Below are 57671 nucleotides of genomic sequence, written 5' to 3'. Positions count from 1 at the left end.
AGCAATTAATGGAAAGTATTCGTAAAACCGAATACTATCGCCAGTTATATCGCTTATTAGGTAATGATAGCGGCCTTGAACAACAGTTAAAAGCACTAGAAAAACAAGTTTCTCATGCTCTAGTGAATGCAGGTAGAGTAGAGTGCGATCGCTTTGTCAGAGAAAGTCCGAGATTTTATGATGAAGGCACTTTTTCAATATATCAGTTTCGCCAGACTTTACAGCAAACTTCTCAAGGTTACGACTGCGACAGTATGGTAGAAGCCGAACCCGCAATTAGACAGTTATTGAAATTAGATTTTGAGCCAAAAGTTTCCCAAACAATTCGCAAAAGCTTTCGCCAAACCATCAACCAAATCCTCAAAACTCAGTTATTACCAATGGCGAACCAGCAAGGCGATGAAATTTTGCAGCAGTATCCCCACGCACGTGCTTATTTAGAAACAACTCTAGAACAAGAAGCCGAAGAGAAAATTGTGAATAATCGGCGATTGTTAAATACAGTTGAACAAAAAATTGAGGCGTATAATTCAGCAGTTACCAATATAAATAGCTGTTTACAACTGATGCAGTTATATGACCATTTGCTACCTGTAATTGATAATGGTGAAGTTCTTGATAGCAGGTTTGTTAATAACGGTTTTGTGATCTCAGATGGTTTATTAGATAGTGTAGCAGAGGTTTAGACGCCAATTACAAAACATAGATGTGTGTTCATCTGTGATGATAAATAAAGTTCAGTAGGTTGGGAACCCAACCGATAGGGCTTCAGTTTTTTGGCGCTGTCTAGTGACAAATTATATTGACAGCGAATACAATTGTTGATTACAGCAGTTTTCAGGCTAATAGACTACGCGGTAGGGGTTTAGCAATGCTAAACCCCTACAAAGAATGTGGGTTAAATCGATAAAAATTGCTGTAAGTGTAGGATACGTACCTCTATTAAAAAATCGGCGTTGCACATTTATGGGATGAAAATATTACGCATGACGCGAAGCGGCTTCCCGCACTTAAGGCGCAAAGGAAAATTTATGAATAAAAATTTACAAAAATCTCGCGAAATAAGTGAGAGAATAGCAACAATAAGATGGTATGTAAATTAAAAATTATGACGAATAATATCGTTGACAGAATCCAGAAATTTAACCAAGGACGTAACCCAGAAATACTTAAACTCAAGTACAAGGCAATGCGTCATGATATTTTTAGCTTTTATCGCGGAACTTGTCACCTATTTTATGAAGACTTCCCCAAAAAGTCATCATTAAATGCAGCACCACCAGTGTGGATTTGTGGAGACTTGCATGTAGAAAACTTTGGCAGTTATAAAGGTGATAATCGATTAGTTTATTTTGATATCAACGATTTTGACGAAGCAGTTATTGCTCCTTGTACCTGGGATATAGCCCGGTTCATTACCAGTATTATCGTTGGTGCATCCACCCTGAAAGTGAATGAATCAGAGTCAGTAAATTTGTGCAATAAATTTCTAGATACCTACACCAATACCTTAGCACAAGGACAAGCTAGGAATGTGGAAAAGGAAACTTCTCAAGGCTTAGTTAAGGATTTATTAGAAAGTTTAAAGAAACGCGATCGCCCAGAATTTTTAGATAAGCGTACAGAAGAAAAGAAAGGTAAGCGTCGCTTAATTATTGATGAAAAACGTGTCAAAGAAGCCACGGAAGCAGAACAACAAAAAGTCAAAAAATTACTGGCTATTTGGCAAAAATCTACAAAGCAAGAAAATGCAGATTTTTTCAAAGTGTTAGATGTGCAGCAACGTATAGCAGGTACTGGGAGTTTAGGACTAGAACGTTATGTAATTTTGGTTGAAGGTAAAGGTTCACCTGATGGTAATTATTTATTAGATTTCAAGCAAGCACAAAATAGCTCATTACAGCCTTATTTAACTCTGCCTCAGCCCCTGTGGCAAAGTCAAGCTGCTCGACAGGTAGCTATCCAACAACGGGTACAAGGAACACCACCGGCGCTTTTAGGGGCGATAGTCGAAGGGACTCAATCTTATCTGCTACGGGAATTACAGCCAGAACAAGACAAAGTAAATCTGCAATCAGCGGATGGTAAAGTGGGACGTTTAGAAAAATTGATGCAGACAATGGGTCAAGTTACAGCCTGGGATCAATTACGCAGTGGTGGTAGACAAGGTTCGGCGATCGCCGATGATTTAATTAAGTTTGCTCATTCCCCTGATTGGCATCATCAAATTCTGGACTATGCACGCAGTTACTCTACCCAAATACAACTAGATTATCAGGAATTTAGTCAAAATTCATGAATAAAACTCCTAGAATTCGCATCCCTCCCGAAGTGAAAAAATATGTCTTCGAGCGGGATAAATGCCAATGTCAAAGTTGTGGTAAAACTACATTAGAAACCAACCTGACTATCGACCATATCATTCCCCTTTCCCGTGGTGGTCAAAATGATATCAGCAATCTCCAAACCCTCTGTAGCACCTGTAATCAGAAAAAAAACAACGACCTTGACCCCCGCTTCCGGCGTCATTTTGATCGGTAAATAAGTCGGCGCGAAAAAACAAAACTATGATTTTCACCCAATAACCACAGATCTTCGTAGGGGCGCAAGGCCTTGCGCCCCTACACCTCATCGAGGGACGCCAAAAACGCTGATTGAATTATCAATTACTCCCGAACCGCTGGAAGATTACCGTTCGCGGAGCGTCCCGTAGGGAAATAATTTTTAGCTCACGCATTCGCGGAGCGTCTCGTAGAGAAGGCGCAAAGGCGCAAAGGCGCATTCGCGGAGCGTCTGTCTTCGACACGCTACGCGAACGTAGAGAAGAAGGAAAATTATAGGTAATCTTAGACCGGGAAGGGAGTAGTTTAACTCAAGCGCTGACGCAACCACAAAGCCAGTAAAGGCAATGCTAACTTATAACCTTGCTCGGCACCATAAATTAAGCCTTTGTGCTGCAATCCACTCAAAGCACCTTGTAGGCTACCACCACGAGAAAGACCATGTTTTTGAATATATTCTTTGCTTTGAGGTCTTTCTGTAGGATCGAGAGCTAAACACTCTAATAAGTGTACTTGGTTGGGGGGGAGCAACATCAGTAATGACTCAAAGGTGATAGATAAATCTTTGAGTAATCCTTCAATTGCTTGCTCTACTTCTTGCTCAGTAATTAACCCATCAGCATAGGATAAAGTTTGCAGACGGCGAATTAATGCCATTGCATCGCCAATGTGTCCCTGTACTGCATCTAAAAATATTTGTAATGCTTTGGAACGGGAATCAAATTTTAGTTCATATTGATGCAACATCTCTCTTGCCCACAATGCTAAAACATCTCTGACTAAGGGAGGTAACTGCAAAGTTTCGACCGGAGAGTTAGTTTCATCTATATGATTAATTGTCTCGGCAATCGTCGCGATGACGACATAACTAACCTGAGTTTTCTCTTTGATTTTTCGCCTAAATGTCATTTCCCACAAACTATTGCGATCCCAAGAGCGAATGTGGGGGAAACTCTGTAAAATCAGCACCACGCGCTGATGCAAATCCACAGCTATGATTTGTGGTAATTCTAGCAATATTTCAAAGGCTTGCCATAGCTGCTTTTGGTCGAGGGAACGCAACAATTTTAGTTTACCTTCTGGATGAAAGACAAAAAACTCACTTGCAGTTTTGCTCACCCAGTTTTGCAGTTTGACGGGTTCCCAATTTTGGCTAATCGCCTCCGCCAGCAATTGTACAAATCGTTCCCCATCTATGGCACGAATACAGTCTATCTCCAGAGCGATCGCGCCGACTTCTTGAGCTGCGCCTCTGACTAGGGTACGCCGCCCACTACCAGGAACTCCCGTAATCAGCAAATCCCCATCTTGAGCCAGAACTTCGACAACGTGCTGAAATTCCCCCGAACGCCCAATTAATTGTAAAGGAGTAGACAAATCCAAATTTACCCGCCTTTCGCTTTTGATTTCAACCCTAACCGTAAGGGTCAGCATACTCACTTCCATGATCACTCAGCAAGTATTGAGGATAACTATGATATACATAATTTATTTCTTAGTGCAATTAGTTATTTAACACCAAAAATTAGTGTTATATAATTAATAACACTTTATGAAAGGGAATAAATAGTTATGGCGACTGCTGTATCTACCACCGCGCCAGAAGATAAGCAGCTGACTGTTTGGCATAGCTTAGAGACTTCCGAAGCGATCGCGCAGTTGCAAAGTGACGCTGAGTATGGCTTGAGTACCGCTACAGCCAAACGTCGGTTAACGGAAATCGGGGCGAATGAACTAACTGCAAAAAAAACCAAGCCTTGGTGGTTGAAGTTTCTGCTGCAATTTAACCAACCACTGCTGATTATTTTGTTGTGTGCGGGTTTAGTCAAAGCTGTCACTGGTAGTTTTGTGAATGCGGGAGTAATTTGGGGTGTCACAACTACCAACGCCATAATTGGATTTATCCAGGAATCGAAAGCCGAAAGTGCGATCGCCGCCCTCGCCAAAGCCATCACTACAGAAGCTACTGTCATCCGCGATGGTCAAAAATTACGCATTCCTTCGGGCGAATTAGTGCCTGGAGATATTGTATTGCTAACCTCTGGCGATAAAGTCCCAGCAGATTTACGGTTAATTCAAGTACGGAATTTACAAATAGATGAATCTGCCCTGACTGGGGAATCTGTAGCAGTAGAAAAAAACCTCAAAATTTTAAAGTCAGATGCAGGTTTAGCAGAGCGAAAAAACATGGCTTATGCCGGTGGTTTCGTCACCTTTGGCCAAGCTACAGGTATCGTAATTGCCACAGGGAACGCCACGGAGACAGGGCGCATATCCCAGTTAATGGAGCAACACACCGATATATCCACCCCTTTAACCCGAAAATTTGATAAATTCAGCCAGAGTTGGCTATATATGGTGCTAGGCTTGGCTACCCTCTGCTTTGTGGTGGGATTAAGCTTTAGAGGGTTTCAAGAAGCCTTAGAAGCGGCGGTGGCTTTAACAGTGAGTGCGATTCCTGAAGGTTTACCAGCAGTAGTGACAGTTACCCTGGCAATCGGTGTTTCCCGCATGGCACGACGCAACGCCATTATCCGCAAATTGCCGGCGGTGGAAACCTTGGGGAGTGCAACTGTGATTTGTTCCGATAAAACCGGGACTTTGACAGAAAACCAGATGACAGTACAGGCTATCTATGCAGGAGGACATCAATACACTGTCACTGGGATAGGCTACACACCAGATGGGGAAATTTTGATAGATGACAAACCAGTAGACTTGAACAGTGATAAGGGTTTGCAAGAATGCTTGATAGCCGGAATACTCTGCAACGATTCCCAGTTAGAAAAGAAAAATGGTAGGTGGGTGGTAATGGGAGATCCCACCGAAGGCGCATTAATTGCATCTGCGAACAAAGCCGGTTTCAGCCAGCCTACCTTAGCCCAGCAAATGCCTAAACTAGATGGGATACCCTTTGAGTCAGACTTTCAGTACATGGCGACTTTACACGGCACAGCCAAGGGTAATACAATTTACGTCAAGGGTTCTGTAGAGGCAATTCTGCAGCGCTGTAGCCTGATGTTGAATACTCATGGACAACCCCGCCCGCTAGATTGTGTAGAAACATTAAAGCAAACCAGCATCGAGCGGGAAGTAAATATTATGGCACGGCAGGGCTTACGGGTCTTAGCTTTGGCGAAAAAGCCCGTTAGCGATGAGCAAAATACGGTAGATCATCCAGATATTGCCACAGGATTAATTTTCTTAGGCTTGCAGGGGATGATTGATCCGCCGCGTGAGAGTGCAATTAAAGCGGTGGAAGCCTGTCAAGCAGCGGGAATTCAGGTAAAAATGATTACAGGAGACCATGCGGTAACTGCACAGGCGATCGCCCGCCGGATGGGAATCAATAAAAATGGCTCAGTTCTAGCCTTCACAGGTGCAGAACTAGCGCACATGGATAAAACAGAACTCGCCCAAGTTGCAGAGGAAGGTGTCGTATTTGCCCGCGTCGCCCCCGAACAAAAGCTACGTTTAGTCGAAGCCTTGCAATCTAAAGGCGAAATCGTCGCCATGACTGGCGATGGTGTCAACGATGCACCCGCCTTAAAACAAGCAGATATCGGCATTGCAATGGGTGGTGCAGGTACTGAAGTTGCCAAAGAGGCAGCAGATATGCTGCTCACAGACGATAATTTTGCTTCCATTGAAGCCGCTGTGGAAGAAGGAAGGGCAGTTTATAAGAACCTATTGAAGGCAATTTGCTTTATTTTGCCCGTCAACGGTGGGGAATCGATGACGATTTTGATTAGTACATTATTGGCTAGAGATTTGCCGATTTTGTCTTTACAAGTGCTGTGGTTGAATATGTTGAACTCTATCACCATGACAGTGCCTTTAGCATTTGAGCCTAAAGGACAAAACGTCATGCAACAAGCACCGCGAAATCCCCATGAGCCGTTGCTTGCTGGTAGTAGATTAGGACGAATTTTGGCAATTTCTTTGTTTAACTGGATTGTGATATTTGGGGTATTTGAATATATCCGCCAAACAACAGGTAATATTGATTTAGCGCGGACAATGGCGATTAATTCCTTAATTGCTGGGCGAATATTTTATCTGTTGAGCATTAGTCAATTAATCCCGAATTTAATTGCCAAGATGGACGGGACAATTCAAGAAAATGTGGATATTCCAGCTATTGGCTTTGGGATTTTAGGGGCGATTCTTTTGCAAATATTGTTTGCTCATGTGCCGTTGATTAATGAAGTGTTTGAAACGGCGCCATTGACTTTACAGCAGTGGTTATTCTGTTTGGGTGTGGGTTCACCGATGATTATCTGGGCGACAGTTGTTAATAAGTTCGATCCGCCGAATTAAGGTTCTTGCGTACTTACAGCCATTTTCAGGTAAATAGACCACGCTTTTGGGGCGCAAGGCCTTGCGCCCCTACAGAGTGCATGAGTGTAGTGTTTGTGGATATTTCCAGGACAGAGATATTGCTGCTGCCGAAGTTATGCTTTATTGGTTGAAAGGAATTCTACCGGGATTGGGAACCAGTCTCGTAGGCGCTGATCTTGCTAGCTGCTATCATAGGCGGATAATGATTATCATCAACTTGCCTTGAGATTATGATCTCTGCTGAAACATCAAATTCCGTCCCTGTAACCGTTTTAACTGGTTATCTCGGTGCAGGTAAAACCACCCTACTCAATCACATCCTCACCTACGAACACGGCAAAAAAGTAGCTGTGATCGTTAATGAATTTGGGGAAGTGGGTATTGATAATCAATTGGTTATCGATGCAGATGAAGAAATATTTGAAATGAATAACGGCTGTATCTGCTGTACAGTGCGCGGGGACTTGATTCGCATCATCGGTAACTTGATGAAGCGGCGTGATAAATTTGACCATCTAGTCATTGAAACCACGGGATTAGCTGACCCTGCGCCAGTGATTCAGACATTCTTTGTCGATGAAGATATGCAAAACCAACTGTCTTTAGATGCAGTGGTAACGGTTGTAGATGCCAAGCATATCTGGCAGCATTGGGATGCAGATGAAGCCCAAGAACAAATTGCTTTTGCTGATGTAATTTTACTCAATAAAACAGATTTAGTCACCCCAGATGTATTAGAAGAGTTAGAGCAACGGATTCGGGGGATGAATGCGATCGCCAAAATCTACCGTACTCGCAACTCTGAACTAGAAATGGATGCTTTACTGGGTGTAGGCGCCTTTGACTTAGACCGCGCTTTAGAAATTGACCCCAATTTTTTAGGCGAAGATGCTCATGTACATGATGAAAGCGTCCATTCTGTGGCTTTTGTCGAACCTGGCGCAATCGATGGAGACAAATTAAACGATTGGCTATCGGAATTACTACGTACCCAAGGGACAGATATCTTCCGCATGAAAGGCATTTTAAATATTGCTGGGGAAGATAATCGATTTGTATTCCAAGGAGTACACATGATATTTGATGGTAGACCAGATCGCCCTTGGAAACCCAACGAAACACCTAAAAACGAACTCGTCTTCATCGGTCGCAATCTTGATGAAGTCAAACTTAAACAAGATTTTCTCGCCTGTCTAGCTTAAAGGGAGGTCGGGACCTTGGGAGATAGGAGGATGAGGAGGATGGGGATGTTGAATAATTTTTCCCTACTTCCTGATCCCCCAGTCCCTAGTCCCGCGATTTCAAACTATTTGTTTAGCCGGATAAATTTTTAGATACCCCTAAATCCACACGATATGATACCAGCTGTAGGGGCACGGCAATGCCGTGCCCCTACGCGAAATCTACATCTACATGTGTCAGCGTTTTAGTAGTATTGTATAAGACTTTGAAATCGCGGGACTAGTCCCCCAGTCCCCAATCCCCAATCCCCAGTCCCCAGCGATGCACTGAGCTTGCCGAAGTGTCCCCAATCCCCAGCGATGCACTGAGCTTGCCGAAGTGTCCCCAATCCCCAATCCCCCACTCACACATGAACTCAACAACCAACAAATCCCAGGAATTTGAAGAACACTATTCAGCAAAGCTATCAGATTACGTCACGGCGATCGCTTGGTCGCCTGATGGTACAACTTTAGCTGCGACTTCTGCTGCTGGGGAAGTTGTGCTGTGGCAAAATGGCGACTTAGCCACTTTGCAAACTGGTCATGGACAATCAGTAGATGGCGTTGCTTTTTCCCCAGATGGGAGATTTTTAGCCATTGGGGGACAGGATGGACGGGTAAAAATTTGGCGAGAAACAGAATTAATTAGCACCTTGGAAAATACCCCTGCTTGGGTTGACAAGTTAGCTTGGAGTCTTACCAGTAACCAACTGGCTTTTAGTTTGGGGCGTTATGTCCAAGTATGGGATGCTGATAGCTGTGAGGTTTTAGTTACCCTAAATTTTGAAAACTCCTCAGTATTGGGGATTGATTGGCGTCCAGATGGAAAGTATCTAGCGATTAGTGGTTATCAGGGAGTCAAGATTTGGAACACTCAAGACTGGGATGAAGAACCATACATTCTATCTATGCCTACGGTCAGTGTAGCGATGGCTTGGTCTGGCGATGGCAGATTCCTGGCTTCTGGTAATATGGATCGCAGTGTCACTGTTTTAGAATGGGATAACCCCGACCCTTGGGTAATGCGTGGCTTCCCTGGTAAAATTCGCCAACTAGCATGGTCAGAAGCTACCACCGAACTAGGTGCGCCGATTTTAGCATCTTCCAGCGTTGAAGGTATTGTGGTTTGGCAAAAGCTAGAAGATGATTCCTTGGGATGGGAAGCACGAGTGTTAACTAATCATGTGGATGTGATTTCGGCGATCGCCTTTGCACCCCAAAGTTTCCTTCTCGCTTCCACTGCTGCTGATGGCTGGTTATGTTTGTGGAAGGAATCTCAGGAACTATGCCAAATTCTCACAGGTGCATCAGGGGGGTTTTCCTCCCTAGCTTGGCATCCCCAAGGTAAGCTACTTGCTGCAGGCGGGGAGCAAGGCGAATTAATTATTTGGTCAAAACTTTCATTAGAAGTCGGCGGTTTATCCATCCCCAGGTGTCTGTAGAGGGACAGCCGCCCGCCGACTTTGTGGCGGGTTTTGGCATTGGGCATTGGGCATAGGGCATAGGGCATAGGGCATTGGTGAATCTTTGCTATGCCCCATGCCTAATGGACTATGCCCCTATAGGCGACGATATAATTTGTCAGGTATAGCAACCGCCAAAGTGCTTAGGACATTAACTGATGATAAAACCTAGACACAATCAGACTTGTAACCCAGTCCCCAGCGATGCACTGAGCGGTCGTTGTGTCCCCAGTCCCCAGTCCCCTGCTATATCCAACTGAGAACCGCTATAGGTTGAAAGTAGGCAATAAATTGGCTATGCTATATCACCAGAACTATTTAAGTGTCATCATGGATTTAGCAAAACTAATTTTGCTCGCTTGCCCTGTATTTCTAGCATCTATGCTATGGCTAGTTAATCCCGCCCAGGCTTCTAGTCTCAAGTCGGGATTTTCTACACAAATCATCACCGTAGCATCTGTACAAGAAATTCCCCAATTGACAATGCCAAAATTACATCAAGCATCTGATCCGCTGATAGCTCATCTTGGTTGCAATTGCGGTAATTGTGTTCAGTCTAAATTTCAAATGCTGCAAGGTAAGTTACCATCTGCTAGATTTTAATTAAATTTAACTTATGAGTTATCAAGACACAGGATTACTGTGTCTTTATTGCCTCGGACGATGCACCACCGACAGACGAGTAGAATGTTCCGTCGCTCCACAGTCGAGATCCCCAAAATCTACGCTGTTTCAAATCTTTAAAAGTATTAAATATATGCACAGCAGAGATTGATTTCATTACTTTGGGCAAAATATGATGTGGTAGCCAAGGCAGTGTTTGGCGTGTGAACTAGAAAGTATTTTCATTTTTAGAGTATATTGCTTAACTATATAAAGTTTCTGATATACTCATTTTACACCCAATTTGGCCTGTAATTAAATGCCCAGCCAAAGCAACGGAGTGGCTCTCTAATGAAGCGTACTGTTAGTATCCCAGTTGATTTACCATCTACAAGGTTCCTGCCTTTGATGAATCAGTGTGCAGAAATTTTTAATGCTCATATTGACTGGGCATTAGCTAACAGTAGCTACAACAAAAATAAGGCACACAAGCAACTGTATCATTTACTAAGAATACAGTATACGAGTGTTCCTTCTGCGTTATTGCAAACAGTCAGGGACAATGCTTTACAAGCAATTAAAGCCACTAAATTCCAGCGCCTTCCCAGAAAAAAACCAACATCAGGATTGAGGTATGATCAGCGCACTATGACATTGCGTGGACATCAGTTAACCTTGTCCTGTATTGGTAAGCGAGTTAAATTAATCCTAGAAATTCCTGATTATTTCAAACAAGTTTTTGAGACTTGGGAATTTAGAGGTGCAACTTTAACTTATTCAAAGCTTTCAAAACAGTTCTGGGTTCGACTGGTTTTTGAATCACAGAATCCGCCAGAAATTACTGGGGGAATTCAGGGAATTGACCAGGGGCTTTACCATCAAGCAGTAACTTCTGACGGACAATTTTTCTCCAGTTCCCAAATTAGAAATACTCAAAGACGTTACTTATTCAATCGTCGTCAGCTCCAACAAAAAGGCACTCGTAGCGCTAAACTTCGCCTCAAGGCGATGTCTGGACGCGAGCAGCGGTTCATGAAGGACACGAACCATTGTGTAAGTAAAAAGCTAGCTAACCAACCAGATATAGCGGTTTTTGTGCTGGAAGACTTGTCTAGCATTCGTACCCAACGACGCGGTAAGAAAATGAATAAATGGTTGGGTAGTTGGGCATTTTACCAACAAGAGCAGTTCTTAGCTTACAAAGCAGAAGCTTTAGGGAAACGAGTGGTACACCAAGACCCTCGGTACACTTCCCAAAAGTGCAATGTTTGTCAGCATATTAAAAGAACAAACCGCCATAAGTCTAAGTTCCATTGCAAAAACTGTGGACACCAAACTCACGCGGATCTCAATGCTTCTAGAAATGTCCGTGATGACTATATTCTCTCCTCTACCTACCGGTCTTTGGAGCAGGGGTCAGTCAATACCCCGTATGTTTCAGGAAATTCTGTTTCCTAGTTACAAGCCCCATCCCATCGTGGGTGGAGCAGTTGACTAATTGTAAATTAAAAACCTAATTGCGATTGCTATAAGTAAGTAGGCAGAAATAACCTGAACTATGTTAAGAAAAGTAAACAAGCCTGAAATCCTTGCCAATGACCAATGACAAAGGACAAATGACGACCCTCGACCGTACGTTTCAATAGCCGACCTACTTAGACAGATAGTTTGTAAAATCGTCTAAATCCCATCTTGCCAAATATGCCAACACCACAGCTACAATTGCCTTAGATTAACAACTTGGTTGGCAAAAAATTCCGTATGAGCAAAACCCGCCATCATTACCACACTTCAGATAGAGGTAATGGATGATGTCAAAAAAATCACGATCAAATTATTTTTTAAGTGCTGCTATTGTCGCCCTTAGCATTGGATTTGTTGGCTGTGGAAATCAAGCACAAAAAACTTCATTTACGCAGACTAAAAGGGTAAATATTAATCTTCCCCAGGTCGTAGCAACTACAAGCGTACTGTGTGATTTAACTAAACAGGTAGCTGGGAAAACAATTAACCTCACCTGCTTGATTCCCCCTGGTAAAGACCCCCACCTTTATGAACCCACACCCTTAGATAGCCAAGCCATCGAGCGAGCTAATTTAATTCTTTATAATGGCTATAATTTTGAACCAGGTTTAATCGAAATAATTAAATCAACTAAGAGTTCTGCACCTAAAATAGCCGTTGGTCAACTTGCGGTTCCTAAACCACAACAATTTCAACAAAATGGCAAAAGAGTAATTGATCCTCATCTTTGGCACGATGCTAAAAATGCTATCAGAATGGTGGATGTAATTAACAGCAACCTAGGAAAATTAGCACCCAGTAATGCTAAAGCTTATAACGGTAAGGCGAAAAAAATCAAAAATGAACTGACAAAATTGGATAGCTGGGTCAAGGCCAGAATTGCCACTATTCCTAGCAATCAAAGCAAATTAGTTACCAGTCATGATGGACTAGGTTATTATGCCAATGCCTATGGTATATCATTGGCAGGGTCTTTGCAAGGTATTAGCACAGAACAAAAACCCACAGATCGGCGAATCAAAAATTTGGTGATAGATATCGAACAGACGAAAGTCCCAACAATTTTTGCGGAAAATATCGTTAATCCAAAGTTGATTCAGTCTGTAGCTAAACAAGCAAATGTCAAAGTATCACAAAGAGAACTTTATGTTGATGGGATTGGAGAACCCGGAAGTGAGGGGGGAACATATCAGAAAATGATGGTTTCCAATACCCGTACAATTGTCGAAGGATTGGGTGGAACTTACCTGATATTTGCACCGAGACAGAAGTAATATAGTAGGCTGACGGTGTTACGCTGGCTCTTGCGTGTATAGCGTGCTTAATTATTAATGAAAGTCGATTAAATTGCTTTAATAACAAGGCTTATAGGCGTTTATAATTTGATTTTTAGTAACAGTAGCTCAAATACAAAAAATAATGGCTTTTATCGGAGCCAGGCAAGGGTTTCAAACTTATTTTTTAACAAATTCAGCACGCTAAGTACGCAAGAACCGATTTGGCAGTCAAACTGCTCACACATCCACTCGATAATGTCAAACCCGAATCTTGCAAGTCTGTCTTTGTGGGCAACCACAATAACTCTGATATCGCCTTGCAGAACTCGTCCCAAAAGGGCGATGAGTCCTTTCCTCCTAAGATTAAGTCCTCCTCCCACTTCCTTAACGACTTCAGCGCCGGGATAGAGCGCTGATAATCGCTCAACTTGTCTATCAAGGTCTGCCTTTTGTGGTCTGGTAGAGACGCGAGCATAGATAACAGTGGCGCGTCCTCCATCTGGCTCTGACTCTTTCTTGATGAATGATTCGATGTCGTAGCGTCTTTGTCCTGACGGGGTTTTGACCGCTTTGATTTTCCCCTCTTCTTCCCATCGTCTGAGGGTTCTAAGGCAAACTCCCAGAGTGTTAGCTGCTTCATTAGGTTTTACATATTTAGTCATGTCACTATTATGCAGGGATATGTATCACTTGTTAAGCTTTGTCCACTAAGTTGGTGATTAGAGGTATAGCGATCGCCTGATTCACCCACCAGATAAATTACAAGCGATCGCCTTTTGCTTAAGAATCATCTCTACCTTTGACATTAGAATCCTGAGCGGATATCCCCAGAGCAGCTAGCTCTCCTGCAGTAATATACTTAATATCAAAATTATAACGCAATATCAACACTTCCAGCCCATACATTAAATACAATGCTCACCAAGTGCTTAAAGTGGGGATTATGGGGGAGAATCTCTACAACCAAGCATCAACTAAGCAGTTACACAAGATGTTCACCTGATGCTTGAAGCGAGAGCCATATCTGACGTGTTCGCTCAACTGGAAGAATTTTGGCTCTTCCGTACAAAGCGCGTGCTGAATTTATTAAATAATCAGCTTGAAACCCTACCTGAGATACGATAATAGCCATTATTTTCTGTATTTTTGGTCAAATTGATAAAAATTAAATCATGAACGCCTGTAAGTCTTAATTTAAAAGCAAATTTATAGACTTTAATTAATAATTAAGCACGCGCTTTGTACGCAAGAACCAAAAACCGCAGAAACGTTTGTAGCATCAATACTCAGCAAGACAGGACGAAAAACACGCCAAAAATTAGCCGCACAAGTAAAAAGAGAATCCATCAAAGTTGTACGCAAACAGCCAAGTAGGATGTATGTTCTTGAAAAAAAAATCGTTCTTCACAGTAATGAGCAAAGATGGAACTTGCACCCACATTAGAGGTATCCGATATTTTTTAACGTACTCTTTTCAGCCGTCGGAGCGCACGTAATGCCCTCTGGTCGCGAGCCGCGTTCCTATTTCCGCCACTTTTCTAAGGTTTATTGTAATCCAAGGTCAAGCAGATGACTGGAGTTAGAGTGAAAATGTAATTTTATTTAAACTAATGAAAAAGCTGTTATTTGGTTTGTCGTTCGTAGTATCTTGCGTTTCATTGTTGATGATTTCTACAGCCTCAAAAGCCAATGCGCCAGCACCAGTTCCCGGAATTGATAGATTAAAACAGAATGTGGTGAAGTCATTTTTACAGCAGGCAAATGACCCCAAATCATCATTTCACAAGAAATTAGTACAATTAAATCTTGAAAAGACAGATGGGAGAAATCAAAACGGAGTCTTGCCAAAGACTTTCGGAGGGTCAATCAAGATTGATGAACCAGTAGAGGCGGTTGTGCAAGCAGGTTCGGAAAAATATTAAGTTTGTTGGGTTAGTCTCAAAGAAGGCTGCGCCGACGTTGTTTAACTGAACCGTATTGGGTTAAAAATCCTCATCCACGGAGCGGAGTTTTTTATCAAGTTCTGGTGACATACGCAAATTAAACTAGGCTAAGTAGTACAGAATACTTAGTTTCAGCAGATTTTTTGCGATTATGGATATGGGAATCATATTTGATTTTGGCAAAAATCTAAGTCATCGGTTGACCAAGCCAATTTTAGATTTTAGATTTTAGATTTAATCCAAAATTCAAAATCCAAAATCCAAAATCTGTTGACCGGAGGCGCTGCGCTCTTAACCAGCACAACAGCTACTTTATGTCAATGCTGGGAAACCTCTGCCGTTAGTAAACGTCACCAGAGTAACGAGTGTACAACTTTTTTCTGAGGGACATCTACAAAAAAGACCATCAAGGTCAAATCCTACAACTAACTCCGTCCCCAGTTGGGTGGAGTTTTAGGGAATTCCCAATGCTCCAAACAACCAACCCCTCTAGTACTCTGTCAAGATAAAAATGATGGACTGTAGTGCGGGCATCTTGCCCGCGTGAGCGAGACGCTCACACTACCAAAAATCCCTCAAAACAAAATTGACAGACTACTAGGGTGGTGGCGAGATACTTCTGTAGTGTGGCCAGAGTCGTCTAAAAAAGGGTCGAGATTTGGGTAAGATGAAGGAGCTATCTTTTGTGCATAGCAGATACTGAGAGAGCCTATTTCTCATACCCTTTGGAGATATCTCTGATGCTGACTTTAAAAATCGCGGTTTATATTGTTGTTGCCTTCTTTGTAGGTATATTCGTTTTCGGATTTTTGTCGAACGATCCTGCTCGTAACCCCGGACGCCGGGATTTAGAGTAAAAGGGCGACCATTAATCCGCTGACGACGCCGGAAGGCCCAAGACACCAGAAGCCCTCCCGGCTACTTGCTGCAAGTAGGCAGAATTTAGAAGTCGGAAGGGATACAAGTGTATTCGTCCTTCCGGCTATTAATTTGGCTATTTGTTAGCTTGCTTGTCTTGAAATATGCTTCATCCAGTTTTACCGCCTGCACCCCTTCCCATTCTAGAACCCTTACCAACTGGAAACTTGATCTCATCTGCTGATGAGCAAAAGGCTGGTTCAGTTGTAGTAAATCAGACTAAAGCCCACCAGACAAAAGACAAGTCCAATCAGCAACGGGAAATATCACAATTTCCGACTGCAAAAGACAAGCAAAATTCTCTGCCTCGAGCAACTCCAATCAATGCTAATCAGCATAACTTAGTAGTTGCCCAAACCCGATCAGCACCCAATCCGCCAGAAACTTTCCCACCGGAATTTTCTCCCCTGACGGGGGCTACAAGTGCTGAACTTTTGGGACAGGGATTGGTAATTGGTTATCCGATGCAGCATAAAGGCGATAGTCAAGATGCGCCTGCTACAATGGGTATACAAATTTCTGAGCAAATTACTACCACACAGAGTAACAGCAAAAACTTATTCCCGCCACCGCTATTCTTGACTCAACAATTAGCTCCACAAAAACAGCCAAGTGATAGTCAAGCAGGAGAATCTTCGCAGAGTATTAATCCCCCTACCGCAACATCTCAAAATAGACTGAATTCTCAACCATTACAGAATACTATACAGTTTAAATCTCGCAGTCCAACACCAGCATCATCAACGCCAAGGACGATAGAATTTTCGCCTCCCAGTCAACCAACTCTTAATAATAGCACAAATCAGCCACAAAGTCAATCATCTACACCTACCAGACAGAGAACTGTGGAAGTAATTTCTGATAAGCAGGTGTATGACGAGAAACGGCGGGTTGTCACCGCTGAAGGTAATGTGGTGGTACGATTTGATGGGGCGGTGGTGGATGCCGATCGCCTACAAGTAAATTTGGACAACTTGATTGCTGTAGGTCAGGGTAATGTAGCCTTGACAAGGGGCGATCAGGTACTGCGGGGAGAACGTTTTACCTATAACTTTATTCAAGATAGTGGCGAACTGTTCAATGGTAGGGGAGAAGTTAACATAGCCTCAACCCAAACAGATTTCGCTTTTTTACCCACGGATGTCACAGCGGGTGGAGTAGCAAAACGCCCAGCGAGCGATCGCATTACAGCGAATCAGCCCCTTGCTAATGTCACCAGTCCCGGCGGGATTGAGTTTAACATTGGTGGTAGCTCAGGTGCAAGCAACGTCCCACCACCAAAATCGGGGGGTACAGTCAACCGCGTACGCTTTGAAGCAGAACGAATTGAATTCTATCCACGAGGTTGGCAAGCAAAGGATGTTACCATCACTAATGACCCATTCTCACCCCCAGAACTACAGTTCCGGGCTGCTAAAGTCACCTTAACCCAGGAGACACCCTTAGTAGACAACCTCACAGCAGAGAAATCGCGTCTGGTTTTTGACCAAAATGTTGGTATCGGTATTCCTCGCAATCAGCAGAGACTTGACCGTCGGCAGCGTAGTACTCCATTCATAGTTGACTTCGGCTATGATGGGGATCTGCGGGGTGGTTTATTTATTGAACGTAGCTTTGACGCCATCAATACAGAACAGACAAGCTGGACCGTCACTCCCCAATTTTTCATTCAAAAAGCTGTGCAGGATGGTACTGGTAACTTAACAGATCTATTTGGGCTGAAAACCAAGCTGAATGTAGTTTTGAATCCCAAGGCTGTAGTCCAAGGATTTGGGGAAATAACTACTCTCGACTTTAACAAACTCGAAGACAACCTCAAAGCAAGTTTGCGCTTACGCCAGACATTAGGAGAGCGTCTTCCCCATACATTAAATTTAGAATATAGCTACCGAGATCGCCTCTACAACGGTACCCTAGGTTTTCAAACCGTCCAGAGTAGTTTTGGTGGTGTCATTAGCTCACCGGTGATTCCCTTGGGTAACAGCGGAATCAACCTCAGTTATCAGGGAGGCGCTCAGTATATTAATGCTAACACTGATCGCCCCGATTTACTACAACCAAATCGCAAAAATGATCGCATCTCACTAACTCGCTTCCAAGGTAGCGCTGCTCTTAGTGGCGGCGTGTTACTATGGCAAGGAAAACCATTACCGCCTACAGCCACCGCAGGATTACGATACTCACCTAGACCAGTGGTACCTTATTTGCGGGCGATCGCAGGTGTTACGGGTACTACTAGCTATTATACTAATGGTGATGATCAAAGCACTCTGATTGGGACAGTGGGATTAGAAGGGCAGATTGGACATTTTTCTCGCCCTTATTTAGACTATACTGCCTGGAATATCAGTTATTCTCAAGGCTTCAAGAGCGGATTATCTCCCTTCTTATTTGATCGCGCTGTTGATACTAAAGTCCTGACTGCTGGGATTACACAGCAAATTTATGGACCGTTTCGTTTAGGTCTGCAAACCTCAGTCAATTTAGATAGTGGTAGAGCAAGTAGCACCGATTATATTTTGGAATATAACCGCCGTACCTATGGAATCACCTTGCGTTACAATCCAGTATTGGAATTAGGTGCTTTTAGCTTCCGTATTAGTGACTTTAATTGGAGTGGTGGTACTGATCCATTTTCTGATGAACAAGTTAAGCCAGTTGTCGGTGGTGTGCGTCAAGATCTATGAACTACAGTCAAGGGTCTAGGGTCAACATTGTGAATTTAATGGCAAAATTATCGTGAATTTCGTACCCACGCCAACTGTACTATTAACAGTAATTTTACCCTTGTGAGCATCGACGCACCTTTTAACGATGACTAATCCTAGTCCGTTACCCTTGATTGATTGAACATTAGAGGCGCGATAAAATGATTCAAATAGTCGAATCTGATCTACTTCTGGAATACCTATTCCTTGATCTTGAATCTGAAAAGTTGCTACTCCGTTGAGATAATCACAGGTGAGGTCAAAGTGAATTGTTTCACATTTGAGAGAATACTTAACGGCATTGGACAGTAAATTTACAAACATGTAATGTAATAATCGTTCATCCATTTCAGCGTCTGTGCGATCGCTATGACAGGTAAAAAGGATTTGATGCGAACTACTTTCACCACCAGAAAACTCATTAATTAGCTCTCGACAAAATTGTTCCAAGTTGAGTAAAACAGGGTTATATACAATTTTTCCCGCCTCAGACTGACCCATGAACAGCACATCTTCCATGAGATTTTTCATCGATTGGACTGCGGATTGAATTCGCTTGATGTAGGTTTTTCTTTTTAATGTTGTTAAATTTTCGCCTTGAATGTCTATGAGTTCAATTGCGGTTTGAATCACAGTTAAAGGATTACGGAACTCATGAGAGACGGTAGAGATAAATAGAGATTTGAGATGATTGACTTCTTGCTCTTTCTCCAAAGCTTTCTGGAGTAATTTTTTTTCACGTCTGTCGCTGATATCCCAGAAAACAACTACGGTACCAGTTATCTGATTCGGTCTTCGTATCAGTGGTGAAACAGTATTCCCGATGGGAACTCTGTTTCCGTCCTTGGTAATCAAAGCGGTGAAATCCCCTAACTTCACTACCTGTCGCTCCTGTAGGACTTTGGCTACTGGGTTTTCTAATGGAGTATTTGTAACTTCATCGACAAGTTGAAAAATTGTCGAGATCTCACTGTTAAGAGCTTGTTCTTTATTCCAGCCAGTTAGTGACTCAGCTGATGGATTAATAAATGTCACAATTCCCCGGTTATCAGTAGCGATTACAGCATCGCTCATTGAGTTTAACAGAGTTGCTAGCTGATCCCGATTTGAGCGCAGATCAAGTTCTAGTTGGTGTTTTAACAGACCTATTTCTATAGATATTTGTAAATCTTTGATCGTAAATGGTTTGACAACATATCCAAAAGGTTGGGTGATTTTGGCGCGGTTTAAAGTGTGGTCATCGCCATAAGCCGTGATAAAAATTACAGGGATGTCTAAACTGTCGCGAATATAACTCGCAGCTGCAATACCATCCATCTCCCCTTTTAGGATAATATCCATTAATACGATTTCTGGTTTGATTTCTGCTGCTTTAGTAATCGCAATTTGTCCAGAAGCAGCCGTACCTGTAACAATATACCCTAGTTGATTGAGTTGACTAGCAATACTTCTAGCCACAATCACTTCATTTTCAACAACTAAAACTCTCACTGACTCCATTGGATATTTACTGCTCTCAAGTTAAGTAGGGAAATGTAATCTTGAAAAATGTTCCGTGATGGTTTTGTACAGTAATCGAGCCTTCTAGTTGTTCAGTGACCAAGTCATGAACTAACGAGAGACCTAAAGAAGTAGTATTACTACAATCGAAATCATTTGGTAGACCAATGCCATTGTCTTGGATTGTCATTTCAATCAAATGATTTCGATGATGTAACCCAATAATAATACTGCATCCTTGGCAGTTAGTAAAAGCATGTTTGATGGCATTTGATATTAATTCATTAATAATCAGCCCACAAGCAAGGGCTTGGTCAATATTTAAAGTGTTTGTCAAAGATGGTCATCAAGCAAATAATACTATCCTAGTAGCACTTGTAACAGAATATTGTAAGTTTTTGCAACATGAGCTATAACCCTCATGAGGTAATTTACCGAGGACAAATTGGCATAATTGCCGAAAATTCTGTATTTTTACCAGGAAATACTTTTATAATTAGAGGGGTGAAGTCAAACCCAATTTCGTAAATCTTTCCCAGGGAGTGAACCGCCGTCAGTTCTTGGTGCGTTCAGTGGTGACTGGTGGTGGTATTATGGCGACAAACTTGTTGTCCAAATCAGGGTTAGCACAAACACCAGCGCTGGTCATATCCGAGAAACTACGTCCAAGCATACCCTATGGTGTCGCCAGTGGCGATATTAGCGGTAATCGGGCGGTGATTTGGAGTCGCTGCGATCGCCAAGCCAGGATGATTGTAGAATACTCGACTAGCGAATCATTCCGCAATCTCCGCCGTGTGCATGGACCCATCGCAGGCGAAAACACTGACTTCACAGCACGGGTAAATCTTGCTGGTTTACCACAGGGTCAGCAGATATTCTATCGAGTTTTATTCCAGGATCTGGCTGATACAAATATTTACAGCATCCCCACCATTGGTCATTTGAAAACTGCACCCCCAGGCGATCGCGATATTTTCTTTGCTTGGTCAGGAGACACCGCTGGTCAAGGTTGGGGTATAAACCCGCTGATAAGTGATTTAATTGGTACGGGCGCAAGGCCTTGCGCCCCTACAGATTATCGATGTGTTGCAAAGATTGTTGGAATTAGTATTAGTTTTTATCTTGGTCGTCCCAATGTGGTGATATATAGAGCCGCTTCATCAGCAGGAATACCCAAAACTTCATTTACTCGGTTATCAAAAAAGCCACCGATACCGCTAACGCCCAAATTCAGGTAAATAGCCGCCAAATTCAGCCGTTGTCCCAAATGTCCGGCATCCATATGTAAATAACGATAAACGCGATCGCCGTATTGGGCAATAGCGGATTTTAAGTCTGCTGTATGGAAAAGTACCGCTCCTGCATCCCTTCCTAAATCTTGCTGTAAGCAGAGGAAATGTAACTCTCGCCGAAAATTTTTAAACCTAATTTGTCGTAATTCTTGCGCTTTTGGTGCGTAATAATAACAGCCAGCCTCCAGTCCTTTAACCCCACTGACAGCAATAAATGTTTCAATTAAATTCAGGTCAAAATAATCTGGAGCAATATCTAAATTTTGGTGAATGTAATTTTGGGGTTGGTAGGTAAAATCGAGTAAGGCTTTGAGTTCATCGAAAGTTAAATCTTCACCACTGTAAGCGCGGGTAGAACGTCGCTTATGCATAGTCATGTTCAGTCCCGCCAGATTTTCTCCCCAGTTAATCGGGGTGGTAGCGGTGGGAATTTTGAGACAGAAGGGGAAATTATATTTATCCTCCAAAGATTTGTCTTGTTTCACCGCTGGTAAATTGAGGTTACCAGTTGTACCAGGTTGAATTTGCGTGTGTAGATGGAAATATTTGAGCAATTCGCCATCGGGGATATGAGGATAACTGGTTTCGGTAGCGGAAGGTAAAGCAGTTCGTCCCACAGGTAAATTTTGCTGGATATCTAACAAGTCTGCCAGAGGTAGAACAGCGATCGCCCCTTCTTGTTGCGGATCGATATAAAGTAGATCATTGACGGCTTCATCCACAAAGCCACCGATTAAGTGCGGGCGATAATCATTAATCGCACCAGCTAACTCGATATTACCCAAAAGGTGTCCCGAATCCAGAAAAATCCGACGGTAAGCCCGGTCTTCATACCGCCACGCAGAACGATAGAATATCGCAGTGATAATAATCGCCAGATGAGTACTTTCTAGAGACGGATGCCAGAAACAACTACTTTGCAAATTTTGCCAAACATCACTTTCCCAATAATGCATCAGGGAATGGTTCCGACATTGATAATTATACAGTCCCGGAGCCAACAACCGCGTACCACGGGACACCACATAAACTTCCGCCGGGTACAAACCCCCAGCACTGGGAGCAGATCGTAAATAGACAGTATTACCCATAGAAGGGATTCTCGCCGTTAATCCATAACTGCGAAACAGTAGCCGCGACAGTCTCAGCCACCATTGATTTTCTGGATGATTAGCTAAAGCCTCTGGGTTTTCTTGGATGTACGGCTTGAGATCAATAGTAGAGCCAATTTTGTATTCTTTAAATGGCACTGGCTGTTTAGCCCAGTCTATCTTCTGATTTTTTGAAGAAATAGTGTCAGGGTCGTATTTAGTACGTTCGTGGTAGTGTTGAGCAATTGATTGGTGTAGTTCTGGCATAGTCATTTCAATACCCTTGGGACATCCTATTTCTTGATCTTGGCATTCCTTAGCCCCATGATTTCGTGTTAGTTAGTACAGTATTTTGACTTAAAATGTGGTACTGAATCAGCGCAGTTGACTTTTGACGGTTGACGGTTGATGGTTCCCCCTTTCCCACTGTCCCCGTCAACAATTTAAGGGCTTTTTGACCAATTACACCTGGCTGAATTTTTATAGCAGGGGACTGGGGACTGGGGACTCAATACTGCTCGGTTAAGCCCAAAAACCTTAAAGAGCGTAGGTTGGGTTGAGGAACGTAGCTTGCTTGCCGTAGGCTAACCCAACATTTGGCGGGCTTTGTTGGGTTTGCGGTGAGCCTCAACCCAACCTACAATTTTCCAAAACCTACGCAGTATTGAGTGGGGACTGGGTTACAAGTCTGATTGTGTCTAGGTTTTATCATCAGTTAATGTCCTAAGCACTTTGGCGGTTGCTATAAAACAACCTCTAATACCAATTCCAAAAATCTTGGCAACACATCGATAATCTGTAGGGGCGCAAGGCCTTGCGCCCCTACTTTCACTGTCCCATTCTTTTTTCCAATTGGTATAATTTTCTTAATTCCCCTGCAGCGGCGCATTTAAGATTTTCTCAATGCGATCGCGTGTTTCTAGTAGGTGAGCTTTGGTATACTCATCGTCTGAACTGACATCTGCTAGTTTGTCGCGCAATTGCCTTAACTTATACCAAGCTAAAGTCCGTGCATCTTCGGGAACCGCTTCTTTTCGTAATACCATACCAGTCAAGATTGCCAGATATTGACGCTGTAAGCCTCGCCGCAGACTAGAGATTTTCCAAGATTGGCTTTTAGGTTTTAGCACTTCTGTCCAGATACCATTTTGCAATGTATTAAATAGCTCTGGCAAACTCAGTGCTTTTTCTGGCTGACTTTTAAGTTCAATGTCCTTGAGACGGGAGAGGCGATCGCCTGAGAGTAAATCCAGCAATACGGCACTCTGGAGGAACAACACCAAGTCATGAATGGGATAATCTAAACGTCCCACCTGCGGAGAACTACCCCAATGATACCAACGGGAAGGTGCTAATTTATTCAGCAGTTCTGGCGAAAAATCCAGTGCATCTTCGGCGAACACATACTTTTGCAGCGTCTCTAAAGCTTGTCGTTGTTGTTCTACAGGCACTGCTTCAAATGGTAATCGATTTTGACGATTCTTCGATGATACTTCGCTTGCACCGAGTCTGTAAAACGACTGTCCACCAATGTACTTTGAGGTATAAAAAATATTCTGGAAATAGTTACCTAAGACGTTGCTAAATCGATTGCTTAAATCACTATAACTCTCTCCATCTATTGGATAACGTTTATTGAGGCGGTCAAACATCACACGGGAATTATCTAGCTGCCATCGGGAATAAACTAGTATATTATTGCTATTGTCCCAAGCATTGGCAGTAGGGTCAAGGTCGTACCTGTCCTCATCTGTAGAATAACTCAACTCAGGCTTATAGGATTGTCCCGCAATTTCCGCCAAAACTGGCTTTTCTCCTAGGGGAGTTGTCGCCGGAATTGGTGTGTAACCATATTTAATCGCCCAATCATCATAGGGTCCGACCATGCTGGGAAAATAATCTCCCTGCTTTGTTCCTTGGGGGGCGATATTCGGTGGAATGTAATCCATCACCGAAGTTGTCAGACCTTTGGTACTGGTGATAGCCTTATCGTTCATCTCCTCTGGAGCTAACAAAGTGCTACCACGGAAATTGTGGCGTAAACCCAGGGTATGCCCTACTTCGTGAGCAATAATTAAACGTAATTGTTGATGGATATACTCTTTTAATTGGTCTGGAGTGGGCGTGGTGTCTTGCAAAAGTGCGATCGCCATTGAACCGAAGACAAACTGATTAGCAGCTTCCATTCCATAGCATAAATCGTTCTCACTTGCCAATTTAGACAAACTTCTTAATAATCCTTTTGCTGGCTGTGGTTGAGAATTACTATTAGCTTTTGTCGGTAAACCATTAGCGCAAAGCATATCACTTTCCATCAACGCTGATAAAGAAGTGTGGCTTTGGGTTTGATTGGGTTGGACAAGTTGACGATACTCATTCTTGAGGACACGTACAAAGCTACCGTCTACCAAAATATCTGCATCCAAAATTTCCCCAGTCAAAGGGTTAACACGAGATGGTCCCCTAGCAAAAAATCCATCGATAGTGTTAATCCAGCGAATAGTATTATAGCGGATATCTGCCGGGTGCCAATCAGCATTGTCCGGCATTTGGCGCACTTCAATTGCATCTTTGAATCCGGCCTGCAAAAAGGCTTTGTTCCACATCAAAACCCCTTCTTTAATTGCATCGCGGTATTCATAGGGGACAGCATTATCAATCCAAAAGACAATCGGTTTTTTGGGGGGAGATATCGCGGCTGTCGGGTCTTGTTTTTCTAAATTCCAGCGATTGATATAGCGGACAAAAGGATCGCCGCGATCATCTTTAGATAAATCTTGGTAAGCGGTGATAAAATAGCCAATGCGTTCATCAGCCAGACGCGATTTAAAATTGTTTTGCGGGAGTTCAGATAAACTGTAGTGGACCCGCAGAGTAAACCCACGATTATCAGCCAAAGACTCAAACTTCTTTGCCTCAGTATCAAGACTGCTAGCGCCACTGGTGAAATTTAAAACTGACTCAATTTCTAAGTTTTGGGGAAATACTTTCGCATTGCCAAAATATGATTGGTCTGTGCTTCCAGGAATTCCTAAACTCAAAGATAAGCCAGCTAAATCTGTCAGCAGCAAATCACCCAAATCGATGAGAACCGTTTTACGTTCCGCATTAATGCTTTTAATGGGAATAGTGTAGAGAACAGAGTCACTAAACGACCTAGCTAGCGATCGCACTTGGGGATCTCCTTCCCGGGTGCGAAAATTAACATTCCGAACAGTAAAGTGCAAGTTATTATCTACACGTTTGAAATAAAATAAAAAATCCTGCAAAGGCATACCACTGTAAATACCCCGTTCGCCAATCCCCGACTCTAAAGTAGACGTAGCCAGGTAATTTTTATTTAGCTGTTCTGGCTTAATTTCTAAATAAATTTTATTCTTCTGCTTATGGCGATAAAGGGTAAATATTCCCTGTGATTTTTCCGTATCTTTGACCACCTCATCAAAGGACTCTAACTCATCCTTTTTCTCTGGTTTTACTTTCGGCTTAGTTGGGAGTTTTTCAGCTTGCAAAAATGGTTGTTGTCCTGCTTGTTGAGGTTCTTGGATCTTCCACTTAAAAGGTTGTCGCTGTGCTTGTTGATTTTGATTAATTACCCACACTTGTGAGGTAGATTCCTGCACAGTACCCACCTTGTTTGCAGTAGCGCTGCTAGGAAGCCGACCACCGAACTTACCCGCAGATTCCGCGATATTTGTACTCGCACGAACCATATCTGCTTTTGGCGTAGGTAAATACTCAGTATTTACCCCATTCTCTGTCAGTGACTTGGCGTTAGCCGTTGCCATTCCGAACAACAAACCATGTAACAAAATTAAATAAAAACTTAATCTATTCATCATATCAACCCTTGAACACAATCTAAATATGTGGGTCAGCGGAAATAACCCATAGTGGAGTCGTCATTAGTCATTAGTCATTGGTCATTGGTCATTAGTCATTAGTCATTAGTCATTACTCATTACTCATTACTCATTACTCATTACTCATTACTCTTTGTCATTAGTCATTTGTCCCCAATCCCCAATCCCCAATCCCCAGCGATGCACTGAGCCGGTCGTTGTGTCCCCAATCCCCAGTCCCCAGCGATGCACTGAGCCGGTCGTTGTGTCCCCAGTCCCCAATCCCCAGTCCCTATTTTCAAACTAGGTGCTTGATATCTAGCAGCGAAGTTTTCAATTGAGTTATTATTACCATTTTTAGTTTGGTTGCACCTTTTTACTGTAGTATTTTTGCTAACAATTGCGTTTGTAGCAAAATCTACGTATCATTTTTACCATAAACTAGTAAAAATGCTGTTATTTGAGTATAAAGTTTATCAAAAATCACAAGGATACTGAAAAATGAAAAACTATTCAATCTGACATTTTAAGTTCACAGACAAAAAAAGTGCGAGCCTCCTGGAAGTTAGGGATAACCAATATGTCTTTTTGGGGATATCAATCATATTTTATACTAAAAAAATTATGGGTAAGAAGTAACTAGGGAAGCAAAAGTCTGGAAATTTTCTCGATCATCTAGATGGTTTACTAGTCGCAAAGGATACAGTGCATGACGCGATTTCTTTATATCTGGAAGCTTTTGAGAAATTATGTGAGGGGTGCATGGTTAGGAGAAAACGCAAAAATAACATCTTTGGAAACCACAGCAATTTTGCCGCTAGGAAATATTATTCAAGACGGAGATAATCATAGAAATACTCAGGATTATTTGCAGAAATCTTTATTATCGTCAGAACTGCAAAAAAGCCTTGAAGAATGGACTAAACCAGGGACTGGTTTGGTATTTAATTTAGAAGAAAGACAACTGCATGAGGAAATTTACGATTTACTGGGGAATGGAGCGCTGACAGCAGAAATAGTCACACAAGTAATGGATTTGCTGATTGCTAGCCACAAATTTCGCCCAGTGTTGCTATTTCAGCGCCTAGAAGATTTTTATCGTCGCTGGTGTCGCGGAGAATTTATTGATGCTATACCTGGTGATAACTTGCCTCAGAAAAAAATGATGAATATGATAGCACAAAATGTGGCATTTGGACTGAGGCAGATAGATGTATATACAGGATTGAATGTACTGATTTTACTATTAGAGTTACATCGCTACGCGCAACAGCGAGAGGAACTTCAACCACAAATTACCTTTTACCCCTCAACTTCACCAGATACAGACAACTTTTTCACATCTCAACTGCTGCGGATCATCAACTATAGCGACGCCATTGAAATTGGCAATTTTAGTAATATAGTTGGAGAATTTCTCAAAGGCGGTAACTTTCGGGGTACTTATTTAGGAGATGCTAACCTCACAGGTGCTAACTTTAGTGGTGCCGACCTAAGTGGGGCTTACCTAGGGGATGCCAACCTTACAGGTGCCAACTTCACTGGTGCCAACCTCACAGGAGTCAACTTTGGTGATGCTAACCTCAGTGGTGCCAACCTCAGAGGTGCTAACCTTTGTAGTGCCGACCTCAGCAGCGCCAACTTCAGTGGTGCCAACCTCAGCAGTACAGACCTTAGTCGCGCCCATCTCCAGGATGCAGACCTCAGCAGCGCCAACCTCAGCAATGCTAACCTCTGTGGTGCCGATCTCAACAGCGCCCATCTCAGGGATGCAGACCTCAGCCGCGCCGACCTCAATAACGCCGTCCTCTTTGGCGCCAACCTCAGCGAAGCCAACCTCAGCTGCGTCAACCTTAGCCATGCAGACCTTTGTCGCGCCGACCTCAGTGGTGCAAACCTGAGTAATGCTATCCTCAACGGCACCAACCTCAGCGACACCATTCTCTTTAGTACCAACCTCAGCAAAGCCATCCTCATCGCCGCAGACCTCAGCTATGCCAAACTCAACGGAGCCAAACTCAACAACGCCAAACTCGACAGCGCAATGTTCTTAGGCGCTGACCTCAGCGGCGTAGACCTCACCGGAGTTACCCTCAACCAGGCCGACCTCACCGGCGTAATTCTTAACGACGCCGACCTCAGCGGCGCCGACCTCAGCAACGCCATCCTCAACGGTACCGACCTCAGCGGTAGCAACCTCAACAGTGCCAACCTCAGCGGTAGTAACCTCAGCGGCGCTCTTCTCAATGGTGCAGATCTCAGCTACACCAACCTCCGCTACGCCATTCTCGGCGGTGCAGACCTCAGCGCAGCCAACCTAGACAAAATGACTTGGGCTGAAGAACAGCAATGGGAAGATGTGCGCGGCTTAGAGACAGCGGTGAATGTGCCACAAGCCTTAAAGCTGCAGTTGGGACTGAGTTAGGAGTAATGAGTTAGGAGTAATGAGTTAGGAGTAATGAGTAATGAGTAATGAGTAATGAGTAATGAGTAATGAGTAATGAGTTAGGAGTAATGAGTTAGGAGTAATGAGTAATGAGTTAGGAGTTAGGAGTTAGGAGTTTGGAGTTACAGGAATCAAAAAAATCTCAGTGGGCATAGCCCTACCTACTATAGAAGTTTGGAGTGGGGGAAATGACAAATGACCAATGACCAATGACCAATGACAAATGACCAATGACCAATGACAAATGACAAATGACAAATGACAAATGACAACTAACAAAAGAATGAAAAAGCATTTATCACAAACCTGGAACCAATTTCGGAATTTATTCTCTGTTGAAGAAAGTCTCAATACAACAATTGAAAGTGGCAAGGCGGTTGTAAAAGCGGCTAAAACTTTTAAAGAACAAGGTGCGAGTATAGAAGCATTAAAATTTCTGTTACAAAATTCATCTTCATTATTAGATGTTTTATGTTCGCCGTTGGCACTAGTAGTGGGTAGGGGATTGCATTTTGTTCCAATGAGCATCGCTTTGCTGAAGTTGTCGCGGGAAATGACTCAGGAAGAACCTACTCTTGAGACTTGGGCATTGATCATTAGCCAAGCAGCTTATTTAGAAAGTGTCCAAGAAATTTTATTGTTATACCCAACTGTGAATTGGGATGCTAATTTAAATATTACTGAAGCAGTCAAAAAGCAATTGCAAAGGCTGAGTAACTTAGAATTAGATGAGCAAGAAGCCAAAAATGTTATTCTCTGTTTCCATGAATCCAAATTAGCCAGGGAATTTAATCAAGTATTATCCCTACGGTTGCAAGCGACAAAATTTGGTTACAATTCTATTCATCGCTTGACACAACGAATAGCTGCGAATACCCATCGCTATATAATCCAAGCCTGTATCAATTCAGGGGATATCTTGAATCTACCTCTACCAGCTTACGGTGATTGGCTGCAGGAAGACGAGAAATTTCAAAGTATAGATAAATACTTAAACGATTATATTAATCAATTACCGCGAGAAAGGGTTTTTGAAGAAAAGTTTGCTTTCAAAGATATTTATGTACCACTAAAAGCCAGGGAAGTAGACGTAAATGGTCAGGAAAAATGGGAGGCTTTTGATTTAAAGACCTGGGCAGAAAAAATTATTTATGACGAAACCCCCAATAAGCAACGTCAAGTAATGTTTATCCAAGCAGGCCCTGGTAAAGGTAAAAGCGTCTTTTGTCGGATGTTTGCTGCTTGGGTAAGTCGGAATGTGCATCCAGTGTGGACGCCAATTTTGATTAAATTACGGGATATCAAGACCTTTGAAAATAACTTTGAAGCTACTCTCAAAACAGCAGTAGATAGAAGTTTTGCTACTAGTATTCATGGTTGGTTAAATGATAAAAATACCCGGTTTTTATTTTTACTTGATGGCTTTGATGAATTGCTATTAGAACGCAAAACTAGTGAAGGTTTAAAAGATTTTCTCAAACAAGTAGGCGCATTTCAAGAACGGTGTCAACAGAATCCTGAAAAAGGACATCAGGTGTTGATTACTGGTCGCACCCTGGCATTACAAGGCATTGAACGCCTGATGCCTGATAATTTAGACCGCGTAGAAATTCAGCTGATGGATGATGAAATTCAACAGTATTGGTTTGCTAAATGGTCAGATTTAATTGGTGTAGATAAAACTTCAGAATTTCAGCAGTTTTTGCAAAATAAAAACTGTCCAGACCGAGTGCGGCAATTATCACAAGAACCCCTATTACTGTATTTATTAGCCGCCATGCATCGGGATGGTGAAATTACAGGAGATATGTTCAATAATGCTAAAGGTACTAAAGCGAAAATCCTGATTTATCAAAAGTCATTAGATTGGGTACTCACAAAACAACGTCCAGCATCTCTCAATCGAGAAATAGCAGAACTAGAGATAGAACATTTACGGCAAATTCTCAAAGAAGCGGGGTTATGTGTAATTCAGTCTGGTGGGCAAATTGCTGCAGTGGCGATGATTGAAGAACGCCTGAAAGATCATAAAACCGCTGAAACTTTAATTGCTAAAGCGAGAAATAGCCAAGAAGAAAATCCTTTGAGACAAGCATTGGCTACTTTTTACCTCAAACAAGCCGCTAATAGTCAAGAAGGTTACGTTGAGTTTAACCATAAAAGTTTTGGGGAATTTTTATGTGCAGATAAACTCAAAGAACATCTCGAAGACTGGACACAACCAGGAAATAGAGGTAGAGAATTTAATATCGAAACCAAGCAGATGGACGAGCAAATTTATGACCTGCTTGGTTACGGAGGATTAACGCCGGAAATTATCGAATATCTGCTGGAATTGCTCAACCAAAGTCAGGATTTTCGCCCTGTACAACTATTTAAAAGGTTACAATATTTCTATCGTCGCTGGTGCAATGGAGAATTTATTGATGCAGTGACAATAACCTTACCACTCATCAAAGCACAGCAATTGCAAAAGCATGGAATTCGCCTAACTCAGCGTCAAGTGGATATTTATGCTGGGTTGAATGTCATGATTTTGCTGTTAGAATTGCACCGCTATTCTCAAGAGAAAAATGAGTTTCAGCAACAAATAATCTTCTATCCATCTCGTTCCATTAAAGGAACATTATCTTGGTCAGACCAACTACTCCGCATCATTAATTATAGTGATTGTATGCAGCGAGGCAACTTTAATAGTGTAGTTGGACAATTCCTCAGCAGCGTCAACCTCAGCGGTGCGGACCTCAGCGTCGCCTACCTCAGCAGCGCCAACCTCAGCAACGCCAACCTCAGCGACGCCGACCTCACAGGTGCAAACCTCAGCCGTGCAAACCTTAGCCGTGTAAACCTCAGCGTCGCCAACCTCAACCGCGCCGACCTCAACGGCGCCGACCTCACAGGTGCAAACCTCAGCGGTGCAAATCTCAGCGGCGCCGACCTCAACGGCGTCTACCTGAATCGTGCTAGCCTCAGCGGTGCATATCTCAGCCGCGCCAACCTCAGCCGCGCCAACCTGAGTACGGCTAACTTCAGCGGTGCAGATCTCAGTCGCGCCAACCTTAGCGGCGCCAACCTCAACCGCGCCGACCTCAGTGGTGCCGACCTCAGCGATACCAACCTCAGCGGTGCAGACCTCAGTGGTGCAGACCTGAGCGGCGCCAGTCTCAACTTCGCCAACCTCAGCCGCGCCAACCTCAGCGGCGCCAACCTCAACCACGTCAACCTCAGCGGTGCTAACTTTAGCCGTACTCAACTCAGTGACGAATTTTTCCAAGATATTCAGTGGGATGAAGAGACAAACTGGGGAGATGTGCAAGGTTTGGAGACAGCAATTAGTGTCCCAGCGGTTTTAAAGCAACAATTAGGCGTCAGTTGAGTGATGGGGTGGTGGGGATGCAATACTGCGTAGGATTTGCAGGGGAGGCAGGGGAAGCAGGGGAGGCAAAACTCAACGCCAGCCTCCATTTCTCCCCCTGCTCCAAGAGCTTGCCTCAACCAAGAAATTCCAAAACCTACGCAGTATTGGGTGGGGATGGCGAGAAATTACAGCAATTTTTATTTTTTCGTACCACAGATCCCCGTAGGGGCGCAAGGCCTTGCGCCCCAAAAGCGTGGTCTATTTACAAGAAGGTGCTGTAAAATAAATTTTTGAAATTATTTTTGATGTTTGAGAATTTTTTGAGCTATTTCAATTGCTTGACTAAGTACAGGATTGCACAAGTTCCTGACTAACTAACTAAGTTGGTGGGAATTAACCAAACTATATTATAAAACGTAAATATGCCCCAAATTCTTACCAATGAGAAATGACGACCAACGTCAGTAGAGTTTATTTGCGCTCACATACTTATAACCAGGTATTTATTTGCTGCTCTGTTTTATTTAAAAATTGTATAAATACAACTTAAATTGACAATGTAACTTATTTTTAATTCTGGTATATCTTAAATCTGAATTATGTTGACTTTATTCTTCTCTTAATCTTCCAGTGAAACTATCTTTATTACCGCTTTAGTTCTCTGATGCTGCTCTTGTGAAAGTGCAATCCAAAATCCATGTTCTAAATACTTCAAGTAGATAGCAGAATTCAGATGTTCTCGCCTTAGTATTTGTACGTAAGTATTCTGGTGTTTCATTTCTCAGAGTAAGCCATGATTTCTTCTTGGTGAAGGAATTTAATGAGAGAACTGGAATAGCTGGTAAAAAACTAAATCCAAATCGATAGAAATATCCTAAATATGGCAATTCAGAACGGAAGAACAACAGCCGCTGCTTACGTCAATACCCTTCCTGATGGCGCACAGTATAGAATTGAGCCTTTGTTGACTGTAGGGGATGAAGTGCCCTTATTGACCAACACATTTGGCACTACTGAAGCGCCCAAGGTTGATGCTGTTAAAAAATATGCTTTCACCGGCATTCCTGATGGTACGGGAGCAAAACAAGTTACCGTTGATGGCAAGACCTACAACTATGTGTGGGTGAATCACGAACTTGGTGCTTCTACCGCTACAGATATTTCCACCACTGCTGCTGGTGAAAAAATCACTGGTGCGCGAGTATCCCTGTATGTGTTTGACGAAAACTGGAAAGTAATTGGTGGTAAAAACCTCATCGACACCGCCATAGACAGTACAGGTACTTACACCTTAAACACAACCACTGGTCTGTATACCAATGCAGCCACCGGAAAAACCCTAACCTTCAGCCGTTTTTGTTCAGCATATCTGGCTGAGTATGGTTTCGTAGATAGTAACGGGAAAGAAGTACCTGTTTTCTTTGCACCAGAAGAAGGCGGTAATACTAGTCGTGGTTGGGCTGTTACCCCAGATGGTAAAGCGTTTGCAATTGATGGTTTAGGTCGCTACTCCCAAGAAAACGTCGTTGCTGCTTCCCAGTATCGCGCCACCAACTCAGATAAAACCGTACTGTTCTCCACAGAAGATTTTGCAGACGGGGAAGTGTACATGTGGGTGGGAACGCAAAGCGTAGACGACCCCAACGGCTTTAAAAACGGTGATTTGTACGTTCTTAAAGTTGACGGTGCAGACTTTGAAGGACAAGTTACCGAAGGTGCCAAAAAAGCGGCTACTTGGACAAAAGTAGATAAGTCAGTTGTCTTCAACGCTGATAATACACCCAAAGCCACAGGTGCTGATCTGAGTACTTTTGTCAATAGTGCAGGCAAATCAACCAGCTTCCAGCGCCTAGAAGATTTTGCAGAAGACCCAAAGAATCCTGGAACCTTCTATTTTGTTACCACTGGGACAAAAAATAAACAGGGTCAAGGTTCAGCCGCAGGTGAAGCGGCTACGCCTGCAGAAGCAGAAAACCCCTATGGTAGACTGTATCGCTTTAGTTTAAATGCCTCTGACCCCACTGCTGCCATCAATAACTTTGAATTAGTGTTGACTGGTGGCCCTGGTAAAGGTAATAGCTACGACAACATCGTCGTTGATAAATCTGGCAAAATCCTGATTCAAGAAGACCAAACTTCCTTTGGTGGCGACTTGATGAAGGCGGAAAACCGAGAAGCTTCTATCTATTCTTTTGACCCCGCTACCAAAGACATCAAACGTCTGTTTGCTATCGATGAAAATGCTGCGGGTACTCAGTTCAACAAACCTGATGTCAAGGGTGAGTGGGAAAGTTCTGGGATTATTGAAATTCCTTCCCCATCGGTCCCAGGTGCTAGTGCTTACCTGTTTGATGTCCAGGCTGCTACTGTAGTTAATCCTGCTGGTTCTACTACGGTTCTCAACGGTAATCATGTTGCGGGTGGACAGTTGTTGATTGCTACACCTGTACCCACAGTTGAGTTAGTCGGCTTTGCTTCTTTACCTGCTGATACCTATGCTGAGGGACCAAAATCTGGTCAAGGTATTTCCGCTAATGGTAGAACAGGGCCGTTCCCCGGACAGCCAGTACAAGGACTTAGCGGTGTACAATTCGCTAATGCTAATTCTTTCTACTTCCTCTCAGATAACGGTTACGGTGCTAAAGACAATAGTGCAGATTTCTTGCTGCGGATCAATCGTCTAGACCCGAATTTTAAGGGCACAGAAAATGGCGATGGCTCTGTTAAAGTTTTAGACTACATTCAACTGTCTGACCCCAACAAAAAAGTTCCTTTCAAAATTACTAATGAAGGAACTACAGACAGATTCTTGACTGGTGCTGACTTTGATGTCGAGTCATTTGTCATTGATAAAGACGGTTCCATCTGGGTTGGTGAAGAGTTTGGCCCTTACTTGCTGCATTTTGATGCCACTGGTAAGTTATTAGAAGCTCCCATTGCGACACCTGACACCTTCAAAACTCTAGATGGTAAAGCACCTAAAGTTCTTGGTCATAGAGGTGCTAGTGGCTTCCGTCCAGAGCATACATTAGCCTCTTATCAACTGGCAATTGAGCAAGGTGCTGACTTTATTGAGCCTGACTTAGTTGTCACCAAAGATGGTGTGCTAATTGCTCGTCACGAACCTGCTTTAGCAATATTAAACGCTGATGGCACTGTAAATACTGGTAATACAACCACAAACGTTGCTACAATTGCTAAATTTGCCGATCGCAAGAAAACGGTAAACTTAGATGGCACCCAAGTTACAGGTTGGTTTGCTGAAGATTTCACCTTAGCGGAAATCAAAGAATTACGGGCGATAGAACGTCTACCTTTCCGCACCGAGTCCCAGACATTCAATGGTCAATTTGAGATTCCTACTCTCACAGAAATCATTAACTTAGTTAAGAGCGAGGAAGCTAAGACAGGTAAAAAGATTGGTATCTACCCTGAAACCAAGCATCCCACCTATACTCTCAACGAAGCCACTTATGTAGGCACAACTACTAAGATTAACCGCAATCTGGGTCAGATTCTCATCGATACCCTGAAGGCAAATAACTTCACCGATCCCAGTCGCGTCTTCATCCAGTCCTTTGAAGTAGGGAACCTCAAAGAACTGCATGATACCATCATGCCAGCCGCAGGGGTCGATCTCCCACTTGTGCAACTCTTTGATGCTGATGGTATTGAACTCAACGGTAAGCTCATTGAAAATCAGCCCTATGACTTTGTAGTCAGTGGCGACAAACGCACCTATGGCGATTTGCGGACTCCCCAAGGTTTGGCTGAAGTTGCTAAATACGCTGATGGTATTGGCCCTTGGAAGCGGATGATTGTTAGCGTCAAAGGTACTGATGCTAATAATGATGGTAAGGCAGATGATGTCAATGGTGATGGCGCAGTCAATGATGCTGACAGGACAACCTTAGCTCCCACTACTCTAGTTCAAGACGCTCACAATGCAGGGTTACAGGTTCACCCCTACACCTTCCGCAATGAAGAACGCTATCTCGCGGCCGATTATAAAGGTAAGCCAGAGTTAGAGTACCAACAATTCATTCAACTGGGTGTTGATGCATTCTTTACTGACTTCCCAATTACTGGAGATCAAGTTAGAGATCAACTCAGTAATCCTCAGTTCAATATAGTACGCTCTCCACAAAACCCCGATGTGCTTGCAGGAACTGCTTTTGCTAACCTACCTCGCTCTCAAGGTTTTGAAGGTGGTGCAATTAACGCCAGCAAAACCAAGCTTTACATGCTCCTAGAGGGCACTGTTCAAGGCGATACTGCTGGTGCTTTGCGGATTAATGAATTTGACATTGCTAGCAGCAAATACACTGACAAGAAACTTTACTACAAGTTGGATAATCCCTCCAATGCCATTGGTGACCTCGCAGTTATTAATGATAATGAGTACCTAGTCATTGAGCGGGATAACAATCAAGGGGCTGCAGCTAAATTCAAGCGTATCTACAAGATTGACTTGTCGAAGACAGATGCTAAGGGCTATGTAGCCAAAGAAGAAGTCGCCGACTTGCTAAACATCAAAGACCCCAATGACCTCAATGGGGATGGTAAGACCACCTTTGACTTCCCATTTGTCACAATTGAAAATGTCTTGGTTGTTGACAAAAATACCATTTTGGTAGCTAATGACAACAACTATCCTTTCTCAGTTGGTCGTCCCCCAGCAATAGACAACAACGAAATTATTCAGTTGAAGCTGGAGAAACCCCTTAACCTTGCTCCTGGTTTAGGTCAACCCAAAGCTGAAGAAATTAAGTTTGGGTCTACTGGTAGCGATAACATTACCGTTCCGTCGAGTCAAACCTTATCCACAGGTGACGGCGCAGATACAGTTGAATCTACTCAATCTAACACCACAATCAATGCCGGCAACGGTGATGATACGGTGTATGTCGCTAGTGACTCTTCCGTTTTTGGCGGCGAAGGTAACGATACAGCCATTATTGGTGCAAATGGTCCTGCTGGCAACACTAATCTTGATGGTGGTAATGGTAATGATAGCCTGAAAGTAGTCGAAGCCAAGCCAGGTAATAATCTGTTTGGGGCTGCTGGTGATGACAACCTCCAAGTAGTTGAGGGTTCTGGTCAATCGCTGTATGGTGGTTCCGGTAAAGACTCTCTGCGTAGTGGTGGTAACAATAACCGTCTCTACGGTGGTTCTGGCGATGACAAACTTTACTCCAATATCAATGACAAGCTGTCGGGTGGTGACGGTGATGATGTATTGTTTGCTGGTGCTGGTGGTGGAAACCGCTTAACTGGTGGCGCTGGTGTTGACCAATTCTGGATTGCAAATGCGAGTCTACCAACCAGCAAAAATATTGTCACTGACTTCACTGTAGGACTTGACTTGATTGGAATTGGTGGTATTGGTACAGCTACTAAGTTCAGTGACTTGACACTGGTGCAACAAGGTAGTGATACTTTGGTGAGATCTGGAACTACTGAGTTGGTTTCATTGGTGGGTATTACATCTACTACGTTGACTGCTAACAACTTCACTTTCGCTTAGATAACTGATATCAAATCCGGTTACGGTCACACAAAGGGGCACAGCAGTGCTGTGCCCCTACAAATATATGGATATATTTATAGTGCCCATTACCACTAAAAAAAATAACAGTACGTTGAAAAAATCTTTGCAAGGCGATGCAATCGTATTGTGAGGCGATGCAATAGGATTGTGAGGCGATGCAATAGGATTGTGAGGCGATGCAATAGGATTGTGAGGCGATGCAATCGTATTGTGAGGCGATGCAATTGTATGGCGCAATACAGGGATGTTAGACTGGAATGCAATATGTCGTAGGGGCACGGCATCCACAATCTTTTGGTATATACAGTAATATTATCGACGCCGTGCCCCTACTTGAACGTACTTGTTTTATTTAAAAATTGTATAAATAAAACAAGGTAACTCATTTTTCATTTTGGTATATCTTAAATCGGGATAATTTTAACTTTATTGTTTTATTAATCTTCAAATGAAAATATGTTGATGATGTCTGAACCTAAATTCGTCAACAATTAAACATAAGGAAATTATTCGTTATGGCAAAGAATACCATTATCATGATTGGCGACGGAATGGGCTGGCAAATGGCTCGTGCTGCTGCAATCTACAAGCAAATTCAAAATGGTAAAACTGGCGATACATTAAATGATTTTTACACCGCAGGTAAAGGTACAGGACTGAATTTTCAGACCCTAACAGGCTATGGTCTAGCAACCACCTACGGAACAACTATTGCTGGCAGTAATGGAATTTACAACACTAGTAACTCAGCACTGTTAGCACAATCAGTGACAACCCCAACAGGTTCGCCAGCAGTTCGTCCTGGCTTCCAATTTGACCCAACTTTTAACCCTGGGATCAATCAAAATGGTGGTGCAAATGCTAACAATGGTGTCAAGGGTAATCTCGTAGGCTACGATCCAGTTCTTGGTGGTGTCAATCCTTGGACTCCTGGTACTGACAAGGAGTACATTAAAAACGCCCACCCTACTACAAAAAAACTACAAATAACAAATAACAAATGACAAATGACAAATGACAAATGACAATAAAGCTATGAGAACAGATTGGTTCCCTACTCCAATATGGCACTTTTCTGTTGATGATTGTGAGGCTCTTAATCAGAGACTACTGGAATTAATCCAGGCTGAATATGCTCAAGATAAACAAGGACTAAAAATGTCCAATGTCCTTGGCTGGCATAGTCTGGACAATCTCAATCAGCGAGATGATTTTCAAGACTTAATGAAAATTATCATGAATAATACTTTGGAAGTAGCTAATTTTCTGAAATGGGATTTAAATCAGGTATTTGTTACCATTAATAACTGTTGGGCAATGGTTAATGGTAAATTTGCTTCTAACTCAGTTCATGACCACCCCAATTCATTATTAAGCGGTGTTTACTATGTTAGGTCGCCTCAAGATTGCGGAGGTCTATTTTTTCGTGATTCCAGAGTTAATGCACATCGGATTTTACCACCATATTTAGAATTCACGCCTTGGACGATGCCGAGTGTCACTTACAAACCTGTGGAGGGAACTATGATTATATTTCCCAGTTGGCTGATGCATGGTGTAGAACCTAATCTGAGTGATGACCTAAGAGTCAGCATTAGTTTCAATATTGGTGTTAAACAAAGACGATAAATATAATTTAGCGAGAGTTAAAGATTATTCTTAATTTTTCGATAACCTTTTGATAATTTTTTATTATTAAGCTTATGCTTTGATACTATTTGGTATTTTCTGAAAAGCTTGAATAATTTTTCCTTCTTATATTAAAATTGGGAAAATTTAAATTCATGCGTCAGCTATCTATAAAATTGTTAATCGACCTGGTTTAAATGAGAAATAATCAGCCTTTTGAAAAGTTCATTAAATGTAAAATTTGAGATGCCACAAATGATATCAAGCTTGAATAATAGTAAAGAGACAACGCTCTCCGGGGCGTAAGCCCTTGCGCCCCGGAGCGGACTTGTGGTTATTGGATAAAAATTGCTTCAAGTATGAGAAACAGCGTGCATCCAAAGATATGAATTCATGGACAAGTTTACATAATCTACAATCTACATCTAGGAGAACGCATAATTATGGTTATTAACGGCACTGCAAGTTCAGATGAGTTAGAAGCCAAACAGAATGACCAGGTATTTGGTCTGGAGGGAGATGACATTCTGGACGCCTCCAATGGTCAAGGAAATAATTTGCTTGATGGTGGTTCTGGTAACGATAAGCTTTTGGCCAACAATAACGATACCTTAAAAGGCGGTGCTGGAGAAGATAATTTATATGCTGTAGGTAGTTCAGGTGGTAACACCCTTGAAGGTGGAGAAAATAACGATCAACTTTTCGTAGTCGAGGGTAACAATAACAACCTCGATGGTGGAACTGGAGACGATCAGCTGACTGTTTCAGGTGGAAATGGTTACAACACTCTAGTTGGTGGATTGGGTAATGATCGACTAAATGTATCCAACCCAACAGGGAATAACATCGTTTCTGGTAACGAAGGTGATGATATTCTGATTGGGGGATTAGCTAGCGATCAGTTATTTGGCGGCGCTGGTGATGATATTCTGTTTGGTGGTGTAAAAGGAAGCCAACTAACAGGCGGTACTGGAGCAGACCGCTTTTATATTGGTAGTGCAGGCGTTACGGAAGTAGCTGTTGAAGTATTAGATTTTACGAAAGGTCAAGATAAAGTTGTAATTGCTGCTATCCCGGAAGTCCAGGGTTTTGCCAATCTGATATTAGAGCAGACGGGGGCTGATACAACCGTTAAAGCCAATATAGGTGGTAGTGTTAAGGCATTAGGAATATTAAAAAATATCCAAGCCAATACTATCACAGCAAATGACTTCAACTTTATAGTTCCCATTTTCTCAATTGCTAACGCTTCTGCTGTTGAAGGAAATGCGATCGCTTTCACCATCACCCGCACAGGGGATGCTCAAGCTGACCAAACTGTTAATGTATCCACAGCGATAAATACAGACGACACAGCCAGCAACACTGATTTTACGACAAAAACCGAAACTATCACCTTTAAACAGGGCGAAACTCAGAAAACCTTCACAGTACAGACAACTCAAGACGCGGTGTTTGAAAGTGATGAAACTTTTAGCGTCAGTTTGAGTAATCCTACAAATGGGGCGATTATTGATTCGACGAAAGGGACAGCGAAGGGGACAATTACCAACGATGACCTAGCGCCAATATTTGCGATCGCTTCATCCTCTGCTGTTGAAGGAAATGCGATCGCTTTCACCATCACCCGCACAGGGGATGCTCAAGCTGACCAAACTGTTAATGTATCCACAGCGATAAATACAGGAGATACAGCCAGCAACACTGATTTTACGACAAAAACCGAAACTATCACCTTTAAACAGGGAGAAACTCAGAAAACCTTCACAGTACAGACAACTCAAGACGCGGTGTTTGAAAGTGATGAAACTTTTAGCGTCAGTTTGAGTAATCCTACAAATGGGGCGATTATTGATTCGACGAAAGGGACAGCGAAAGGGACAATTACCAACGATGACCTAGCGCCTGTATTTGCGATCGCTTCGTCTTCTGCTGTTGAAGGAAATGCGATTAATTTCACCATCACCCGCACAGGGGATGCTCAAGCTGACCAAACTGTTAATGTATCCACAGCGATAAATACAGGGGATACAGCCAGTGACACTGATTTGACAACAAAAACCGACGAAACTATCACCTTTAAACAGGGCGAAACTCAGAAAACCTTTACAGTACAGACAACTCAAGACGCGGTGTTTGAAAGTGATGAAACTTTTAGCGTCAGTTTGAGTAATCCTACAAATGGGGCGATTATTAGTTCTACTAATGGTACAGCCAAGGGGACAATCACCAACGATGACCCAGCGCCTGTATTTGCGATCGCTTCATCCTCAGCAAATGAAGGAAATGGGATTAATTTTACCATCACCCGCACAATTGATATTCAGAGTGAGCAAAGCATAACTGTATCCACAGCGATAAATACAGGGGATACAGCCAGTGACACTGATTTTACGACAAAAACCGAAACTATCACCTTTAAACAGGGCGAAACTCAGAAAACCTTCACAGTACAGACAACTCAAGACGCGGTGTTTGAAAGTGATGAAACTTTTAGCGTCAGTTTGAGTAATCCTACAAATGGGGCGATTATTGATTCGACGAAAGGGACAGCGAAGGGGACAATCACCAACGATGACCCAGCGCCTGTATTTGCGATCGCTTCATCCTCTGCTGTTGAAGGAAATGCGATCGCTTTCACCATCACCCGCACAGGGGATGCTCAAGCTGACCAAACTGTTAATGTATCCACAGCGATAAATACAGGAGATACAGCCAGCAACACTGATTTTACGACAAAAACCGAAACTATCACCTTTAAACAGGGAGAAACTCAGAAAACCTTCACAGTACAGACAACTCAAGACGCGGTGTTTGAAAGTGATGAAACTTTTAGCGTCAGTTTGAGTAATCCTACAAATGGGGCGATTATTGATTCGACGAAAGGGACAGCGAAAGGGACAATTACCAACGATGACCTAGCGCCTGTATTTGCGATCGCTTCGTCTTCTGCTGTTGAAGGAAATGCGATTAATTTCACCATCACCCGCACAGGGGATGCTCAAGCTGACCAAACTGTTAATGTATCCACAGCGATAAATACAGGGGATACAGCCAGTGACACTGATTTGACAACAAAAACCGACGAAACTATCACCTTTAAACAGGGAGAAACTCAGAAAACCTTCACAGTACAGACAACTCAAGATGCGCTGTTGGAAAGTGATGAAACTTTTAGCGTCAGTTTGAGTAATCCTACAAATGGGGCGATTATTGATCCGACGAAAGGGACAGCGAAGGGGACAATTACCAACGATGACCCAGCGCCTGTATTTGCGATCGCTTCGTCTTCTGCTGTTGAAGGAAATGGGATTAATTTTACCATCACCCGCACAATTGATATTCAGAGTGAGCAAAGCATAACTGTATCCACAGCGATAAATACAGGGGATACAGCCAGTGACACTGATTTTACGACAAAAACCGAAACTATCACCTTTAAATCGGGCGAAACTGAGAAAACCTTCACAGTACAGACAACTCAAGACGCGCTGTTGGAAAGTGATGAAACTTTTAGCGTCAGTTTGAGTAATCCTACAAATGGGGCGATTATTGATTCGACGAAAGGGACAGCGAAGGGGACAATCACCAACGATGACCCAGCGCCAATATTTGCGATCGCTTCATCCTCAGCAAATGAAGGAAATGCGATCGCTTTCACCATCACCCGCACAGGGGATGCTCAAGCTGACCAAACTGTTAATGTATCCACAGCGATAAATACAGACGACACAGCCAGCAACACTGATTTTACGACAAAAACCGAAACTATCACCTTTAAACAGGGCGAAACTCAGAAAACCTTCACAGTACAGACAACTCAAGACGCGGTGTTTGAAAGTGATGAAACTTTTAGCGTCAGTTTGAGTAATCCTACAAATGGGGCGATTATTGATTCGACGAAAGGGACAGCGAAAGGGACAATTACCAACGATGACCTAGCGCCTGTATTTGCGATCGCTTCGTCTTCTGCTGTGGAAGGAAATGCGATCGCTTTCACCATCACCCGCACAGGGGATGCTCAAGCTGACCAAACTGTCACTGTATCCACAGCGATAAATACAGACGACACAGCAAGCGACAATGACTTTAAGGCTAAAACCGAAACTATCACCTTTAAACAGGGAGAAACTCAGAAAACCTTTACAGTTGAGACAACTCAAGATGATAAGTATGAAAAAGATGAGTTGTTCACTGTCGCTTTGACTAATCCCACAAATGGAGCGATTATTAGTTCTACTAATGGTACAGCCAAGGGGACAATCAACAACGATGATATCCCAATGGCGAAAAATCCTGATAACGATATCTTTACGCTCAAAGGTATTGATAAAGCGAGGCTCAAAGTCACTCTGACAGGTCAAAGTTCTAACCTGGTGAATGAACTGGGTGTATTTACCGTTGATGATACTAGTGGTAAGATTGGGAGCGATCGCGCCGCATATGTAAAAGAAAATTTGGCAAAAGCGCAGATAATTTTCTCGACTATTGCCAATGTTCCCAATGGTTTTGATACCAACAATCTTACACGTGTGTTGGAATTTGATGGCGATGTCAAAAACCTGCGATTCTATTTAGTCAGAAACAGCACAACAGAATCTGTAGTGCGGGGACAAACCTCAACTACAGAGGTATTGTTTGGTGATGCTTCAGTACAAAAGTTTACAAGCTTGGGTGCTGATAGCTATTCCCTAGCTTGGGAGGATGGCTCTGGTAATAGTACTGACTTTAAAGATCTGGTTGTCAAGCTAGAATCAACAAATGATCCGTTACCTCTGGGTACAAAGCTCCAAGGAAGTGCAGATGGGTCAGAAGTCATTGATTTACGGAACCAGACAAAAGAAGTAACAGCTAGCTTTACAGTTTACAGAGAGGCTGCTTACAACAACTTAGTGGGATTTTATCAAGTAGACGATGCAACTGGACGTATTGGCACCCTCAATCCTGGTGACGCTGGTTATGCTCAAGCAGCTGTAGGTAAGCGTGTTGTGGACATTGACCTGAGAGTTAGCAACCAACAAATTGCTACCTTTGCTGACAAAAAATTCTCACCAGGTGCGATATTTGCGCCCTTTATCATCACCAATGGAGTGACAGTAGATCAAGTTCTCAATGGACAAGTCAGCCAAATTTACTTTGCTTACATTGGAGCCAACTCAGACAAGGTTGATCATGTCCGCCTGTTAGGGAATAATATCTTTGGCTTTGAAGATCTACCAGGTGGTGGTGACAGAGATTTCAACGATGTGATTGTAAAAGTCGATTTGCAATAGGTTTACTTAAAAAACCATGACTGGCTCGTAGGTAGTACCACTACCCCTACAAGAAAGGTTAGCTAATAGTGGTATTAGCTAACCTTTCCGACTATTTAGCCCTATTAGAGCAGAATTATAGGACTTTATTTAGTATTCTGTTGAATTATTTTACAAATCTAAGTATATGTAGAATGGGCATGGCCCACTACATCTAGGTTTTGCTGGGCATTGCCTAGCTTCGGTTTATTTCAAAAATGAAATGTTAGTTCTATATCAACCATGATATAGCAAAATACTATACTATGGTAAGTAGTATTCCCCAATAATTTATGTAAGCTTTTAGGCTAATAATAGATAAGATGTCATCAAAGGTTTTTTTGTAACCTATTATTCATTAGCGATCAGCAAAAAACCGTAAATAAACTGATTAACCAACCTCGATATGACTTATACGAAAAGCGCTGTTCAGGACTTTCTCACGACTCTAGAAGGGATGGAGCAATTACCTACCCAAGCAATTGATACTTTATCACAACAATTACAAGCATTACGGTACCGCATAGGTCAGAAAATTATCGGTAAAGAGGATATTCCTGAACGAGTCACAATAATTTATCAGGGACAAGTGCGTTTGTTAGGATACGATCCGCAAACACAAATCCCAATCACCTTGAAATTGCTGCAACCAGGGGAAATTCTGGGCGAAATTGGCTTGTTGCGCCAGGTAGGTTGCGAAACAGCGATCGCCTCTACAGAAGTGATATGTTTAACCTTAAGCGCGGCTGAATATCTCCGTCTGTTGTCTTCATATCCAGCTTTTGCGAATGTTAGGCAAAACCGCGCTCATGCGGTGGAAGTGTTCGATGTCCTAGGTGTAGAACTGGCAAAGCAAGCTTTAGCCAATGGTAATCTCAAAGAACTGGTAGAACAAGCTTTACCAGAGGCGCAGGTACATTACCTCCCATCGGGAAGAACTCCCGCGAAGGAACTGGATAGCAATTACATGTGGTTTGTGAGTGGTGGGGGTACTGTCACGAATTTCTCCCCTAATTCACGTTTAAATTTACAGGAGGGAGGAGAGGTCATCCATGTGGGGAAAAATCCAGCCAGGTTGATTGGTTTATCCCCCTCGGCTTTGTCATTTGGCGATCACCATCAGGTATCTTTGGCGATCATCGATACTCCAGCCCAAAGTCCAGACGAAGTGGAAATTCCCTACGCATCCGACGAAGAATTTCCCCGCGCCGCATCCAAACAGCCAAAAAATCAACAAAAATATCAAAAATACCCATTTTTTGGCGGTAAAGGGGAATTAAATTCCACCTTCGCCTGTTACCAAATGCTGACAAAGCACTTGGGAATCCCCTTTCGTCGGGAAGTGGTACGTCGCATCTTAAATGAGCAAATAAAACGCCAAGGTAGTATATCATTTCAACTTTGTGCTTACCTATCAGAGTTAATTGGACTCAAGTCTCATTTGGTAGATATACCCGTCGCTTCATTGACGCGGATTCCCACACCGGCATTGATTCGCTATCGTGATAATTATGCAGTTTTATATGCAATAGATGCGAGTACTGCGGTTGTGGGTGTACCATCACGAGGGATTATCCGGTGCAAACCCGCTGAACTGGTGGAGCAATTTGAATTTGATGAGAACAATCAACTGAGGATATTGCTAGTTTCTGCAACCAAAGAAACACCCCAAGAACGCTTCGGGTTGCAGTGGTTTCTACCCTATGTATCACGTCATCGCCGAGTTCTAATAGAAGTATTTATTGCTTCCTTTTTTGTCCAATTAGCAGCCTTGGCAAACCCGCTAGTTGTTCAATTAATTATCGATAAAGTCATCGTTCAAAATAGTATTAATACCCTGAATGTTTTGGGGGTGTTGTTACTAGCAGTTGGTATATTTGAAGCAATACTTACAACATTGCGGACTTATTTATTTGTTGATACTACAAACCGGATAGATATGGGTTTGGGGTCACAAATTATTGACCACTTACTACGGCTACCACTACGTTATTTTGAACGCCGTCCTGTAGGTGAACTGTCCACACGCATCAACGAGTTAGAAAATATCCGCCAGTTTCTGACAGGTACGGCGTTAACAGTGGGTTTAGATGCGGTATTTTCGGTGGTTTATATCATCGTTATGCTGTTCTATAGCTGGCAACTTACCTTGGTAGGTTTAGGAACAATTCCCATCTTTATCATTATCACCTTAATTGCCTCTCCCACTGTGAGTAGACAATTACGCGCCAAAGCCGAACGCAACTCCGAAACTCAATCTTATTTAGTTGAGGTGATGTCGGGGATTCAAACAGTAAAAGCCCAAAGTATTGAATTGCGATCGCGCTTTTCTTGGCAAGAACGTTATGCTCGCTATGTAGCAGCAGGCTTTAAAACAGTTGTCACTTCTACCCTCGCCAATTCTACCAGCGACTTTCTCAACAAACTCAGTAGCTTGCTGGTGTTGTGGGTAGGAGCTTATCTGGTACTAAAACAAGAATTAACCCTAGGGGAATTAATTGCTTTTAGAATTATCTCAGGTTACGTCACAGGTCCAATATTGCGCTTGGCTAAAATTTGGCAAAACTTCCAAGAAACAGCCTTATCTCTAGAACGTTTAAGTGATATTGTCGATACACCACAAGAAGGAGAAACCGACCGCGATAATATTCCCTTACCTGCAATTCTCGGCGCAGTGAAATATGAAAATGTTTCCTTCCGATTTGCAACTAGTGGACCACTACAACTTTCCAGCGTCAATCTCGAAATCCCTTCAGGAAAATTTGTCGGGATTGTGGGACAAAGTGGATCTGGTAAAAGTACTATGATGAAATTACTGCTCAGGCTTTATGATACAGAAGCTGGCAGGATTTTAATTGATGGTTACGATATTTCTAAAGTAGAACTTTATTCCCTACGGCGACAAATTGGCGTAGTTCCCCAAGATCCACTGCTATTTGATGGCACTGTACAGGAAAATATCGCCCTGACAAATCCAGATGCGACAACAGAGGAAATTATCATCGCTGCGCGGATTGCTGTTGCACATGACTTTATCATGAACTTGCCCAACGGTTACAATACGCGAGTTGGTGAACGGGGTGCGGGACTTTCGGGGGGACAACGCCAAAGAATTGCGATCGCTCGTTCGATTTTACAACGACCAAAATTATTAGTTTTAGACGAAGCGACTAGCGCTTTAGATTACCCCACAGAGCGACAAGTCTGTCTCAATTTAGCCCAGGATTTCCAAGGAAGTACAGTATTTTTCATTACTCACAGACTCAACACTGTGAGTCATGCAGATGTCATCGTTGTTATGGACGGTGGGAGAATTATAGAACAAGGAAGTCATCAAGAATTAATGGCTGCTAAAGGTCATTATTACTACCTATATCATCAACAAGAAGTCAACTTGTAACTGTTAGTAGTTGCGCTAATACCGCTCCCTTCATCAAGAGCGCTAAAGCGCAACTACAAACCATTTAACTGTTCACTGATTCTTTATCCAAAATACAAAATTGCTATGACTCAACTAAATGGAAATAGCTTCAATGGCAACAATGGTAACGCCAAGCAAGATAATAGAGCTAATTCAGATTCACGAGTTGCACTGGCGACTACATCCCCTAAAGGGAGTTTAGTTAACTTAAAAGATGATAACTTCGAGCAAGCTGTTGTCTTGCGTCAATCTCCAGTTTGGTCGCGCACCATCATGGTGACATTGATGATATTAGCCTGTTTTGGGATTACTTGGGCTTATCTTGCTAAAATCGAGCAAGTAGTACCAGCGACTGGTCAATTAAAGCCAGAAGGAACGGTTAAAGATGTTCAAGCTCCTGTGAGTGGAGTTGTGACAGCTGTTTATGTTAAAGATGGACAAGTAGTAAAACCAGGGGATTTGCTGCTGACTTTTAATTCCGTCGCTACCCTTGCAGAATTAAACTCTTTAAATAAGATTCGTGCTGCATTAATTCGCGAAAACGATATTTATCGCCGATTGATGGGAGCTACTTCTGCTCAAGCTACTGAAATAGAATTTTTGCGTGGTAACTTGTCACAAGAAGCTGCATTTTTGTTGAAAAATCGAGCAGCAATAGTTGCAGAAAATGACTTATTGCGTACTCAATTAAAAAATTCTGGTACAGATACTGCACTAGGAAATGATGAACAACAACGCTTGAGAATTGCTAAAACAGAATTAGATTCTCGTGCGGCCGCAGCCCAATTAGAAGTCGAAAAAATTAAGAAACAACTCACTCAAACCCAAGTAAAACGGGCTGATACTCAATCAAGTTTAGCCATCCAGCAGAGAATTTTGAATAAACTGCAAATCTTGGCGGAAGAAGGTGGTATTTCTCAGCTTCAGTATCTCAACCAACAACAACAAGTCCAAAATCTTCAAGCAGAAATAGCTCAATTATTTGAGGAAGAAAAACGTCTCAATTTTGATATCGAAAAAGGGCGACAACAATTAACGAATACGGTAGCTGGTTCTGATAAAACTATTTTGGATAAAATCGCTGATAATAAACAGCGTCTTGCCCAAATTGATAGCCAATTCATGAAAATTATCCTGGATAATGAACAGCGTTTAGCAGATACCACTAGCAAAATTGCTCAAACGCAGTTGAATATCAAGTACCAAGAACTCCGCGCTCCTGTAGGGGGAACTATTTTCGATTTACAGGCCAAAAACCCTGGATTTGTGGCTAACCCCACAGAAAAAGTGATGCAAATTGTCCCCAGTGAAAACTTCATTGCTGAAGTATTTATTACTAACAAAGATATTGGCTTCGTTCGCAAAGATATGAAAGTCGATGTCAGAATCGATTCTTTTCCTTACAGTGAGTTTGGCGATATTAAAGGCGAAGTAATCAGCATTGGGTCTGACGCCTTACCACCAGATCAAACACATCAATTTTATCGATTTCCTGCGCGTATTCGCTTGGATAAACAATATTTAATCATTAAGGATAAAAAGGTCTTTTTGCAGTCGGGTATGTCACTCAGTGCTAATATTAAAGTCCGTGAAGAACGAACGGTAATTAGTCTATTTACTGAGTTGTTTACGAAACAAGTTGAAAGTCTCAAAGAGGTGCGCTAAAATACTTGTCATTGGTCATTGGTCATTGGTCATTTGTCATTTGTCATTGGTCATTTGTCATTGGTCATTTGTCATTGGTCATTTGTCATTGGTCATTTGTCATTGGTCATTGGTCATTGGTCATTGGTCATTTGTCATTGGTCATTTGTCATTTGTCATTGGTCATTTGTCATTGGTCATTTGTCATTTGTCATTGGTCATTTGTCATTTGTCATTTGTCATTTGTCATTTGTCATTTGTAAGGGTTTTGAGTATATTTGCGTTTCGTAATTTCGCTTGATTCTGACAGACTTACGTTGTCTGAGGCGATAGGGAGGGGCACAGTATTGCTGTGCCCCTACTGCGTTATAATGTAGGTAATGATAATTTAGATGGGCAATGCCAAGCCTACAAATACTAAAATATTAGTTATCAGCTATACAAAATTTGGGGAAATTTAGCAGTATATTGATACCAGAAAAATGAGATTGACAACTCATTTATAGTTGAGATTAAATACTCAAATTTATGTCAGAAGAACCAACAAAATCGGCTCTTCCGTACAAAGCGCGTGCTGAATTTATTAAATAATCAGCTTGAAACCCTGCCTGAGATACGATAATAGCCATTATTTTCTGTATTTTTGGTCAAATTGATAAAAATTAAATCATGAACGCCTGTAAGTCTTAATTTAAAAGCAAATTTATAGACTTTAATTAATAATTAAGCACGCGCTTTGTACGCAAGAACCGAATTAGATCGGCGAGCAGATACTATTGAGCGTGATATTTTGGAGATTAAAAATATTTTGTCCTATCATTACAACCAAAAGTCTTTGCGGGATGACGATTAAGATTTTTTACCCTGTGGGGATTCTTCCTAGGGGCAAGGTATTTCCGTACCCCTAGGAGGAATGGGAAATTAACTAGACAACCACAGATGGTTTTTGCTCAAAGTAAGCTTGCAAAATCCTTTCTGCTATTTGACGACTAGTTAAACCTAATTCAGCTTTAGATTCATCTGGTGTCGCATGGTCTACTAACACATCTGGAATCCCGATGCGCTTGACAGGAACGACAACATCTGCATCTAATAGAGCTTCGGCGACTGCAGAACCAAAGCCACCCATGACACAGCCTTCTTCTAAAGTGACGACGCGCCCAATTTTCTTAGCCAATGGCAAAATCAATTCCGTATCCAAGGGTTTAGCAAAACGGGCATTGATCACAGTGGCTTCAATACCGTGTTCGCTGAGAATTTCAGCAGCTTGCATACTTGGATACACCATTGTGCCATAGCCAAGAATTAGCACATCATCGCCGTTGCGAAGAATTTCCCCTTTGCCGATTTCCAGAGGTTCCCAGCCTTCTTCCATCAGCGGGACGCCGTAGCCATTGCCACGAGGGAAACGCATAGCGATTGGTCCTGTGGTATGTTCAACACCAGTGACAATCATCCGTTGCAGTTCTGCCTCGTCTTTGGGTGCCATCAGTACTAAGTTAGGAATGCAACGCAAATAAGCGATGTCATACATACCCTGGTGGGTGGGTCCATCAGCACCAACAATTCCCGCCCTGTCTAAGCAGAAGAACACGGGCAGCTTTTGAATGCAGACATCGTGAATAATTTGGTCGTAGGCACGTTGCAGGAACGTAGAATAGATGGCGGCGACGGGGCGCATACCTTCACAAGCCAGTCCAGCCGCCAAAGTGACAGCGTGTTGTTCGGCAATACCGACATCAATATATTGATTGGGTAGTTTTGCTTGTAGTTTATCTAAACCTGTACCCGTGGCCATTGCTGCGGTAATTCCCACAATTTTGGGGTTTTGTTCAGCGAGTTTTACTAGGGTGTGGGCAAAGACTTTAGCATAAGCCGGTGGTTTGGGTTTGCTGGAAGGAATCGCTTTACCAGTTGTCAAATTGAAGGGGTTTTGGGCATGGTAGCCTACTTGGTCTTTTTCAGCAATTTCATAGCCTTTACCCTTGACTGTCACCACATGCACTAACACAGGCCCTTGTATTTGATGTGCCTGTTGGAAAGTGGTAATCAATTCCTCAAGATTATGTCCATCGACTGGGCCCATGTAGGTAAAGCCCAGTTCTTCAAAAACCGCGCCGACTTTCGGAACCGCTAAACGCTTCATTCCTTCTTTGATGCGTCCGAGTTCGGGAGACAGGGATTCACCCACGAAAGGAATTTGCTTGAACTGTTCCTCAAAATTATCTTTGAAAAATTGCACCGGTGGACTGAGGCGCATTTTGTTGAGGTAGCGAGGAATTGCACCAACGTTAGGAGAGATAGACATCTCATTGTCGTTGAGAACAACCAACAGGTTAGTTTTGGGCATATGTCCCGCATGGTTGATGGCTTCTAAGGCCATACCCCCAGTTAAAGCCCCATCACCAATGACGGCGACGGCTTTAAATTTTTCCCCTTGCAAATCTCGCGCTAAAGCCATACCCAAAGCGGCGGAGATACTGGTGGAAGCATGTCCGGCACCAAAGTGATCGAACTTGTTTTCACCCCGCTTGAGATAACCGGCTACTCCATCTTTCTGTCTGAGGGTATGGAAATCGCTGTAGCGTCCGGTAATTAGTTTGTGGGGATAAGCTTGGTGTCCTACATCCCAAATAACTTTATCCCGATCTAAGTCCAGTGTCTGGTAAAGCCCTAAGGTTAACTCTACAACACCCAAGCCAGGTCCGAGGTGCCCTCCAGTTGCAGCTACCGTTTGCAGGTGTTTATCTCGAATTTGACGGGCAATTTGTTGCAGCTGGCGAATCGATAAGCCGTGCAACTGATTGGGATGGGTGATTTCACTCAGATGCATATTATAGGGTTTTCCTCTCTAATCTCTACTTCTGGTATTTCTGATTTTCCCACAGCCGGGTTATCTATAGAATCATCAGGTGTTGCATTAAGTTACAAAAAAACAATAAGTTTATGCTCCTCCTTGAGTCCTAAATTAACAATCTCCGGGTAAAAAATCAAATTTAGGCATTGTTTATTACAAGTAATAAAGTATTTTTTCTAGCATGTGTATAAATGATACAATACTTGGGAAGTCGGCAGAACCCAATAACCGTAATATTTATGCTCGCTTAAAGTCTCTCCCCTTATAGGGGAGAGGTTGATAGTATAGTTTGCGACTTTTTAAACAACCTCTAACGGGAATTTGGATCATTTGGCGCAACTGGAACTTCTGGCGTCTCCGCTTGCTTTTTTTGTCGTTGCAAATACTTACTTAATACATAAGCCATATCGCCACGAGTCATAGGAAGTAATGGGGAAATGTTCTTTTGAGCATCTGTATTGATAAATCCTTCGCTAATTACGGTGGCGATCGCTTTTCTCGCCCAAATCGGAATAGAACCCGCATCTGGATAGGGAGCAAGAATTTCATTGACAGTTTTATCGGTAAACTGAAATACACCATAAGCTTGAGCAAAAATTGCCAAGGCTTCGGCTTTTGTTACCCGTTGATTAGGAAAAAACATATTGCCTCGATAGCCTTTCATAATATCAGTTCTCAGAACTATTTCAATATCCTTGAATGCCCAGTGAGATAATGGTACATCTGATGGTGATATTAAAGTTACATTTGGGGCAGGTTGGCGTTTTTCTAGGTTAAATGCTTTTACCAAAATTACGGCTAGTTCTGCACGATTGATCAAGCGTTCTGGATAAAAATTGCCATCAGAAAAGTTGCTCATTAACTTGGCGTCAATTACCTTTTGAATAGACTCAGGTGATATTGCCACATTACTTTCTGGTACTTGAGCTTGAACAACTATCGGCAAGCTTTGGATCAGTAATGCTACACAAAGAGTACCTAGTAAATGCTTCATAATTTTCACTGGTTTTATTTTGCTATTCTCCATGTACTAATATTATGTTCCTACCGTGACATCTCCTACACTGATGCAACGCATACAGTGTAGGCTTCCAAGACAATCCGGCTATCGCTTAGGAGGCTCTTGGCTTTAAGAACGGAATGCCCTACCGCCCTATTTTTTATATTGATTGCAGCATTATGGTCACGGTCAAGACTGCATCCGCAATGTGGGCAGTTGTGCCATCTTTCGTGTAGCTTTTTAGGTACTTTTGCGCCACAATTAGAGCAATCTTGGGATGTGTTCTTGGGATTAACAGGTATTACCAACAAACCAGCATTTTCGGCTTTGTTTGTTAGTATTGATAAAAAGTTGCCCCAACCAGCATCATGTACAGATTTAGAAATTCTAGACTTTGAAATTCCTTTGATGTTTAAATCTTCATGTGCAATTACGTCATATTTTTTCAGTAAGTTGTTAGCAGTTTTAAAGTGGAAGTCTTTGCGCTTGTCAGCAACTTTTTTATGCTGTCTACCCAATTTTTTAACAGCTTTTTGTCTACGATTACTACCTTTTTTACGTCGTGAAACACGCTTTTGGATAACTCTCAAACGTTTCTGCGCTTTGCGATAGTGTTGAGGAATAGCTACTGTTTCACCATCAGCAGTCGTCAAAAACTCTTTTAATCCCATGTCAATACCAGTTATAGACTCTGGGTTAAAGTCAGGTTTAATTGTAGGAACTGTACTATCTTCCAAGCTGAGGGACACATAATAACCATCAGCTTTTTTAGTTACAGAAGCGGTTTTGATTTTCAAGCCATCTGGGATAGGTCGATGAACAATAACTTTCACGTCCCCTATCTTTGACAACGTAATTTTGTTGTTAACAAAATTACATTGCTTAAATTGTGCGTAAGTAAAAGTCTTATATTGACCTTTACCCTTGAATCTAGGTCTACCAGACTTTTTGCCATTAACGTCACCCTTTAACCATCTGTCAAAAGCTAATTCAACTCTTTTAGGAACTTCCTGTAACACTTGAGAGTGAATTTCTTTGTACCAAGGTCTATCAACTTTCAGTTGAACCAAAGATGCTTTTTGATTGTAGTATAATGGTTGTTCCTTTAACTCTGGTAAGTGACAAATTAATGGGCATCCATCAATAGGACAGCGATTCATTTCATACCAGTCGAATCTTTGTGCCAATAAATAATTATACTGACAACGCAACATTTCCAAGGTTTTATCAATCTTTTCTGCTTGTTCTCTATTTGGCTTGATTTTGTACTGGTATGATATTTTCATTACTTTACCCTTAGTTTCGACCTGTCTATGATATTAACATAAATGTAACGACGTTGTGCTGGCATTTATGAAAAATAAAACATTGAATTTAAGGATATCTGAGCGCAGATTGAATAAACTACGGTTATATGCGAGTCAGAACGATAAAACCATGACTCATATAATTGAAGACTTTATAGACTCGCTCAAAGTTAAAAATGGTGATTCCGCACTTCGTGCCGCTTCTCTACGAGCGCCGAAGGCTACGCTAACATCGACCCCACTCCCTAATCAACCTAGCGGTTGATAGTGGTCGGAGGTCAATTCGTCATCACCCCGCCATTCATCCCACGCTCCCCTTCGGGTGAGTCGTGGGGCTTCTGTCGGTTCAAGCTAAATAGGAACATTGCATCCCACTCATGGCTAAAATGACCCAGATTAATGTAACAAAGTTGCCAGGTTTTGAAAAAAAAATAAGTAGGTGGGCACAAATAAAATTCACAGGCGTTGGTCGTCATTTGTCATTTTTTATTGGTGAGCCACGTTGCTGCTTTGGTAAGCGCAAAAACTCACAGCCAGGCTTTTAGACTCCAAAAAGTAAAATTTTGGCGTTCCCGTAGGGGATTTTAAGTTTTCGATTGCTAATGATGTAGTATAGTCTGCGGTGATAGTGCCATCTATATAGTCCATATTTCAGGAGTTTTGAGAATGACCCTAGCAGCAGACCCCGTTAAGTTGATGAAGCAAGAAGTTGGCAAAGCAGCCGCAGCCCTGGTCAAATCGGGTTCGATTGTCGGGTTGGGTACGGGGTCAACCACGGCGTATACAATTCAATTTCTCGGAGAACGCCTCGCGTCTGGCGAACTCAAAGATATCGTTGGTGTTCCCACTTCGTTTCAGTCGGAAGTATTGGCAAAACAATACGGCGTCCCTCTCACCACCTTAGACGCAATTGACCATATCGATATTGCCATTGATGGCGCGGATGAAGTTGATCCCCAAAAGAATTTGATTAAAGGTGGCGGTGCAGCACATACCCGCGAAAAAGTAGTAGACTATCTCGCGAATCAATTTATTGTTGTGGTCGATAGCGGTAAGTTAGTAGAGCGCTTGGGTTCTAGTTTCCCTGTACCCGTTGAAGTGATCCCAATGGCAATTACTCCCGTCACTAATGCCATTATCCAACTGGGTGGGAAACCAGAACTGCGTATGGGTGTGAAAAAAGCCGGCCCAGTTATCACCGACCAAGGTAACTTTGTCTTAGATGTCAGATTTGACTCTATTGACGACCCTGTAAACCTAGAAAAAACACTGAATAATATTCCTGGTGTACTAGAAAATGGTATTTTCGTCAACTGTGCCGATTTAGTTTTAATTGGTGAGGTTAAAGACGGTCAACCCCTAGTGCGACAAATATAAGCGATGAGGGGGCGCAAGGCCTTTTGTAGGGGCGCAAGGCCTTGGGCCCCTACCAGGGCTGGGGGAGTAGCGGTGCATTATTTTCGATAAGCTAAATACAAGAAATAAAAATAAGTACTTCATAAATCATTGATGCTATACAGACGATTTGGACGCACAGAATTACAGATCCCGGTGTTTTCCTGCGGCGGTATGCGATACCAGTACAAATGGCAGGATGTTCCCCAGTCGGAAATTCCGGCGGACAACCAGGAAAACCTGGAAGCCACTATTCGCCGGGCTATTGAAGTGGGGATGAATCACATTGAAACTGCCCGTGCTTATGGAACCTCGGAAATGCAGTTGGGGAGCATATTACCAAAATTTCAGCGCGACAAGTTGATTGTGCAGACGAAAGTTGAGCCTATGGCTGATGCACAAGAATTCCGGCGGACATTTGAAAAATCGCTGCGAAATCTCCAACTAGATTATGTTGACCTGTTAGGGATACACGGTATTAACCATCCTGAGTCCTTTGACTATACTATGCGTCCTGGTGGTTGTCTGGAGGTGGCGCAACAGTTGCAAGCTGAGGGTAAAGTTAGATTTATCGGCTTTTCTACCCACGGACCGACAGATATAATTGTGCAGGCAATTAATACTAATAAATTCGATTACGTCAACCTGCATTGGTATTACATTAATCAATGGAATTGGGCAGCAATTGAAGCCTCTGTTCGCCATGATATGGGCGTATTTATTATTAGTCCCTCGGATAAAGGAGGGATGCTGTATAAACCACCAGAAAAATTAGTCAATCTTTGCGCCCCATTGAGTCCGATGGTGTTTAATGACTTGTTTTGTTTGAGTCATTCTCAAGTACATACCCTGAGCGTGGGAGCAGCAAAACCACAAGATTTTGATGAACACCTGAAAACTTTAGAATTGTTGGATGACTCCGCAGAAATTTTACCGCCAATTTTGGCACGGTTGGAGTCAGAAGCCATAGCTACTTTAGGAGAAGACTGGGTAAAAACCTGGGATAGGAATTTGCCTAATTGGGAACAAACCCCTGGTGAGGTGAATATACGGGTCATTTTGTGGCTATGGAATTTAGCGATCGCCTACGATTTAGTAGACTATGCCAAAATGCGCTACAACCTGCTAGGTCATGGTAATCACTGGTTTCCTGGCAACAAAGCCGACCGCATAGAGATACTCGATTTACGGCAATGTCTTACCCACAGTCCCCACGCTGATAAAATTCCCGAAATTTTGAAACAAGCACATCAAATGTTAGCAGCAGAAGCAGTGCAACGGTTATCTCAGTCCTCTTGAACCAAATTAAAGGAGTAAGGAGTAAGGAGTAATGAGTAATGAGTAAGGAGTAATGAGTAAGGAGTAATGAGTAAGGAGTAAGGAGTAAGGAGTAATGAGTAATGAGTGGATTATTTTTTATTTTTCTTTCAACTTGTTGATTGAATTTGTTAATATCTTAATAATTCTTTCATTACTTATTAGT

General features: G+C 42.5%; 35 protein-coding genes and 1 pseudogene (1 of these 36 only partly in view). 24 read left to right on the top strand and 12 right to left on the bottom strand.

Features of this window, described 5'->3' with window-relative positions; genetic code table 11:
- The 3 genes from HEQ19_00680 to HEQ19_00670 all read left to right on the top strand — a co-directional run.
- Positions 1 to 686, top strand: partial view of a dynamin-like GTPase family protein gene (locus HEQ19_00680; GenBank protein WYL98256.1) — the end only. Its footprint begins 1768 nt before the window's first position; the window shows 686 of its 2454 coding nt (coding positions 1769–2454); the start codon falls outside the window, past its left edge; it ends in the stop codon at positions 684 to 686.
- A gap of 422 nt (positions 687 to 1108) precedes the next feature.
- Positions 1109 to 2299, top strand: coding sequence for a DUF2252 domain-containing protein (locus tag HEQ19_00675; protein WYL98255.1), 1191 nt, complete (start codon positions 1109 to 1111; stop codon positions 2297 to 2299).
- Complete coding sequence (locus tag HEQ19_00670) at positions 2296 to 2541, top strand: HNH endonuclease (protein WYL98254.1); 246 nt, start codon at positions 2296 to 2298, stop codon at positions 2539 to 2541. The genes HEQ19_00675 and HEQ19_00670 overlap by 4 nt, the downstream gene beginning before the upstream one ends.
- A gap of 326 nt (positions 2542 to 2867) precedes the next feature.
- On the opposite strand, the gene HEQ19_00665 is transcribed toward HEQ19_00670, so the two are convergent.
- Positions 2868 to 3995, bottom strand: a complete 1128-nt coding sequence (locus HEQ19_00665) for an ATP-binding protein (protein ID WYL98253.1) — start codon at positions 3993 to 3995, stop codon at positions 2868 to 2870.
- A gap of 138 nt (positions 3996 to 4133) precedes the next feature.
- Here HEQ19_00665 and HEQ19_00660 point away from each other — a divergent pair, with 138 nt between their 5' ends.
- The gene (locus tag HEQ19_00660) at positions 4134 to 6881 is read left to right on the top strand and encodes an HAD-IC family P-type ATPase (GenBank protein WYL98252.1); all 2748 of its coding nucleotides are present in this window, start codon (positions 4134 to 4136) and stop codon (positions 6879 to 6881) included.
- Positions 6882 to 7132: 251 nt separating this feature from the next.
- Complete coding sequence (locus tag HEQ19_00655) at positions 7133 to 8104, top strand: GTP-binding protein (GenBank protein ID WYL98251.1); 972 nt, start codon at positions 7133 to 7135, stop codon at positions 8102 to 8104.
- A 224-nt stretch (positions 8105 to 8328) separates the two neighbouring features.
- On the opposite strand, the gene HEQ19_00650 is transcribed toward HEQ19_00655, so the two are convergent.
- Positions 8329 to 8472, bottom strand: a complete 144-nt coding sequence (locus HEQ19_00650; protein WYL98250.1) for a hypothetical protein — start codon at positions 8470 to 8472, stop codon at positions 8329 to 8331.
- 21 nt (positions 8473 to 8493) lie between these two features.
- On the opposite strand from HEQ19_00650, the gene HEQ19_00645 reads away from it, so the two are divergent.
- The 4 genes from HEQ19_00645 to HEQ19_00625 all read left to right on the top strand — a co-directional run bounded on the left by HEQ19_00645 (position 8494) and on the right by HEQ19_00625 (position 12989).
- Positions 8494 to 9567 carry a WD40 repeat domain-containing protein gene (locus HEQ19_00645; protein WYL98249.1) on the top strand — a complete coding sequence of 358 codons (1074 nt, stop codon included), beginning with the start codon at positions 8494 to 8496 and terminating at the stop codon, positions 9565 to 9567.
- Between the two features lie 318 nt (positions 9568 to 9885).
- Positions 9886 to 10191, top strand: a complete 306-nt coding sequence (locus HEQ19_00640; protein ID WYM03180.2) for a hypothetical protein — start codon at positions 9886 to 9888, stop codon at positions 10189 to 10191.
- 351 nt (positions 10192 to 10542) lie between these two features.
- The gene (locus HEQ19_00630; GenBank protein ID WYL98247.1) at positions 10543 to 11649 is read left to right on the top strand and encodes a transposase; all 1107 of its coding nucleotides are present in this window, start codon (positions 10543 to 10545) and stop codon (positions 11647 to 11649) included.
- A 353-nt stretch (positions 11650 to 12002) separates the two neighbouring features.
- A complete protein-coding gene (locus HEQ19_00625; GenBank protein WYL98246.2) occupies positions 12003 to 12989 on the top strand; it encodes a zinc ABC transporter substrate-binding protein in 987 nt (328 codons plus the stop codon).
- A 152-nt stretch (positions 12990 to 13141) separates the two neighbouring features.
- On the opposite strand, the gene HEQ19_00620 is transcribed toward HEQ19_00625, so the two are convergent.
- Positions 13142 to 13654: an IS607 family transposase gene (locus HEQ19_00620; GenBank protein ID WYL98245.1), complete on the bottom strand. Its 513-nt coding sequence runs from the start codon at positions 13652 to 13654 to the stop codon at positions 13142 to 13144.
- Positions 13655 to 14656: 1002 nt separating this feature from the next.
- Between HEQ19_00620 and HEQ19_00615 the strand changes: the two genes are divergently transcribed.
- The 3 genes from HEQ19_00615 (at position 14657) to HEQ19_00605 (ending at position 18540) form a co-directional block, all read left to right on the top strand.
- The gene (locus tag HEQ19_00615) at positions 14657 to 14914 is read left to right on the top strand and encodes a hypothetical protein (protein WYL98244.2); all 258 of its coding nucleotides are present in this window, start codon (positions 14657 to 14659) and stop codon (positions 14912 to 14914) included.
- Between the two features lie 761 nt (positions 14915 to 15675).
- Positions 15676 to 15792: a photosystem II reaction center protein I gene (locus tag HEQ19_00610; GenBank protein WYL98243.1), complete on the top strand. Its 117-nt coding sequence runs from the start codon at positions 15676 to 15678 to the stop codon at positions 15790 to 15792.
- A 165-nt stretch (positions 15793 to 15957) separates the two neighbouring features.
- Positions 15958 to 18540: a DUF3769 domain-containing protein gene (locus HEQ19_00605; protein WYL98242.1), complete on the top strand. Its 2583-nt coding sequence runs from the start codon at positions 15958 to 15960 to the stop codon at positions 18538 to 18540.
- 21 nt (positions 18541 to 18561) lie between these two features.
- On the opposite strand, the gene HEQ19_00600 is transcribed toward HEQ19_00605, so the two are convergent.
- Together HEQ19_00600 and HEQ19_00595 are read right to left on the bottom strand one after the other, a co-directional pair.
- Positions 18562 to 20061: an ATP-binding protein gene (locus HEQ19_00600; GenBank protein ID WYL98241.1), complete on the bottom strand. Its 1500-nt coding sequence runs from the start codon at positions 20059 to 20061 to the stop codon at positions 18562 to 18564.
- A gap of 16 nt (positions 20062 to 20077) precedes the next feature.
- Complete coding sequence (locus tag HEQ19_00595) at positions 20078 to 20398, bottom strand: sensor histidine kinase (protein WYL98240.1); 321 nt, start codon at positions 20396 to 20398, stop codon at positions 20078 to 20080.
- 205 nt (positions 20399 to 20603) lie between these two features.
- Here HEQ19_00595 and HEQ19_30575 point away from each other — a divergent pair.
- Positions 20604 to 21089: pseudogene (locus tag HEQ19_30575) on the top strand (PhoD-like phosphatase N-terminal domain-containing protein).
- 92 nt (positions 21090 to 21181) lie between these two features.
- Here the strand turns inward: HEQ19_30575 and HEQ19_00590 are convergent.
- The 3 genes from HEQ19_00590 to HEQ19_00580 form a co-directional block, all read right to left on the bottom strand.
- Positions 21182 to 22714 (bottom strand): SagB/ThcOx family dehydrogenase, encoded by a 1533-nt coding sequence (locus tag HEQ19_00590; protein WYM03179.1) that lies wholly within the window; start codon positions 22712 to 22714, stop codon positions 21182 to 21184.
- A 599-nt stretch (positions 22715 to 23313) separates the two neighbouring features.
- A complete protein-coding gene (locus HEQ19_00585) occupies positions 23314 to 26286 on the bottom strand; it encodes a zinc-dependent metalloprotease (protein ID WYM03178.1) in 2973 nt (990 codons plus the stop codon).
- A gap of 167 nt (positions 26287 to 26453) precedes the next feature.
- The gene (locus HEQ19_00580) at positions 26454 to 26591 is read right to left on the bottom strand and encodes a hypothetical protein (protein WYL98239.1); all 138 of its coding nucleotides are present in this window, start codon (positions 26589 to 26591) and stop codon (positions 26454 to 26456) included.
- Between the two features lie 407 nt (positions 26592 to 26998).
- On the opposite strand from HEQ19_00580, the gene HEQ19_00575 reads away from it, so the two are divergent.
- Positions 26999 to 28714 carry a pentapeptide repeat-containing protein gene (locus tag HEQ19_00575; GenBank protein ID WYL98238.1) on the top strand — a complete coding sequence of 572 codons (1716 nt, stop codon included), beginning with the start codon at positions 26999 to 27001 and terminating at the stop codon, positions 28712 to 28714.
- A gap of 129 nt (positions 28715 to 28843) precedes the next feature.
- On the opposite strand, the gene HEQ19_00570 is transcribed toward HEQ19_00575, so the two are convergent.
- Positions 28844 to 29014, bottom strand: a complete 171-nt coding sequence (locus HEQ19_00570) for a hypothetical protein (GenBank protein WYL98237.1) — start codon at positions 29012 to 29014, stop codon at positions 28844 to 28846.
- Here HEQ19_00570 and HEQ19_00565 point away from each other — a divergent pair.
- The 8 genes from HEQ19_00565 to HEQ19_00515 all read left to right on the top strand — a co-directional run bounded on the left by HEQ19_00565 (position 29001) and on the right by HEQ19_00515 (position 49892).
- Positions 29001 to 32111 (top strand): pentapeptide repeat-containing protein, encoded by a 3111-nt coding sequence (locus HEQ19_00565; GenBank protein WYM03177.2) that lies wholly within the window; start codon positions 29001 to 29003, stop codon positions 32109 to 32111. The two genes, HEQ19_00570 and HEQ19_00565, sit on opposite strands and share 14 nt — an antisense overlap.
- 862 nt (positions 32112 to 32973) lie before the next feature.
- Complete coding sequence (locus HEQ19_00560; GenBank protein ID WYL98236.1) at positions 32974 to 37620, top strand: esterase-like activity of phytase family protein; 4647 nt, start codon at positions 32974 to 32976, stop codon at positions 37618 to 37620.
- 539 nt (positions 37621 to 38159) lie between these two features.
- Positions 38160 to 38648 carry a hypothetical protein gene (locus tag HEQ19_00555; protein WZI67081.1) on the top strand — a complete coding sequence of 163 codons (489 nt, stop codon included), beginning with the start codon at positions 38160 to 38162 and terminating at the stop codon, positions 38646 to 38648.
- Between the two features lie 10 nt (positions 38649 to 38658).
- Complete coding sequence (locus HEQ19_00550; protein ID WYL98235.1) at positions 38659 to 39273, top strand: TIGR02466 family protein; 615 nt, start codon at positions 38659 to 38661, stop codon at positions 39271 to 39273.
- A 443-nt stretch (positions 39274 to 39716) separates the two neighbouring features.
- Positions 39717 to 44546 carry a Calx-beta domain-containing protein gene (locus tag HEQ19_30570; protein WZI67080.1) on the top strand — a complete coding sequence of 1610 codons (4830 nt, stop codon included), beginning with the start codon at positions 39717 to 39719 and terminating at the stop codon, positions 44544 to 44546.
- A 424-nt stretch (positions 44547 to 44970) separates the two neighbouring features.
- Positions 44971 to 47964 (top strand): peptidase domain-containing ABC transporter, encoded by a 2994-nt coding sequence (locus HEQ19_00525; protein ID WYL98234.1) that lies wholly within the window; start codon positions 44971 to 44973, stop codon positions 47962 to 47964.
- Between the two features lie 105 nt (positions 47965 to 48069).
- A complete protein-coding gene (locus HEQ19_00520) occupies positions 48070 to 49650 on the top strand; it encodes an HlyD family efflux transporter periplasmic adaptor subunit (protein WYL98233.1) in 1581 nt (526 codons plus the stop codon).
- A 5-nt stretch (positions 49651 to 49655) separates the two neighbouring features.
- Entirely contained in the window at positions 49656 to 49892 is a 237-nt protein-coding gene (locus HEQ19_00515; protein WYL98232.1) for a hypothetical protein, read from the top strand.
- Positions 49893 to 50554: 662 nt separating this feature from the next.
- Here HEQ19_00515 and dxs read toward each other — a convergent pair.
- The 3 genes from dxs to HEQ19_00500 form a co-directional block, all read right to left on the bottom strand.
- Positions 50555 to 52462 (bottom strand): 1-deoxy-D-xylulose-5-phosphate synthase, encoded by a 1908-nt coding sequence (gene dxs / locus HEQ19_00510; GenBank protein WYL98231.1) that lies wholly within the window; start codon positions 52460 to 52462, stop codon positions 50555 to 50557.
- 334 nt (positions 52463 to 52796) lie between these two features.
- Positions 52797 to 53480, bottom strand: coding sequence for an S-layer homology domain-containing protein (locus HEQ19_00505; protein WYL98230.2), 684 nt, complete (start codon positions 53478 to 53480; stop codon positions 52797 to 52799).
- A gap of 65 nt (positions 53481 to 53545) precedes the next feature.
- Entirely contained in the window at positions 53546 to 54772 is a 1227-nt protein-coding gene (locus HEQ19_00500) for a transposase (GenBank protein ID WYL98229.1), read from the bottom strand.
- Between the two features lie 687 nt (positions 54773 to 55459).
- On the opposite strand from HEQ19_00500, the gene rpiA reads away from it, so the two are divergent.
- Both rpiA and HEQ19_00490 read left to right on the top strand, forming a co-directional pair.
- Positions 55460 to 56170 (top strand): ribose-5-phosphate isomerase RpiA, encoded by a 711-nt coding sequence (rpiA, locus tag HEQ19_00495; GenBank protein WYL98228.1) that lies wholly within the window; start codon positions 55460 to 55462, stop codon positions 56168 to 56170.
- A gap of 132 nt (positions 56171 to 56302) precedes the next feature.
- Positions 56303 to 57487, top strand: coding sequence for an aldo/keto reductase (locus tag HEQ19_00490; protein ID WYL98227.1), 1185 nt, complete (start codon positions 56303 to 56305; stop codon positions 57485 to 57487).
- The last annotated feature ends 184 nt before the right edge of the window (positions 57488 to 57671 follow it).

The sequence above is a fragment of the Gloeotrichia echinulata CP02 genome (genome assembly GCA_038087035.1).
GTDB lineage: Bacteria > Cyanobacteriota > Cyanobacteriia > Cyanobacteriales > Nostocaceae > Gloeotrichia > Gloeotrichia echinulata.
The sequence above is the reverse complement of the archived record's forward strand: the minus strand, read 5'-3'. Positions and strand labels throughout refer to the sequence as shown.

Coding starts and splice junctions, on each gene's coding strand:
- HEQ19_00665 (WYL98253.1), bottom strand. CDS start 3,995: ATGCTGACCCTTACGGTTAGGGTTGAAATCAAAAGCGAAAGGCGGGTA.
- HEQ19_00670 (WYL98254.1), top strand. CDS start 2,296: ATGAATAAAACTCCTAGAATTCGCATCCCTCCCGAAGTGAAAAAATAT.
- HEQ19_00565 (WYM03177.2), top strand. CDS start 29,001: ATGACAACTAACAAAAGAATGAAAAAGCATTTATCACAAACCTGGAAC.
- HEQ19_00490 (WYL98227.1), top strand. CDS start 56,303: ATGCTATACAGACGATTTGGACGCACAGAATTACAGATCCCGGTGTTT.
- HEQ19_00625 (WYL98246.2), top strand. CDS start 12,003: ATGTCAAAAAAATCACGATCAAATTATTTTTTAAGTGCTGCTATTGTC.
- rpiA (WYL98228.1), top strand. CDS start 55,460: ATGACCCTAGCAGCAGACCCCGTTAAGTTGATGAAGCAAGAAGTTGGC.
- dxs (WYL98231.1), bottom strand. CDS start 52,462: ATGCATCTGAGTGAAATCACCCATCCCAATCAGTTGCACGGCTTATCG.
- HEQ19_00675 (WYL98255.1), top strand. CDS start 1,109: ATGACGAATAATATCGTTGACAGAATCCAGAAATTTAACCAAGGACGT.
- HEQ19_00655 (WYL98251.1), top strand. CDS start 7,133: ATGATCTCTGCTGAAACATCAAATTCCGTCCCTGTAACCGTTTTAACT.
- HEQ19_30570 (WZI67080.1), top strand. CDS start 39,717: ATGGTTATTAACGGCACTGCAAGTTCAGATGAGTTAGAAGCCAAACAG.
- HEQ19_00500 (WYL98229.1), bottom strand. CDS start 54,772: ATGAAAATATCATACCAGTACAAAATCAAGCCAAATAGAGAACAAGCA.
- HEQ19_00620 (WYL98245.1), bottom strand. CDS start 13,654: ATGACTAAATATGTAAAACCTAATGAAGCAGCTAACACTCTGGGAGTT.
- HEQ19_00505 (WYL98230.2), bottom strand. CDS start 53,480: ATGAAGCATTTACTAGGTACTCTTTGTGTAGCATTACTGATCCAAAGC.
- HEQ19_00660 (WYL98252.1), top strand. CDS start 4,134: ATGGCGACTGCTGTATCTACCACCGCGCCAGAAGATAAGCAGCTGACT.
- HEQ19_00590 (WYM03179.1), bottom strand. CDS start 22,714: ATGCCAGAACTACACCAATCAATTGCTCAACACTACCACGAACGTACT.
- HEQ19_00525 (WYL98234.1), top strand. CDS start 44,971: ATGACTTATACGAAAAGCGCTGTTCAGGACTTTCTCACGACTCTAGAA.
- HEQ19_00640 (WYM03180.2), top strand. CDS start 9,886: ATGCTATATCACCAGAACTATTTAAGTGTCATCATGGATTTAGCAAAA.
- HEQ19_00555 (WZI67081.1), top strand. CDS start 38,160: ATGGCAAAGAATACCATTATCATGATTGGCGACGGAATGGGCTGGCAA.
- HEQ19_00630 (WYL98247.1), top strand. CDS start 10,543: ATGAAGCGTACTGTTAGTATCCCAGTTGATTTACCATCTACAAGGTTC.
- HEQ19_00560 (WYL98236.1), top strand. CDS start 32,974: ATGGCAATTCAGAACGGAAGAACAACAGCCGCTGCTTACGTCAATACC.
- HEQ19_00645 (WYL98249.1), top strand. CDS start 8,494: ATGAACTCAACAACCAACAAATCCCAGGAATTTGAAGAACACTATTCA.
- HEQ19_00520 (WYL98233.1), top strand. CDS start 48,070: ATGACTCAACTAAATGGAAATAGCTTCAATGGCAACAATGGTAACGCC.
- HEQ19_00550 (WYL98235.1), top strand. CDS start 38,659: ATGACAAATGACAATAAAGCTATGAGAACAGATTGGTTCCCTACTCCA.
- HEQ19_00610 (WYL98243.1), top strand. CDS start 15,676: ATGCTGACTTTAAAAATCGCGGTTTATATTGTTGTTGCCTTCTTTGTA.
- HEQ19_00600 (WYL98241.1), bottom strand. CDS start 20,061: ATGGAGTCAGTGAGAGTTTTAGTTGTTGAAAATGAAGTGATTGTGGCT.
- HEQ19_00585 (WYM03178.1), bottom strand. CDS start 26,286: ATGAATAGATTAAGTTTTTATTTAATTTTGTTACATGGTTTGTTGTTC.
- HEQ19_00575 (WYL98238.1), top strand. CDS start 26,999: ATGACGCGATTTCTTTATATCTGGAAGCTTTTGAGAAATTATGTGAGG.
- HEQ19_00615 (WYL98244.2), top strand. CDS start 14,657: ATGATTTCTACAGCCTCAAAAGCCAATGCGCCAGCACCAGTTCCCGGA.
- HEQ19_00605 (WYL98242.1), top strand. CDS start 15,958: ATGCTTCATCCAGTTTTACCGCCTGCACCCCTTCCCATTCTAGAACCC.